Raw genomic sequence first — 57,671 nt, forward strand, 5'->3', positions numbered from 1 at the left:
CGTGTCACGTGTCGTTGTTTCAGCCACCTAATGGCTCCCCTCATTGACCTGCGTATATGTGCAGGTCCTCCCTAAGGAATAATCATTCCTCGGCTATGAACATACCGTCTAAGTTTACCAAGTTACGCACTTGCAGGGGTAATAGCGCACCAAAGATTCCATCAATAAAACCGATGTGACCTGCATAAATTCAATTATGATGAGTGCCACACCATTAACATTTTAATTTCAGTTATATGTGTCACGAGGTCCCCTACCAGGAACCGACCATAAACCTTTTTTCCATGATGGTGCAGCCGGGCCACGCACCACTACTTGCTTTACCACTCCAGCGCCTATTTCTTCCGCAATTCGCCGTTCAATGGTAGGCAATAATAACTGTAACTGTTTAGTCCATGCAGTTGACGTACAGCGCACAATAAGCTTTTTATCCTCAAAAGTTTCCACATTGCAATGCTCAGCAACCGTTTTTCCAACAATCTGCGGCCACTTAGCCATAATTGTTCCCATTTTTGTCTGTGTTTGCCAGCCACTATCTGCAATCAACCGATCCACCACAGTCTTCATAGACCGCGGCGACCTATACAACACACGAGTAGCAGCCATACCCGGTTGCCGTTTCCATACACTACGTCCACTGCGATACCGGCGACCTAATGACACAAGATCACCCTCTGTATCTGCATGGTAAGCTGCACGATTCAATTCATCATGGACGCTATCACCCACATTATCAGCATCATGATGCAACACATCCGCAGCCGATATGTCATCACTTTCAATAGCATATTCTTCACTCATGCCAAGCCGTAAAGCGAAGCGATGTCGCCGAGGCAAATGCGCACGAATATGGCCTTGTTCTTCAGCTAATTCTTGCGCACGACGAAAAGCATGACGAGCAAAAAGAGCTGATTCTTCCCACTGCTGCGTGTGCATATACCGTGACTTTGCGCTACTCATGAAGTCACCACAGTTCCATCATCCGCATCGAAATGTACATGTAGTACATGTGCATCTAAAGCTTTGGGCACATCATCTGCTACCGCAGCAGTAATCAACACTTGTTCTGCTTCTTGAACAAAATCAGCTAAAGCATCTCGACGAATCGCATCAAGTTCAGCAAAAACATCATCCAAAATAAGGATAGGCCGCTCACCATCTGCTGAAAGCACCTCAAAGGCACCGAGGCGAAGTCCTAATGCCACAGACCATGATTCTCCATGACTTGCATATCCTTTCACCGGCATATGTCCCAATGAAAAAATCACATCATCACGATGCGCACCAACGAGGTTCACTCCCCTTTCCACTTCATGATCGCGCATGAGTGTCAGTGCATATTTCATGCGTTCGGTTTGAACTGATACATCCTCTAAATCATGAGAAACAATCGAATCAGTATTTAAAATCGCAAAGTTCGCATTGGATGAGGTTTCTGGTATGCCCTTTGATTTTTCAGAGGAGAAAGCATGATCTACCTGATGATATGTTTTTAATGCACGATCAACAGAAGCATCGTATGCCATTGTGAATGCCCGTCCCGATTGGGCAATATGGTCATGCGCACTTGCCGCAGGAGATGCCAATAAACGTATGGCTCGTGCTCGTGCTGCCGTAAGACGAGCGGAAAGCTCAGCAAAACGTTCATCCCATACATCAATAGTTGATAAATCTGGTGTTTTTCCGCGTCGCAGAGCCGCCTGCGCACTTTTCATAAGTGCAGCACGTTGACGCGCAACCTTATCAAAATCTACCTTTATTTGGGAAATTAATGGTTGTAATTGTATAGCAAGATCATCCATAAATGTGCGACGAACAGAAGGATCTCCCCGAACAAGCTGTAAGTCTTCCGGCGCAAAAACAACTGTTCGTACCATTGCAAGAATGTCACGTGGTCGCGCATTATTTCGATCAAGTCTGGCGCGATTTGCTTTTCCTCGAACTATTTCAAGCTCAATAATATTATTCCTGTTATTTTCATATACTGCTTTTACCCGAATGACAGCTCCAGCAGGTATTTGTTCGCTTGGGTCATGTGGCACACGGACAAGAGCATTTTCCGCTGAAATACGGTGGCTTGTGAATGTGGACAGGTAAGCAATTGCTTCTACCAAATTGGTCTTTCCTTGACCATTAGGGCCAAGGAGTACAGTTGTCCCCTGCGGAAATTCAACTACCGCATGACGATATGAACGAAAATCGTCTACTGCTACGTGCGAGATTCGCACAAAAACTCCACTGTCACTTACGCGCCAAAACGAATTGGCATAATGAGGTACTTAAAGTGTGTGACTTCACCTTCAGCTACTTCTTTTTGGCCTGTCAAAACAGCAGGCTTAGTCGGGTGAGTAAAACCAAAACGCACATACTGTGTGTCCATCACAGACAAACCATCAATTAAGAATTGTGGGTTGAAAGCTGTTGTAATGTCCTCGCCGTGAACATGTGCCTGTAATGTTTCTGAAGCTTGGGCGTTGTTGCCTTGACCTGCTTCTAAGCTTAGTTGCCCTTGAGAGAAGGATAAGCGAACACTCGTTTTTCTTTCTGCAACAAGTGAGACACGCTTAACAGCTTCCAGAAGAACTTGCCGATCAACAATTGCTTGAATAGTTGTTGATTCGGGGAAAAGACGACGAACAGGTGGGTAATCACCTTCCATGAGTGTTGAGGTTGTACGACGGCCACCTGCGGTAAAACCTATAAGTGAAGCTGCACCCGGTTGTGTTTCTTTCGACAAACCAATATCAACAGAAGATCCTGCTGTCATTGACTTTGCAACATCATGCAGAATACGTGCTTTAACTAATGCAGCATCCTCGACAGATGAATCTGCTGGTTCCCACATAATTTCACGCATTGCCAGGCGGTATCGATCTGTTGCAAGTAATGTCATGCGATCACCGCTTACTTCCATGCGAACAGCAGTCAGCAGTGGCAAAGTATCGTCGCGTGAAGCTGCCACACTTACTTGCTGAACAGCCTGAGCAAGAGCATGAGCATCAATTGTTCCAGTTATTTCGGGTTGGGATGGCAGTTGAGGGTATTCATCTAATGGCATGACTGCTAAAGAAAAATGTGATGAACCACAGGTCAGATCTACCTTTTGCCCGTCCAGTTCAACGGTAACTGGACGATTTGGAAATGATTTAGAAATGTCAGCTAACAAACGTCCAGATACGAGAACTTCACCGGGTTCTTCAACGGATGCTGGAATACGTGAATTTGCTGAAACTTCATAGTCAAAAGACGACAGTACAAGTTCTTCATCACGTGCACTAATACGTACACCGGCCAGAATTGGTGTCGCAGGACGAACAGGGAGGGCACGAGCAGTCCACGAAACAGCTTCAGCCAAGACATCGCGCGCAACTGTGAACTTCATTGCGAACCCTTCCGTTGAAATAACACTTTCCACCTTACTTTACCTGTAAGACAGCATAATTGGATACACAAAATGTAACAGTGAAATGAACAAAACTGCCAGTGACGTGTGTATATCTTCAATTCTGTTATTCCGTATGTGGATATTGTTACGTATTGCGCATACAGTCACGAATTGAAACATCAAGAAATAAAACGCGGATAGGTTTGTTCTACTGTTGCAGGTTTTCCACATCATTTTTTGTATTTATTAAGTTCATCATCGTCATAGGGTATGTGGATGATGTGGATATCTGGGTTTTATCTTGTTATTTCAATGATTTTTTTCGTGGATATTGTGGGGATGATGCTGTGCATACAACGGCTCTAGCTGTTGATAACATATCGGCCTCTTTAAGTAATCCACAGAGTATCTGCTTTTATCCACCATGAAATTACTTTTTCCACGACCTATTCACAGATAGTGTGGATAAGTGTATTTTCATTGATTTATCAGATATAAATTTATATATCATCATTTTAATAGAAGATATAATGGAATCTCTACGTGAACCAATATCTATTTACTCAACCAATGAATGAGTATGCGCACAGATATGCAATCTATATCTCGCGTGAATGTTGTTTGATACGTGTGGTGAGTTCAGTAACGTGGTTGAATGTTTCGCGTTTTTCCGCCATTTGCGAGGATATTTTTTTATTTGCATGCATAACTGTGGTGTGGTCACGTCCCCCAAATGTTGACCCGATTTTCGGCAAAGAAAGATCAGTAAGTTCACGGCACAGATACATGGCGATCTGACGTGCTTCAACAACTGTACGTGAGCGTTCTTGTGAACATAGTTGTTCAATGGTGACATTAAAGTAATGGGCAGTTTGCCCCATAATCATTGCAGCCGTGATTTCTGTGTCATGCGGATCTGATATGAAATCTTTGAGTTGCATTTCAGCTAAAGGTAAGTCAATTCGTTCCTGTTGGGACAAATTAGCAAAAGCAATAATTCGAACAAGAGCACCTTCAAGTTCACGGATATTTGTCGAAATACGTGAAGCAATATAACTGAGCACTTCAGGATCAACAACGAGGTTGTCAGCTGCAGCCTTCTTTTGAAGGATGGCAATACGAGTTTCAAGGTCTGGTGGCTGAACATCAACAAGCAATCCTGCGGCAAAACGTGAACGTAAGCGATCTTCGATACCGGAAAGTTCTTTTGGCGGCAGATCTGAAGTTAAAACAACCTGTTTATTCGCGTTATATAGCGCGTTGAAAGTGTGAAAAAACTCTTCCTGAGTTTGTTCTTTTCCTTGAATAAATTGAATATCATCAATCAAAAGAACGTCTACATCACGATACCGATGTTGGAATTCCTCGGCGCGGTCCTCACGAATCGAATTGATGAAATCATTGGTAAATTCTTCAGAATTCACATATTGCACACAAAGGTGCGGATAAAGTGAAACAACATAGTGTCCGATTGCGTGAAGCAAGTGTGTCTTACCCAGTCCGGAATCACCGTAAATAAAAACAGGGTTATAAGCGGTACCAGGGCTTTCCGACACAGCTAAAGCGGCAGCATAGGCGAAACGATTTGATGCTCCGCGCACAAATGTGTCGAATGTGTACTTGGGATTTAAATGCATAGGCGAGTCATTTCCCAAAACAATCGGCTGTGGGTTTGATTCATACTCACCATTTATGTGGTCATCATATTCTTGAGCAGGAAGGGCTGGCTCAGGATCTCCATTCGTATTTGTGTTTTCTTCAGGGAAATCGTCTTTTACTTGCGGTGTCACAGTTGGATCAACAGTGATTGCAAGGCGAATAGTGTCGTGAAGGATATCTGTTAATGCGGCAGTGATTGCAGCAGATTCTGCTTCAATTCTTTTTTTCGCTGTATCACTGGGCACAGCAATGAGAATAGTTCCTTCAATATCACCAATAGGTTTAGCTGATCGAAGGAATGCGCGTGAAGCAGGGCGTAATGAGTCGCTGCTGGCGATAACTTCATCCCAGGCTGCGGAAAGCCGATCCGTGGACACGAGCATTCTCCTTGACTGTTTTTAACGTGAGTTCCGACACTGCGTAGGCACGTATGAGGATCTTTTTGCTAAAGACAACTTTAACCTGTCACGCTCTATCAACAGGGTGTGGATGAAGTTGTGGATAAAAAATCACTAAAATACATAATTGTAATTACACAGCCGTTTCCACAGAGTTCTGCGGAAAGGTCATTATTCACAGGGATGTGGATAGCTTGTGGATATTTCACAGGATGAACAACTAGCTCCACAGGTCTATCCACAGGTGTGTATAACTTTTCGAAAAAATAAATTTTCGGCACGCACATATGTTCCGTTGACTCAGAACGAAGTCACACGTAGTGTGGTTTCTTGTATGTGCCCGGTACGCTGGGTGAGCAAGTGTCCTCTGCGGAAAAAATTTCCGGTGGGGACTTATCAGAACCGATGAATGGAGCAGCCGCTTCATTCCCGCCTTTGGAGAGAGAACAGTGACAACGAAGCGGACTTACCAGCCCAATAACCGTCGTCGTTCCAAGACACACGGATTTCGTTTGCGCATGAGCACACGCGCCGGCCGCGCCATTTTGGCTGCACGTCGTCGCAAGGGCCGCAAGACCCTCTCCGCCTGAGATTACGCTGAGGTGTTGCCACGTGCGCACCGCATGGTAGATCCAGCGGATTTTCGTTCAGTGATCCGCACAGGGTCACGGGCGGGAAACACTGTGGTTGTCGTGCATTGTCGAACCGACGAGGAGCCTTTATCGCCCCTCGTCGGTTTCGTCGTGGCTAAAAAAGATATTCCACGCGCAACAGCAAGAAATCGAGTAAAACGTCAATTCAGACACCTCATGGCTGAGCGGATGGATACCCTTCCTCAAGGAACGCATCTTGTTGTGCGCATTAGTGCTTCTGCTCAACAAAAAAGTTATGATGAACTAGGTCAAGGCCTTGATAATGCACTCATACGAGCATTATCAAAGTGGCAAAATAAGGCGAAAAATCTATGAAAGGTACATCGTTCATAGGGCGCCTTATGTCTTTACCGATCGTGGCATATCAGCGTTTCATATCTCCGGCTATTCCACCGAGATGCCGATATGCACCGACATGTTCTGCATATGCCGTCAAAGCATTGCATGTTCATGGACCAATTAAGGGCATCCTTTTAGCAGTGTGGCGCTTACTTCGGTGCAATCCCTGGAGTTTAGGAGGTGTAGATCATGTACCCGATCATGGCAGATGGAAACCTGATCCTTGGATTCCTCCACATGACTGGCCGGGAAATCTTGATATTGAGCCACCTCAGCCCATGGGACTTCACATGCTGACAGCCGAATACGATCAACCCATACCAATGACCTCACCGGAACATGCCGGACTGATAACGGGTGCTTCACGCATCCACTGATCCTGAAGGAGTACCACATATGTGGGAAATGATTCTTCATCCCTTTGCTGTAGCAATTGCTTGGGTATGGATAAAAATCCATGACCTTCTGGCTCTTTTGGGAATGGGACAAGGCTCAGGATTAGCATGGGTTTTGTCAATTGTCTTGCTGACAATCTTTGTGCGAGCACTAGTTTTACCTTTGTACTTCAAACAAATAAAAAGTTCACGCAGTATGCAGTTAATGCAGCCTGAACTCAAGAAGCTACAAGAAAAATACAAAGGGAAAACTGATACTCAGTCACGTCAAAAAATGGCTGAAGAACAGCAGGCACTCTATAAGAAACACGGTGCAAACCCTCTGGCTTCCTGCCTGCCGATGTTGGTGCAAATGCCGATTCTTTTTGCAATGTATCGCGCAATCTTTGCTATTAAAGACATTGCAGGCGGCACATACACTTACAGGGGAGAACCAGCTGACCACCTGGGGCCAATCACTCAACAAGTAGCCCACGAAATTGACGGTTCAACTGTTTTCGGTGTTCAACTGTCACTGCGTATCACCGATGGTATTTCCACAGTTGGTTTAGTGACTTTCGCCTTCATGATTGTGGCGATGGTATTTATGCAATGGTTTTCCCTGCGACTAACCATGACTCGCAACATGCCTGCACAGACTGATCCGAATAACCCAATGGTTCGTTCGCAAAAAGTCATGCTGTACATGATGCCGATAATGTTTATATTTACAGGTTTCTTCTTCCAAATGGGTCTGCTGGTCTACATGGTCACTTCTGCAGCATGGGCATTAGGACAGGCATTCTGGGTGGTCAATATGATGCCTACCCCAGGATCACCAGCTTATATTTCCATTGTTCATAAACGTCAAAATGCCTACCAAACATGGGCACGTCCCTACTTTGCGGAACTCGATGCAGAGCGCGCAACTCTTGCAGCCAGTGACAGTGAAGCGCAAGAAGCCCTGACAATTCGTGCACTCAATGAAGTCAAGACACGGGCGCGCCGTCAAAAGATTGCCTCTCATTTCCCCGAAGAAATGAGCGAAGGTGAAATTCTCACGGTGTATCGCACACTTTCTGTACAAGAATGGGACACGCTACCTGACGAACTATGGATGCGTGCTATTCACCGAGCCACTGCCCGATCTGTTGAACGCCGCGCACAAAAAGAAATGCGTGAACAAAATAAGCGGCTCACACGGGAACAGCGTCGTCGTCAGAGCGAAAATCAGTCACAGTCAGAATCTTCTTCACGACGTGCACAAGTTGGGGCTAAGGAAATTACCCCTGAAGAAATTGAACGTCGTCGTCAAGAACGCAAAAAAGCTCAACGTCGTAACCGCAAGAAACGCGACTAAGAGCTATCACAGGTCCAGTACCGTATTTCAACAGCTAAGTAACGGTCAATCGCACAGAGAGTATGACAGATGAGCGAAATTACTAAAGAAGAAATGCTTCGACTTGAAGAAGAAGGCGAACTCGCTGCAGATTATCTTGAAGAACTTCTCGATATTGCTGACCTTGATGGTGACATCGAAATCGACGTGGAAAATGGTCGGGCCTCTGTGGAAATTATTTCAGAACAGAGCGGCTCTTTAGAACGTCTTGTTGGTAATGAGGGTGAAATTCTTGATGCCTTACAAGAACTGACTCGCCTTGCGGTTCAAACAGAAACGGGTGAACGTTCACGTTTAATGCTTGATATTGCAGGCTACCGTGCTGGTCGTAAAACTCAGCTTCGTGCCCTCACAGAGGAAGCTATTACACGTCTGCGTGCTACGGGAGAGCCTCAGCGTTTACAAGAGATGAATCCTTTTGAACGCAAAGTGTGCCACGACGTTGTTGCTGCAGCGGGACTTACCTCTGAATCTGAGGGCGTGGAACCTCATCGCTGCGTAGTTATTTTGCCTCTGGAAGAATCTGATGAGGCAGATAACGATACTCATGAAAACGACTGAGTACTGTCATATTTTCATAGATTTCACACGGCACATTCAAAAGAGGCCTAGCCGATTATTGTCCTCAGAGTCAGTAGGTATTTCATATGGTAAATGAAGCAGAGCACGTACCCAGTGATGCTTTCGTGGAAAATTTCGCAGATTTTCCTGACGACGTACATGCAGAAGTACCTACCTCGGCTGTTCGTGATCTTTTTGGTTTGGCATTTCATGATATTTGCGAATTTGTGAGGATGCTTCAGGACGAGGGCGAAGTTCGTGGCCTTATCGGACCGCGTGAAGTTCCGCGCCTCTGGTCGCGTCATATTGTTAATTCTGCAGCTATCCTTGATTTCTTACCGAAAAAAGGGCAGGTTCTTGACATTGGTTCGGGTGCAGGATTCCCAGGTATTGTGGCAGCAATTGCTCGACCGCATTTAGATTTTCATCTTGCTGAGCCTATGCAGCGTCGTTGCGAATGGCTTGAAGATGTTATTGATACGCTCGGTTTGGATAATGTCACGATTCATCAGGCTCGTGCGGAAGAATTGCGTGGTAAAGGGAAAGCTGACGTGGTTACTGCACGAGCGGTGGCGAATATGTCAAAGCTTGTGCGTATGACATCGAAACTTATTGCGCCAGGTGGTCATTTGGTTGCTTTGAAAGGCCGAAAAGCCCCTATCGAAGTTGAGGATGCTCGTGCGGAGCTGCGTCGCCATCATCTGAGTGCGCAGATCCATGAAGTGCCGAGTGTGATGGAAGACGAAGCGACTTACGTTGTTGTGTGCCGCCGCGTGTGAGGGAATGTATTTTTTACACCATGTAACGTTCTTTTGTGCGGGATGTGTTCGTGTGCCCATCCTTGTATTCATGTAAAGTTGTGGTGTTTCGTATACGCGAGGGTGACGTTGTTGCGCTGGTGTATCGCGGTTTTCTGCTGTGAGTGGACCGCGATGCGAAACTGTGTATTTTGCGGATAGTTCGCTTTGGCATTATTCGTGAGTTGATGGTTATAAAGGAGGATAGGTCATAGTGAGTGAATATGATGCGCAGAATACCCCTTTATCATCATTACTTGAACAGAATATGCGTGACCGTAAGCTGTTGGAAAATGTGGCTTTTGGGCACCCGTCCTCTCCTCGTGTTATTGCTGTTGCTAATCAAAAAGGTGGCGTAGGTAAAACAACGACTGCTGTTAACCTCGCTGTTGCAATGGCTCAAGCCGGTCTGCACACAGTAGTTATTGATGCGGATGCACAGGGTAATGCTTCATCCGCTTTGGGTGTGGAACATAATTCGGGTGTTGCTTCGTTGTATGACGTGATGATTGGTGAGGCATCACTGGCTGACGTTATGCAGGTGTGTCCTGATGTGGAAAATCTGCGTGTGTGTCCGGCAACGATTGATCTGTCAGGTGCAGAAATTGAGTTGGTCACGATGGAGCGTCGTGAATATGCTCTTGCAGATGCGCTGACTTCTTTTGTGGAATCAGATCCGGATGTTGAAGTTATTTTTATTGATTGCCCTCCTTCACTCGGATTAGTTACTTTGAATGTTTTGGTAGCTTCTGATGAAGTATTGATACCTATTCAAACTGAATACTATGCTTTAGAGGGTTTAAGTCAGTTGTGGGGAACTATCGAAAAAGTAGGTGCTTCCCTGAAGCCTGGTCTTCGAGTAGGCGCCATGCTTTTAACGATGTCAGATCGGCGTACTCGACTGTCCCAGGAAGTAGAAAATGAAGTGCGTCAGCATTTCGGTGAACTTGTTTTAGATACAGTGATTCCTCGCTCTGTTCGTATTTCTGAGGCACCCTCTTATGGGCAATCTGTTATTTCGTATGACGGTCGCAGCACAGGTGCTTTGGCTTATCGCAAAGCGGCTTTAGAGTTAAGTCATCGCTGGTAAACGCTGACGGTGTTTTAAGGGCTGCTGGTACTTGCTTTATTCCGCGCATTTATATGATGCGCACCTGTGCCTGTCCCTTGTTGATTGATAGGGAGAACAGGAAGTATGAATTCCTATAATTCATAGGATATTCATTGTTTTAATTTCATATATTCGTCGATGTAGGCATATGAATATCTGAGAAAATGCTTATGCTGCTATCTACGTAGTTATAGGTATTTTGATGGTCTGCCACTGCTATTTTGATTATTTTGGCTTTTTTCAAAGAAATTGCGCATGAGAACCTGCATTTGTATGGTCACAATGGACTTATATGTTGCGTTCTGTGGGAATTGTTATCACACGTGAAGCCATATCTGGGGTTCGATATGTCAGCCAGGCGATGTCCTGAAATATGAATCCCCTAATAATGAAACAGAATCTGTTGAATTCTGATGATTCTTTCTTTCTGTTTCTGTAGGCGATCGCATTTTCGTATAGAGCGACATCTACAGAAACAGGTTGAATGTTTCACGTGAAACATACGGATGCCACTAGTTGTGTATGCGGAATAGTTAATGAAGTCGCATGAGAGATACCTAGAAAATTTCGCAGATCGAAACCGCTGACAGCTCTTATATAGAGCTGATAGGCCACTTTCATGTTAATGTGATATGGTTAATATTCTTTCCCCGTCTATTCACTATGAGGTGAATCTTATGAAAGTGTTAATAAGATCATTCACAGCGCTTTCATTGGTCTGCGCCTGTACGCTTTCATCAATGGGCGTTGCATCAGCTACAGAGGATAACTTTTCGACAGCTGATTATTCGCAACTGACAACGGAAAGTGTAGCAGCACATCCAGAAGTAGTTCCCTATTCCGCAATAGTTGCTGCAGTTGTGGCCGCTGTAGCCGGTAGCTATAAAGCAGGGTATGACGATGGTGTTGCCCGAGCAGCAACAGGGCAAATCACATGGAGCCAATGGAACGGAAAACTAGGTTGGGCTATTACAGCTGCCGTTATTGCAACTTATCCTATCGGAGGTATATACGGAGTTTCTGGATACCAAGGGTGGAAAAGTGGCTTTTCAACTGAGTGCGCGAAACATAGCTACTGCATAAACAAATAAGGGAGTATTATGCGTAGAGTCTTTCAAGTTTTAGTGAATGTTTTTTGCTTATGTGCCGCGTTACTTATGGGTAGCGACTTTATCTATGCTGCCTTTATTATGCACGGTCCGTTGCACAGTTCAGTGTTCTACGTTGCTTTTGTATGTCTTTTTGCTGCGGGCGTATGTGACCTCATTTCCCTATTTCTGGGGAAGAAAGCAGTAAAAGAATAAACTTCCTGCTACGTATATTTCGGAAGCAGATCCTTTCAGAAGATACATACGGAAGAAAGGAAGTTTTAAGCGATGAGCCTATATGTCTGTAGATATATGTGATGCAGTGAAGATTCGCAGTATGTAAATTCTCCACTTGCTAGGGATTATCATTTCAGCGTTAGTAGTAGTGCGTGCAGGTAAAGATATTCTACGTGCTGTGGGATCTACTGATTGCTGCTCTATCTGAAGTGACTATTCATAAATTGACGTGAATAAATGATAAATAGATTCTCTGAAAAACAGGGCTAAGTTCAGCGGACTATTTTCATGATTCTGCAAATATAACTTGTTCACAGAAACTTTTTCCATCGCACTAATGATGGTTTTTCATTGTAGAAAAATCACTTGGTGAATTTCTGAGATGCCTACACAATGCATAGAGAGTTTTGTGAATGTTTCACGTGAAACATATGTCGTCATGAGCAGATGTATGGATGTGTCATAGCTTTCGTCGCATATGAGTGCTTGGTGAATATGACCTTTGAGGAAGATACAACTATAGGATTAGAGGAAATAAAGATATACGTCTTGTCCTGTTGTGCTGGTGCAGTTATCTCAGGCCTACCTCTACGAGCACAGAGCAGAGCACTTTTTCAGGGATATGTTTTACTTGTGTGAAGCTAGATGAAGGGTTTTGGTCCATACTCATAGGAGTAGAAAGGTATCTTGGGCGTTATATCTTGCTATTTATTGTCTAGAAATGTGACGAATGCGAGTACAGTAATTACGCATCGCATGTTATCGCTCGAGAATGATTTATCACTCTGGAACTGTTTTTCTGAGAAATGAGTAGCCTCTAATTAAGTATATGTGTTCAGATACAGCATGTTTATCTTAGGGGAATTGGGTCACTGTAATTCTTTGTGCTTGTGCATTGGCTCCATTCGATTGACTGTTAATTTCAGATTTATAGGCACTGATTGAGGTGAACACTACTACTAGTCCTAAGAAATCTTTATAGAACAAGGAAACTATTAATGACTTACGGTATTCATATGTTTTATGTGAACTATCAATAGTTTCCTCGATATATCAAGGAAACCGAATGAGTGTCAATAGTAAATAATGAGTATGTGCATAATGTTTCACGTGAAACATTCAGGATGTAACCCGAGCAAGGGCGTGCAAGAATAGAGGTACTTTTGTGAGATAGGGGAATAATGGCTCAGGAAAAACACTCAGGAATATCTGCAAAGACATCACGCAGAACTGGTTTAGGTAAAGGTCTGGGTGCCCTTATTCCTCAGATTCCTACAGAAGAAGCAGTAGCTCAAGCTCGACCAATTGATGCAATCATTCCTGCAAATAATCGAGGATCTTCGATTCCTCGTGGCGGTTCGGCACGTGATCTACTTTCACCTCGTCCAAAGAAAACTTCAGGTTCAGTAGGAACTACATCTCCCCTATCCTCCTCCCATAAAAAGAAAGCTCAGTTTTCGGATTCTGGAGCTACTTCTGTCGATGAGATAGAAAATTCTTCTGATTTAGTTGCTGGCACAGTAATTTCACAGAATGCTACAGAAACTACTTCACAACAAAATATTGGAAAATCTCAATTGAGTGAAGAAAAGTCAGAAAATGTTTCACGTGAAACATTAGTAAATGAGGAAGATCTTCCCACCGTACCGGGAGCTACCTATGCGGAACTTCCCCTGAATCTCATTATTCCAAATAGTCGTCAGCCACGAACAGTATTTGATGAAGATGAACTTGAAGAACTGGTTGCATCAATTAAGGAAGTTGGAGTATTACAACCGGTCATCGTACGTCCTTTGCGTATTGAGGGCGAAATTTCTGATCGACTCAAAGAACTGATTGAAGCACAACCGGAAGCACGTTTTGAACTCATTATGGGCGAGCGTCGTTTACGAAGCTGTGAACGTGCGGGCCTTGAAACTATTCCGGCGATTATCCGTGAAACAGAAGATGAGGATTTATTACGGGATGCTCTGCTGGAAAACTTACATAGAGCACAACTTAATCCATTGGAAGAAGCGGCAGCATATCAACAGCTCATGGCTGATTTTGGGGCTACACAGGAAGAATTGTCGAGGAAGATCGCGCGCTCACGGCCACAAATAACGAATACATTACGCTTGTTGAAGTTACCTCCGACAGTACAAAATAAGGTGGCTGCACAGGTGATTTCTGCTGGACATGCAAGAGCCCTACTTTCCTTGAATGATTCACGTGATATGGAAATACTTGCAGATAGGATTGTGGCTGAAGGCTTGTCCGTAAGAACAACTGAAGAACTGGTTCGACTGGGACGTGTAAAAGCCGCACCTACGAAAAAGAAGACCGTACAAGCAACATTAAGTCCACTTGCGCAAAATATTATGGAAACGTTGGCAGATATCTACGAGACACGTGTAACTGTGACAGAGGGGCGCACGAAAGGGAAAATTACTATCGAATTTGCTGGGAAAGAAGATTTGCAAAGAATTGCGGACCTTATTCGAGGCAGACAGAACTAAAATTTTCCCTGAGCAGAGACTAGAATTTAGCGAATCCTTTTCTAAAAGTTAAAAGCCTCACAACAGTGTTGGTATTTACTTTATTCGTCGCACAATAGAGACAAGTTAAATCACGTGGATAATAAAGAGAAGAAGATGATCGGGCGCACGAATCAATACGTGGCACTTTTTGATGTGGGAGGTGTCCTCGTTAATACGCGGCCAAATCCTGCGGATATCGCGCAGATTCTTGGTTTTGATGCGCAGGATCATGGGAGTATTTCCCTTGTCGATCACGCGATGTGGGCACATCGTGATGATTACGATAAAGGGTGTACGGATAAAGAATTCTGGGATCGAGTAGCCGGTGATTGTGGGCTTGGTGAAATTGAGGAGCACACCCTACAACGCTTAATTGATACCGATACTGAACGTATGAAAATAGCAAGTCCATTCACTGTGGAAGCAGTGAGGACACTTCACGAATCGGGAATCGCCTGCGGGATTCTTTCCAATGCTCCCCATGCAATTGCTCAAGCAATCAGAGCAACACAATGGTTCAATACCTACTTTAGTTTTGCCGTTTTTTCGGCTGAGATTGGTGTATGTAAACCGCACCGTGCGATTTATCGTAGCGCGTTAGAAAAGCTGAATATTCCTCCGAAAAATGTACTTTTTATTGATGATCGTCAAGAAAATTTACGTGGCGCTGAGCTTTTGGGGATGTCCACATTATTGTGGGATGGCAGCGAAGAAAGCCGTGAAATATTGCAGCGATACGGTCACACTGCAACATCAGAAATATAAAAACAAGACGGAAAAACGTCTTTTGGTAAAGGGTTAAAATATTATAGCTTATATAAAGCTCAACTGATCTTTTCTACAGAAAATTCGTCCCTAGTACAGATGTAATATGTGGGTACGGAGTATGGAACACCAATTCTATATATGTCGTTATAGCACGTGAGCAGCGTAATACATTGGTGGTATCGAAGCTTTTGCTTACGACAAATAACAGGCGTAAAGCAATATGCGATACAAAATGGTAAAACACCAAAACTCAACAGCGATAAACGGGCACATAACGGCTACAGATGAGCTGACGTGAGTAAAAAGTACAGAACAACTATTCACGCATTAACGCAGGGCATTTTGTGCGCTATAAGCACATATGTGCCTATCTACGGGAAACGAATTCAACAATATCTGCGCATGTTTGAATGAATGATCCTGCTGCTTCAGCTGCTTGCGGGAATAGAGAAGTATCTGTCATTCCGGGGATAACATTCGCATCAATAAACCAGCAGGTGCCAGCATGGTCAATAACAAAATCAATGCGTGACAGATCACGTAGGCCCAGCACCGTATGTGCATGAATGGCTGCGTCGCACACATCCTTCAGTTGTTCCTCATCAAGACGTGCAGGCACGAAATATTGAGCAGTATCTGTCGTGTAACGAGCATCATAGTTATAAGCACCATCGTCTGTTGCAATTTCTACAGGAGGCAGAGCGCGTGGACCATCATCAAGATCGAGGACGGAAACAGCAATATCACGTCCAGAAATAAAACTTTCCACCATGACATGCTCACCATAAGCGAATGCATCCACCATTGCACTACGTAATGCTTGTGCATCATCAGCGCGTGAAATACCGAGTGCAGAACCACCATCCGTTGGTTTAATGACTACGGGATAGGAAATAGCTTCATTGAGGCTATCGAGTACATTTTTCGCGCCGAGCTGCTGAAAGAGGACTTGGGGAAGCGCCATCCATCCGGGTGTGTCTATCCCCGCGGCTCCCAGCAAAGTTTTTGATGCTGGTTTATTTGAAGCAAGCTGGGCCTGAATGGAAGATGACCCAACAAAGGGCACGTTCAAGGCTTCTAACAGGGTCTGAAGTGAACCATCTTCACCGACGGAACCATGTACGAGCGGCCATACGACATCAGGTGCAAAATCACGGAAAGTTGCGAGGAAATCACGATCTAGGTCGGTTACTCGTACAGTATGTCCGCATTGGGTGAGCGCGTTGGCTACTCTACGTCCACTACGAACAGAAACTTCACGCTCATGCGTGAGGCCACCTGCGATAATGAGGACTTTCAACGCCATATCCAGTGCCTTTCACAATGATCGTATAAACTATATGATTATATTGTAACAAAATAGATTTGCGTGAGTCACATCAGCGCATCTCGGTACCACGGGAAGAAGTATTTTCCTCAGGCAAAATACCAAACATATCCACCAATTCCTTTTCCGCATTCACCACAGTGGATAAACGTCGCACACCCTCACGAATACGTTCAGGGGTTGGATAACAGAAGGAAAGACGCATATGATCCGCCCCCTGACCGTCATAGTAGAAAGCCGTACCCGGCACATAAGCAACCTGAGCACGCACCGCACGAGGCAACATGGACTTCGCATCCAAACCGCTAGGCAATGTCACCCATGTGTAAAACCCGCCCGCAGGACGTGTCCAGTGACAATCAGGCATATATTCCGTCAAAGCATCCATCATTGCATCACGACGTTCTTTGTACATATGACGGAAAGACTTCACCTGCCCATACCAGTCATAGTCAACAAGATACTGCGACAGGAACATCTGACCAAACATAGTAGGCGAAAGAATAGCCGCCTCAGAAGCCAGAATAAGCTTATCTCGGATAGCGTGAGGCGCTAACGCCCAACCAATACGCATACCAGGAGCAAACATCTTTGACACAGAGCCTAGGTACACAACCCCTTCAGGAGCATACGAACGCAAAGCTGGTAAAGGATCTGAATTAAAACCTAAGAGCCCGTAAGGATTATCTTCCAAAATGAGGATATGTTCACGTTCACATATCCCAGTAATGATGGGTCTGCGTTCCTCAGACAGCGTAACACCAGCAGGATTTTGAAAATTCGGAATAGTGTACAAAAACTTCAGCGTGCGCCCTTGCGCACGTAGACGAGCAATCGTCTGTTCCAATGCCTCAGGAATAATGCCATCATCATCCATCTCAACATGGACCACATCGGCTTGACGAGCACGGAAACAACCTAAAGCGCCCACATACGATGGTGATTCCGCTAAAACAACATCCCCAGTATCTATGAAAAGTTCCGCCATCAGATCAAGAGCCTGTTGGGAACCTGTCGTTATCACAATGTCATCAGGATCAGCACCAATGATATGGTCATAGGTCATAATTTCTGCCATTTGCTCGCGCAGAGGTTCCCACCCTTGACCAGAACCGTATTGCAAAGCCTGAGTACCATGATGCAGGATCAAATTATGCGCAGAATCAGCAAGGCGCTCCAAAGGTAAATCTTGAAGATTAGGCATACCGCCCGCAAGTGACACCACTTCAGGACGGGAGACAACGGAAAAAAGGGCACGGATTTCCGAGGCGCGTAAATTGTGAGCTCGTTCGGCGTAAGCATCAAACCAAGGGTCTAACCTATTACCGTTCGTGTCACCATGCGGGTGCATTGTTGTACTCACAGCACCGTCCTTCTATCTCGTGTATCTCATACGAGGAACCTTACCGCTGCACAATGTGATTCACGCAGACAGGCTAGGTCGCTCTTGGCAAATAAAAGACCAATGACAAGTGTGCCACTCGTCCGATAAGAATGCGACATCAGCCACATAGGGGACGTGCATGAGGATAAGTGGCATACCTGTTCACTGCGAATATTAAGAGGTATCTACCGTACAGAAGCCAGCCAATGCTCCGCATCAATGGCCGCGCGGCAACCAGAAGCCGCCGCAGTAATGGCCTGCCGGTAAGTGTGGTCAACAACGTCACCACACGCAAAAACACCAGGAACACCGGTTAGAGTGGAAGGCTCGTCAACAACAATATAGCCAGCATCATCTAAAGTGACTTGACCGGCCAAGCGATCAGTACGCGGCAAGTGACCAATAGCAACAAAGACACCATCACATGACAATTCAGATGACGAACCATCAACGGTGGATGTCAAACGAACTCCCGTCACAGAGTCACTTCCCAACACTTCGCTGACGACACTATTCCACACAAATTCAATTTTCGGATCAGCCTCAGCACGATCAATCATCGCCCGAGATGCACGCAACTGATCGCGACGATGAACAACAGTGACCTTAGAAGCAAATTTCGTTAAGAAAGTGGCCTCCTCCATTGCAGAATCACCGCCACCTACAACGATGAGTTCCTTGTCACGGAAAAAGAAACCATCACATGTCGCACAGTAAGAAACCCCGCGACCAGATAACTCCTGCTCCCCAGGAACATCAAGTTTTCGATACTCCGAACCTGTCGCAAGGATGACTGCACGAGTATGAAGAACCTCATCGTCAAGCGTGATCGTTTTAATGTCACCTGCCAGATTCAGGGCAGAAGCATCCTCATAACGAATATCTGCACCAAATTTTTCGGCCTGCTCACGCATATTATCCATCAGATCAGGACCAAGAATTCCATCAGGAAAACCTGGGAAATTTTCAACCTCAGTGGTAGTCATTAAAGCACCACCAGCAGAAATAGCTCCAGCAACAACGACAGGACGTAGACCTGCGCGGGCAGTGTAAATAGCTGCCGTATAACCGGCTGGCCCAGAACCCACGATCACAACATCATGAATAGTAGGCGTGTCAGTCATATGGACCTCCAAAGTCATTCATTAGCTGAGTGGATCAACAGAGCACACTTATCTGCGAGAACAGGGAAAGTCCACACAATTGATCCGCGTATTTCCTATGCGTGCGGCCAATGTATCAGTCCTTAGCTACTTTCTTCCTGTTGTAACCTGCCGCATGTGACTTATATGTAATTATGCCAACTTTAGGATTTCCCCTATCCGTAGGGGAGTGAGTCAAACCCTCAATCGCGCCGCTGGAAAACCTGTTAGCAGGAAAGAGCAACAATGAAATGCGCACCCCGACTATATGCGTATAACTCTTACGAGCAGAGATCTGAGTAAGGAACATCCGCGCTTGTGCTGCAGACATAGGTTCATATGTCCGGATGTTAGAGGGCTGTTTTGCGTGAAGAAAGCGTGCGCTTCCTTTTACTTCACAGTAACTTCACCTACCCATGCCCACGGTAAACCATCGACAGATGTAGGCATTTTTCGGAATGACAAGGAAAAAGCTTGTGTTTCTACGGGACTTTCAGCGGTTAAAACGGTTGTCGGACCCATAGATGAAGAAGCTAATAGAGTACCTTCACGAGGAGAAGTTGGGGTTACTGCACGTAAAATCACTTCACCGCCCGTGGTGGACGGATCCATGCTCATCGTGACTTCAGAAAGACTGGTAGGTTCTTTCAGGGTGAAAAGCAATGTCACGGTGTCGTTTTCAGGGAAATTATTCAGCTCGTAATACCGTGAATGCCAACGAGTCTGCGAATCCCCATCAATGAGCAGGTGTGCGTCTTCCTCAAAGTCACCGCTTCCATTCCATGAAAATACTGCCGCTGAATCAATAACAGGTGTGGGAGTGGCGCTTCCTGATGATTGTGCAGATTCGGATGCCTCATCGGATGAAGGAGTTTCTGTCGGTGTTGGAAAAGCGGCACGAGGTGAAAGGAAGTCATCACCATCTACAGATTTCACCGGTGCAAAAGCTGTCATTACTGCCCACAACATGCTTACGAGCAAAGTAACAATAACGATGATGAGGGTGGGTTTTGTTGGGTTGAAATATGAAGGGCGCGCGGTTTCCTTTGAAGGATGTGCAGTATGAGGTGAGGATGAAGAAAGCGAATCTGTAGCAGAGTCTTTCTTTGGCGCTACTATGCGATCGAAATTTGAAAATATATGCGCTGATGAGGAAGAAAGAGTACGTGCAGAGGCGTGTCCGGGTTTTTCCACAAGCACAGGATGCGTGTCTGCTTGTGTAGGAGTAATCCTCACGGTATCGACGCTATCAGCATCCTCGGATACGTGGATTTTGCGGAGGAAATGTGAATGAAATGTGGTGGACGTGCTGAAATCATGTGCGTCATGGTCAGGATCTGAAGATTCTTTTTCATGGAACTGAAGAGGATCAGAAGGGGCTGCTTCTTTGTCTGCGTGAGTTTTCCACAAAGCAAAGGAAGTAATGAATGAGGGAAGAATCCTCAAGACCGATGGGGCAGGTAGCATTTTTGAGTTATCAGATGTTTTGTTACCCGTGGTTGCAGGTGCGCCTAAGAATGAAGCAATAACGGCTGGAACAGGCAAATGCTTGAGGAATGGACCTATTAAACGCGCATATTCATGGGGTAAGGCAAAACGCAAAAGGACAACGTATAGGACTGTTAGACATAGTGTGATGACGAGGATTTTCACTAAGGAAATCAACAGGCGCAGTATCGAAGAAGAAACAACGGTGTCAATCCCCATGAGGAAGATCAGAGCAAAACCAACAACGATACATGCCAGAGCGCACAGGGCAGAAACAAAATATAACCGGTGTAATTCGCGTAAACGCACGTGGGGATTACGTTTCTTAACCCAGCTCATTGCAATAAAACCTTGGGTTACTCGGCAACATGATTCTGCGAAAGCTGCGCATATGACCCACCATTGTGCTCCGGTCAATGCGTATAGGCTCCATCCAACAATGACTTGAAGGAGTGTTGGGATAATACCCATGAAGAACACGGGCCGAGCATCCTCATACGCAAAAAAGACACGTTGGCTGAGCATCGTAATACCCAGTGAAGTCAGACCGGGCATGAAAGCAATGAGGACCCATGCATATGAGCGCACTATTTCGGTGTTTGTATGAGTGAGCATCACGCTTTGCATGAGTGGGACAGCGGCGACGATGCCAATGGCTGTGCACAGCATCATGAGGACAATTGTTGTACGAACTCCAGAATCATAGTGTCGTGCAACAGATGCATTATTTTTTTCGCTGGCTGCGGTGGCGATTCGAGTGAAAACTGCTGTTGTCAAAGAGACAGTAATCAGTGAATGTGGCAGCATGAAAACCATGAAGGCGGTTGCTGCGGCGCTGACTCCAACAATTGGTATCGCATGTGTGTGCCCCCACGTATCAGCCAGTGCAGCCAAGTTATTTGACGATAATATTCCGATATGGCTGACAGCTAATGTAGCAAAAGTCCACTTTGCTACAAAGGAAGCTTTACCAAAAGAAGTACCTCGGAAATGGAAATCTGGCCGGAAATGAATCCCTGCTTTCTTCATAGGCCACAACAGGAGCAAGGCTTGAAGGATGACACCTAAAGTTGCTGAGCCGCCAAGTAGCCAAAATTGGGCCGAGCTAAAGTCAGCAACATTGAAACGCTCAGGAGAAGAACCCCACAAACCAAGGAAAGCCAGAAGCCCTGCAATTGCCACGAGATTATTGACAACAGGTGACCACATATACGGACCAAAAACACCGCGTGCATTGAGAAGTTCACCCAGTAGGTTATACACGCCGTAAAAGAAGATCTGCGGTAGGCATAAAAGAGAAAAAGCGATAGCTAAAGATCGGATCTCAGTGTCGTATCCCGCTGCGGTGATGATAACGAGGAGCGGTGCGATAAGTAATGCGACGACACTAAGACCGAAAAGTACAGTTCCCGCCAGCGTTAATAGCCGATTGACATAGATATCACCGGAACGTTTTTTTAACGCTGAGACGATATGGGGAACCAGAATTGCATCAAAAACACCGGAGGCAAGGATGTTATAGATCGTATTTGGCAGGGTATTTGCTGTTTGAAAGGCTGCGTTAACACCACCTGCGGCACTGCCAATAACAATGAGGAGGAGCGCATTACGAATGAAGCCAAGTATGCGGGAAATGAAAGTCCCTGAAGCCATTACAGCACTGTCACGTAAAAGAGAATTTTTTACTCGTGGCGTGTCCTTGTCAGACGACGTATCAGTCATAAGTTTTCTCCGTTACTTTGTTCATGATTTCCTTGTGCTACGCCTGATTCTGAGGTGTCCTGTGCAGAAGTCAAGCACAAGCAATCTGATGTCTGCGGTGATTCGTCGTGAGTGTCTGCAGGTTGCGCGGACTTTCTGCGTCGTTTAATAGTTCGTATGAGGCCGACGACAAAAAGTAGGGCGAAAAGAGTGGCTATGACCGCTGTGGCTGCATCCTCCCATGATGCTCGCATTCGCACAGTTGCATGTGTCGCATTATTGAGGACCACTCCTTCGGGAGTACTCACAATGTATGTGACGGAAATATTTCCTGAACCGATGGCTTCAACAGGGACTTCTGCGGTTGCTGCTGCCTGAGAGGGGACGGCGACTAACGTATCTGAAAGTACATGCAATCGAGGATCTGAAGGAGTCAGGGTCACTTTCAGTTGCACAGCCCACGGCAGATTGTTGCGCACAACAATGGGGAATGAGGCTTTCTTATTGATGAGGTTGATCGTTGTGGAAGATTCGACGGAGATGGCAGATGCCCATTTATTTACTTTTTGTGACAGGACAAGGCTTTGAGTGGCTTGTGACGAATCAGAGAGTGTAGGTGTGAAAGCGGAAAGAACGGGGCCTTTGAGCATGTTCCATGCCGATGTGGAATCTTCGAGTGCGCGAAAAATTGTGGAAGCGCGTTCAACGCTTTGGCCGATCGTGGCGGCCGTAGCGAGTTTGTGTGTTGAGGGAGGGGTTTCAGGAACTGCGGGACGCGCAAGAGAAGATGGCGAAGTGTTTCGCATGTCGTCGAAAGAAATAGGACTGACCCAGCGTTGTGATCCCATAACGGTTAGACGATCAATAAGTTCAGGATCAAGTACTGTGTCACGATCAAAAGGTATGAATAGAGTTTTTTCTGTCGGATTGTTTTGTCGAGCGATAAGCGCGGTAATTGCTGTGATGACTTGCTTTTGATCGCATGCGTGTTCTGTTGTGTCAGGTGTCCAGGCCATGAGGTCAACGACATCACTTATTGATGTGAGTACAGTGCTTGTATCTGTTGAAGGTGTTTGTGTTGATGTTGTCCCAGATGGTGTGATTTCCACACGTGAAGCGCCAATGAGTTCTGTATCTGAACGTAAATCACCGCGCGGAGCAATGGTGGTTCCTTTTGCCATGCGTTGCGTCAAAGGCAGGGCGAAGGATGTGGGGGACCAGGCCACATCAGTGATGATGTGGGGCAGTGCGATAAAAGATTTTTGTGTTGCAGGGGTGGATCCTGATTGGGACGTGTGTGGCTGAGTGCTTTCAGGTTCAGTGTCAGCAGGATTTTTCCTGTCGGATTGTGCGCTAGTGGATTGTGGCGCAGTGGAGGGAGTTTCGTTGGTTTGAGGCGTGTGCTGTGATGCTGATTCAGGGGTATTGACGGTGTGCGCAATATTTTCTAGAGAATGTGATAGGTCTGATGTGCTTTCACGTATGAGCGACCATAGGGTTTCAGATGTGATGGCTGCAGGTAAGCCCATGTCAGCATCGTAGGGAGGTAATGCGATAAATGATGAGCTGCGTTGCAATAGTTGTGACCAGAATGTGCGTTGCTCAGGTGTGAGAGAAAAATATGATGATGACGCTGCTGCTTCCCCTGAGGGGGTGGAAGTGTCCGGTGATATTTGAGGTCTGCGCTGCGTATGTGTGGGAATAACGGAAGGGTCTATTGCTAGTGTTGCGCCAGGAATTTGTGTCAATGACAGTAAGCGTGAACGTAAGAGTGGGAGTGAATGAGCGGGTGTCCCATCTTCTGACCGTGTTGTGAGTTGTGATGTCCAAGGAAGCAGGTAAGAGACTTTTACAGGGTCGATATCTGTTCCAGAATCCCAGATCATTAAAGTGCGGTCGGAGCCAGAAAGTTCTCCTGAATATGCGGCGACAGAAATGCCGCGTGGTCCCCAGTCATTTGGTGATTCAAGGCTGAAGTAAGGTGCGGGAACGTGAATGGAATACGAGGTAGATTGTCCAGGTTCTAAAGAGATAGTTTGGTTCTCTTGCCATGCGATATATCCGGCGGGGCTTTGAGCTGATAGATATGAAGAAATATCAGTTACAGTGGACATTGGGCCAGTTTGTGTTAAAACAATGAAACGCACAGCCGTGATGTGACTCTGTGACTTATTTGTTATAGTGCCAGAGAGTTTTACTTGATCCGCTGAGGTGACTACACGTGGGAGTACGGTATCAATACTGAGGGCTAAACCTCGACTATGATCCTCCCCGCTGCCAAGTAATTGCGGGAATGACGCCCTTGAGTCATCTATGATTTCAGCTTTTCCCTGGTGAAAAGGAAAACACACCGTAACAATTACGCATATCAGGCAGGTAAGCGCAGTGAGTTTTCTTTTCAACGCGGCACTCATGAGATATTCCGATACAGCAAATCAAGAGCAATGCTGACAATGCGACGTTCATTTGGATAAGCCAAATAGCGACTGACTTCTTTCAGAGGCATCCATGTGGCTTCCTCAGCTTCATGGTCAGGGTCACCATCTACTGAAATTTTTCCACTGCGGTAGGCCATAAGGAAATGATGCACTATTTTATGGATACGATGATCTGGGCTGGAAAACCAGTAATCAATAGAAGCAAGAGGGCACACGATCTGACCGCGGATACCTGTTTCTTCATAGACTTCTCGTAATGCGGCTTCTTCGACACTTTCACCGTATTCTAAATGTCCCTTGGGCAGGCACCACTCAATACGACCTGTCCGATTTCGTCGTGCAATAAGCGCTGCGTAAGGGATTCCGTCACGCACATCCACCACAATTCCACCGGCGGATGTTTCAGAAGCAACAGGCAGATCTGCATGCCGAGAGGAAGCTGCCTGCACCGAGGTATGACGGCGCGGGGGTTGAGGAACCCCTATGCGACGATCAATAGGACGGGTAGGCATATCTCCACTCTAGTTGCAGTCACCGCGCTCAGGTAACAGGTAATGCGCACAGTCGCATGAATCGTCAGTTGAGAAATCACACAGCGTGCATTAAAGGTTGAAATATAGCAGGTTTTCATGAAAACTGCGCTAAAAATTTAGGTGCCTCACTTTTTGTCTTTTCGATACGTGAACAGCGCATAACAAAGCGCATACACAATTTCACAAAACAGGGATGAAAAATCGGCATGTCATCAGATACACACGTATAGTACGTGCTGTTGTATAAGGTAGCGTCACATGCGCATTACTCTGCATTGGAAAGGAACCCTGTGGATAAGACAAACGAGCGCAGTATTGCTTCACTGATGGCAAATGCGACACAGGCTTTTGCGGGGATTCCTTCACATATACGTGAACTCGGCCAAGTATTCACTGAAGCAGGCGCAGAAATCGCCCTTGTTGGCGGGCCTGTTCGTGACGCTTTTTTAGGGAAAATACCCCACGATTTTGACCTTGCAACAAATGCTCGTCCTGAACGAACAGAAGAAATCCTCAGCCGCTGGGCAGATGCAACCTGGGATGTCGGCAAAGAATTCGGCACAATCGGTGCCCGTAAAGGACGGCTGATCGTTGAGATCACAACATATCGGACAGAGGCCTACGAAGTAGGATCACGCAAACCAGAGGTCACATATGGTGACACACTCGAAGGTGACCTGACTCGGCGTGACTTTACAGTGAACGCCATGGCCATGCGATTACCGGATATGGTTTTAGTTGATCCACATGATGGACTGGTCGATCTGGCTTATGGGCGCTTGCGTACACCTGTGAGCGCAGAACAATCTTTTGACGATGACCCTTTGCGCATTATGCGAGCCGCACGTTTCGCTGCACAATTAGCGATCGACGTTGATTATGACGTGATGTGCGCTATGGAAAATATGGCGCACAGATTAAGTATTGTTTCGGCTGAACGAATCCGAGCGGAACTTGAACGTCTCATCATCTCTGAGCATCCGCGCCGCGGCCTCGAATTAATGGTTCATACAGGGGTTGCCGATATTGTCCTACCTGAAGTGGCTGCTCTACGTGAAACAACAGATGAACACCGCCGCCATAAAGACGTATATGAGCACACATTGACCGTTGTCGATCAAGCTATTGCTTTAGAAACAGGGGCTGATGGTGCTGTGCCGGCTCCAGATTTCATTTTGCGTTTCGCGGCACTTATGCACGATGTAGGTAAACCTGATACGCGACGCTTTGAATCAGATGGTTCAGTGTCTTTCCATCACCATGAAATTGTCGGCGCAAAAATGACACGTAAACGTATGAAAGCATTACGTTTCGACAAAGCAACAACAGAGGCTGTTTCCAGTCTGGTTGCTTTGCACTTGCGTTTTCATGGGTACGGTGAATCAGCGTGGACTGATTCCGCTGTTCGACGGTACGTGACAGATGCGGGGGACCTCCTTGAACGCCTCCACAGACTTACCCGTGCAGACTGTACGACACGTAATCGCAGGAAAGCCCAATTTTTGTCGCAGGCCTATGATGACCTCGAAGAACGTATTGCTGCTTTACGTGAAAAAGAAGCCTTGGACGCGATTCGCCCAGATCTGGACGGCGGTCAAGTCATGCAGATCCTAGGGATTCGGCCCTCGAAAGCTGTCAAAATGGCTTTAGATTATCTGCTGTCGTTGCGTATGGAACGCGGTCCGTTAGGTCAAGAAGCAGCTCGTGAGGAGCTTCTGCGCTGGTGGGAATCAGAGGACGTACGTGAAATTGCTGCTGAATACCAAAAACAGCAGGCACACTGGGAAGCACAAGCAGCAGCCAAACGTGCTCGTAAACACTCGCATAGGTCTGTGACACAGGATTTATCCGACGAAAACACTGAATAAATAGCACATATGTATGTGTGGATACGCAGAATTTTCCTGTTAATTGGGCATTAATTTCGGCAATAATGAGCTGGTGGCTTTAGTCTGGAAGTGAGTATTTCCGACGAAAGGCATGACGTGCCCACGAACGATCATACGAATAAGCCGCGTACACGCTCAGATTCATCTGCCTCAGGTGATGGATCCTCTCGGCTTCCTTCACGAGCTGCAGCTGCGCGTGAAAGAGCAAAGAAAACAGGTGTGACCGGCACAGCTAGCGCGGCTCCACGTGAGAGGAAAACATCCTCATCACGATCGAGTACGCCTCAAGCTCCTACTCGTCGAAGTATCAGAAATAGCGCCACACCACCTACGGCACCGGTAAAAACTGCGGTGCCTCATAAAGGAAAGAAAAAAGCGCAGAAAAAACCAAACTGGGCAAAACGTATAGGTTTAGGCATCGTGTGCGGCCTTTTTGCTCTCTTTTTCTTAGGGGCAGGGACTTTCCTTTTCCTCTATTTGAGGACATCGGTTCCTGTTCCAGATGAATTTGCTTTAGCTCAAACCACGAAGGTTTACTACCAAGATGGCGAAAATGAAATAGGGACTTTATCGGAAGTCAATAGACAGATTATTGATACGAGTTCTTTACCGGATTACGTGTCAAAGGCAATCGTTTCTTCAGAAGATCGCACATTTTACACAAATAGTGGTATAGATATTAAAGGGATACTGCGAGCACTAGTTACGAATATTACAACAGGGACACGTCAAGGAGGTTCTACCCTTACTCAACAATACGTGGAACGCTATTATGTCGGAGAAACAACAAGCTACCTCGGAAAACTCAAAGAAGCAGTTCTTGCAATCAAAATTAATCGTGAACAAAGTAAAGATGAAATTTTAGGAAATTACCTTAATACCATTTACTTTGGCCGTGGTGCTTACGGTATAGAAGCGGCAACACAAGCATTTTTCGGGCACTCAGCAAAAGAACTTACCCTTTCAGAGTCGGCGATGATTGCAGGTATTATTCCTGCCCCATCAGCGTGGGATCCTGAAGTGGATATGGTGCAAGCGCAAAGTCGGTGGAAACGTGTACTGAATTTAATGGTTGAGGACGGGTGGATTTCGCCTGCCGAGGCCGAACAGCAAATTTTTCCTGAAACTATTTCACAAGCAGATGTTCAAAGCTCTGCATTTACTGGAACGAATGGTTACCTCATTCAGCAAATCCGCGCTGAATTACTGGCGACAGGTAATTTCACTCAGGATGATATTGATTCTGGTGGACTTAGAATTATTTCCACTATTGATAAGGCTCGTCAAGAGGCAGCTGTGGCGGCCGCGCAGTCAATGTTTGATGTGCGAGGCTGGGACAAATCAACGATGCACACAGCATTAACATCCGTTGATCCGCGCACAGGTGAGATTGTTGCTGAATATGCGGGTGATGATTACCAGTTACGGCAACAAAATGCTGCGACACAAGATATCGCTATGGCGGGATCGACGTTTAAGGTCTTTGCTTTGCTGGCAAATGCGCGTGCTGGTGGCTCTGTGTACGACATGTATGACAGCACGAGTGGTCGTCGTTTCCCCGGTTTGGCTGCACCGGTGAATAATGCTTTCAACCGTTCGTGGGGACGAGTCACATTGGTTGAAGCATTGCAGTATTCGGCAAATACGGCTTTTGTTGAACTGAATGAGAAGATTGGTCCTTCAGCGACGTTAAAGGCCGCAGTTGATGCAGGTATTCCAGAAAATACGAGTGGTTTAGAAGCAACATTATTAAATACTTTAGGTTTTGCTGCGCCGCATAATGTTGATATTGCTGGCGCATTTTCAACGATCGCAAATGGTGGAAAGCGGATCGCCCCGCATATTGTGCGTGAGGTATATTCAGCCGAAGGTGATAAAAAATATGTGGCACCAACTAGTGGTAATCAGGTGTTTAGTACGGATGAAGTCAGTTCAATTATGCCGGCTTTGGAGGCTGTGACGGGTCCTCGAGGAACAATTTCACGTATTGGGGCCGCTCAGCTTGGCTTGAAAACCGCAGGTAAAACAGGGACTTCAGAAGATCAGCTTTCGGCGGTAGTTGTTGCTTTTGTTCCGGAATTAGTGACAGCTGTTTCCCAATATCAAACTGACGAGAATGGTAATTCTGTACCTTTGACAAATATTGGTGGTATTCAAGGGTATTTTGGTGATACCTGGCCAACGGATGTGTGGTTGAACTATATGAAAGCAGTCCGTTCGAGCTTGTCGGTTCAAGATTTTTCCTGGTATGTTCCGCCAAAGAATACGAGGGTAGTGCCTGAAGAACCTATGAGCACTGATTCAGCAGATTCAGAGCAAAGTAACGGTGGGAATAGCCAAGATTCACGAAATAATAATTCACCGGCGCTGCCATCTGAGCCTACTCAACCTGACAGGGGGACAACGCCATCTCGTCCTGATACGGAGGGCGATTCTGGTAGTAATGCGCCACCGCGGATTGAAGAAGGTGACTCGGTTCCACCAAGTGGTTCATTGGGACGTTCACGGTAAATAACTGCTGAACGTTTAAGTCTCATAAGTCTCGCATCTTTTTGGTGTGGTATTCGTGTTTCTTTGGTGTGCTTTTCGTAGGTAATCCTGTTACGAAAGTCACGGTCGATGAGGTATTCGATAGCTGTGCGGGCTTGGCGCAACATCGGCCTGATGTGAAGGGGTGGGTGCCGTCTACGTGACGGGAGTACGGCATTTGGCGCGGTTGCGAAGCTGCAAATGTCAGTGGAAACCTGTGCGTGAGTATCGTGCGTGCCGTTACGAGGATCTGCTGTGCAAAATCATGGATCCGAGGAGTGCCGCTGTTTTGCAAGGTATGTGTGCCCGTGCGGAATACGCAGATTCCCCTACATAAAGCATAAAAATATAAAATAAATTCTGTTTCAAAGTTGCCGGGGGGGGGGGGCATAGGTGTAGTGTGCCAATAGTTTTATTTGTCAGCCGATTTAAACCGATGAGCACTGAGGCATGTCGAATCGTCGCTGCGAGAAAGGAACATTATGAGGACAAAATGGGGAGAGAAGCTATTCACTGTTGCTCTGACGGTCGCTTTGGTTCTGCCGATTGGTGCGGCTTGGGCTGATGATACCCAGGTTGATACCTCGACGGTCGAGGCGGCACAGGCTGCGGTGACGGCAGATGCTTTCAAGAATGCGGGTGCCTCGGCTGACGACGCAGCGAAGCTGAAGACCCAGGCTGACAGCTTGCTTGCAACCTATGTGACTGACCGCCTTGAGGCGTTGAGGAGCAAGTACCTGAACGCTGCTGGCGGATGGACTGACGAGAACATCAATAAGCTGAAGGCGGCTGCTAGCGCTATTGAGCTTGACGAGATTGTGGCGGGCATGTACCCGGTTGAGTCGGACCCCCGCACCAAGAGGGTCGAAGCCCTGATCGATGCGGCCACAAGCGTTGACGCGGTCTGGGCCATAAACGTGATGGCGAACCTCGACGCGCGCAAGTGGAATTCCAAGGAGGCTGCCAAGCTGATCGAAGGTCTACCTGATTCGCCTGAAAAGGCTGCCGTTCAGGCCGACATCGACCTCCTGAACAAGTTCGTCGCTGAGTTCGAGCCGCGACTTGCTGGCGTTCCCTACTGGGATAAGATACCCGCCGACTTCAAGCCGGCCAACGATGATGAGAAGAAAGCTATTTATGACGCAAAGGAGCAGAACAAGAATCTGAATCGGATTACCGACCACGTGATCGAGAAGGCAGCGAAGGCTCGCAAGTCCGTAACGGTTGTAGGTAGCCCTGAAGTGTATAAGAACGAGGCTGTGGCCGCTTTCGGCAAGGCTTTCCTTGCTGAGGGCCATCCTTATTACGTGGGCGATGCCGTGCGTGCCATTCTTCCTGCGCTTGACGTTTACGCTCAGCTGCTCAGCGCGCAACATAAGGCACATGAAGACATCGCGGCAGCCCTTGAAATGGCGGTGAACAAGGTGAATGAGTCCACCGAGGCTACAGATGAAGAGAAGCAGGCCGCCATCGAGGAAATCAAGAAAGCAGGCCAAAAAGCTGACGAGGCTATCGACGGTATGACCTCGGCTGATGAAGCCGATGCCGTTGTTGAGGCTGGCAAGCAGGAGATCTTCGGCGTGATGCTGAAGGCTGTCAAGAAACCCGAGTCCAAGCAGAAAGTTGATGAGGCTATTGCCAAGGCTCGTGAGACAGTGGAGAATCGCACGGATCTTTCCGTCGATGAGAAAGCTGAACTGCTGAAGCGTATCGACGAAGTTTCCCATGCTGTCATGGGCGCCATTGAGGCTGCTACTGCTAACCAGAAGATTGACGATAGCGTGGAGAGCACTGTGATGGAGCTTGACCAGATCGTAAAGACCCAGGCCAAGGCTAAGGAACCAAAGCGTACCGTCAAATCTAAGGCATCGGCCGCACTGGCGTCTACTGGCTATAGTAGTGTCGCCGCCATTGCGGCTGCCCTGTTGCTGTGTGCTGCAGGGGGAGTTACCGCTGCGCGTCGCCGCTGATTGCTAGTAATCTTTGGCACCGCGTCCGCAAAAGCGGACGCGGTTGGCGGCACCACAATGTGAAAGACTCGTCTTTCCTGCTTCTGTATAGATGAAGTATCAAGTTCCTCCGTCAAATTAACGACAAACACGGCGCAGTCGGGTTGATAGTTGATGAGAGTAAAGGAACGAATGCTTTGTCGATATGGGAAGGCAAACACTCTGAATGAATTACTGTGTGTTTGGCTAGGGAAAGTACGAGTCTTTAGCTTGTAATCCAGCTTTATGGGGTTGTGAGGTACACGTATGGGGGAAGTCCACATGGACTTCCCCCATACGTGTATGTGCGTGTTAACAGTTACTCAGCGAGCAGCGGCAATAACACGTACTTTCAGCTTTGCAGAAACCTCAGAGTGGAGGTTGACGACCACGGTGTGTTCGCCTACTTCCTTAATTGGGCGTGCAACAACGATGCGACGATGATCGACAGTGTGGCCAAGGTCAGACTTGACAGCCTGCGCGATCTGGGCGGTCGAAACGCTACCGAAAAGACGGTTCTGAGAACCAACCTTGCCGGAAACTGTAACGAAACCAGCCTGCAGGACATCACGAACTGCACGCGCGTCATCAACGGAAGCAATTTCGCGCCTGCGACGAGCAGCAGCCATTTGGTCGATCTGCTTCTGTGCGCCCTTGGACCAGCGTGTAGCAAGGCCGCGAGGAACAAGGTAGTTACGTGCGTAACCGTCTTTTACCTCAACGACATCGCCGGCAGATCCGAGTTTGTCAACATCGTGGGTGAGGATGAGCTTGATAGCCATGTTTTTCCTTCCTTCCCAGTCCCGATCAGCGACCGGAGGACGAGTAGGGAAGCAGAGCCATTTCGCGTGCGTTCTTAATAGCACGTGCAATGCGACGCTGCTCTTGGACGGAAACACCGGTTACGCGACGAGCGCGGATCTTGCCACGGTCAGAAATGAACTTGCGTAGCAGTGCGGTGTCCTTGTAATCAATGGATGCAATTCGGGCCGACTTTAAGGGGTTGGCCTTCTTTTTAATGGGCTTATTGCGAAGTTGAGGCTTCGCCATGATGTTCTCCTCATGGGTCTGGGTGAGTTCCACTCACCCCAAGCGTTCTAATGAGATGTGTTCGTTTCGCTGCGACTATTGATGATGAGTAGGCTGCGATTAGAACGGAGGCGCATCATCGAAAGATGTGGGTGCTCCGCCGTGCGCAGAGTTCCACGGATCTTCAGACGACCCACCTGCAGGTGCGCCATATCCACCTTGTCCATAACCACCGGCTGCACCATAACCGTTCATACCATTTGCAGGAGCAGGTCCACTTTGGCCGTAGCCAGGTCCACCTTGGCTGTATCCGCCTTGTCCCCCTGCTGGGGCAGTGCGAGTAACTTTTGCTTGTGCGCGGCGAAGTGATGGGCCAACTTCATCAACTTGAAGTTCGACAACTGTGCGACGTTCACCTTCACGTGTCTCATATGAGCGTTGTGTGAGGCGACCTGTCACGATGACGCGCATTCCTTTACGCAAGGATTCAGCAACATTGTCAGCCATTTCACGCCAGCATGAGCAGCGCATGAAAAGGGTGTCGCCGTCGCGCCATTCATTCGCGTTACGGTCAAAAGATCGCGGTGTAGATGCCACCGTGAAGTCGGCGACCGCTGCTCCTGATTGTGTGAATCGTAATTCAGGATCATTGGTCAAGTTGCCGATGATCGTGATGACGGTTTCTCCGGCCATATGTCGGCTCCTCGGTGTGAGTTAGATGTTATGGAAAAGAAAGGGACGCGAGATGCGATGCTCAGTGAGCGTCGGGACGCAGGAGTTTGGTCCGCAAGATGGTTTCATTAATGCTCATCTGGCGGGTGATTTCCTGAGCAACAGCGGGGGTTGTTGTCATGGTGACGACAACGTAAATGCCCTCTGAACGCTTGTTGATGTCGTAGGCAAGACGACGTTTGCCCCAAATATCAACGTTGTCGACGGAACCTTCTGCGGCGGTTACCTGCTGCAGGTACTTATCCATCATCGGAGCGACGGTGTTTTCGTCAACCGTAGGATCAACGATCACCATCAGTTCATAGTTACGCATGTGAATACCCACCTCCTGTGGTCTATACGGTCACGGACTTTCCGTGACAGGAGGGTCATGCGTGTCATTGGCATTGTGCTCAATGACCTGGTTGCGTATGCGAACTACAGGAAGTGGTCCGATACGAACAACCAATCCACCATCTTAGCGTGATTTTGCCTTATTTGCCAAAGGATAAGAGGTGATTTTCCTTGTGTTTTCAGCGGTATGTATGAGGGTGCGCAGAAGGTATTCAGTGTGGTTTTGTAAGTGAATTATTTATGTGTGTCAGCGCCGGATGTGGAGATAATGCGGGATTTGCTCAATGGAGTAAATAGCGGAAAATGGAGGGCGTTCTTATGACTCCTATGGCTCCTTGATGGGCGTGTTATGAGGGCGTGTTGGGGTGAATACCATGTGCGCCACACGTTGCAGAACAGTCGTGAGCCCATGTAAAAAACGCAGTAGACCATCCATAGAGCTGCCACACCTTTTTCGGGGCTTATCCCTTGTGTGCATAGGTAGTTAACTACAGCAAGTGCAGGTAATGTGATGAGTAACTGCAGTACAGAAGCCGTCGCCATAAAACGTCCCTCTCCGGCACCGATAAGGACCCCGTCGAGGAGGAAAACAACGCCGCCGATGGGCATTCCCAGAGCGGAAGCAATAAGTCCCCATGTAGTGATGGAATACATTGCTGTGTCACTGGTGAAAAGATAAGGCAGCCACGGTGAGGTAATGGCAATAGTGATTCCAATGAGGACACCTGTCCATAAACCCCACAGGTTGAGTGTATGCAGGAGTTCGCGTAGCTGGGATTGGTTTTTTGATCCAACAGATATGCCAACCATTGCTTGCGCTGCGATGGCAAGAGCATCCAGCAAGAAACAAGCGAATATCCATATGGAAAGAATGATCTGGTATGAAGCCACTGCCTTTGTCCCCAGTGTTGTTGCTGGCCACAGTAAAAGTAAGCCGACGAGCCGTAAACTCATGCCGCGAACCATCAGGGGCCCTCCTTCAAGGACTGCTCCCCATAAACCTGAACGTGAGGCAGAAAGAGGAATGTTGAGAGTGTGAGCGTGCCTTAGCACTAATCCTGCCATTACTGCGCCCATTGCTGTTTGAGCAAGGCTTGTTCCTGCTCCTGAGCCTGCGACTCCCCATTCAAAACCGTATATGAACAGCGCATTTAAGAGGATGTTGAGTAGTGTTCCTATCAGTGTGATAACCATAGGCGTGCGGGTGTCTTGCACACCGCGAAATGTGCCTACGGCGGCCATAGTAATGAACATTCCGATTGTGCCTGGAGCGGCGGAGTATAGGTAGCTCAGTGCATGTGGTGCTACTTCAGGGGTTGTGTGAAAAAGTCCTGTCAGAGTTGGGCCTAAAACGATCAATAATGCGGTGGTTATGATTCCAAGTCCGCATGCCAGCCAGATTGCGTCAATACCTGAACGTATCGCTTTGCGTTCGTCGCCGCTGCCGAGTGCTCGGGCAGATAGTGATGTTGTGGAGTAGGACAGGAAAATGAAAAGTGTGATTGCCGTCATGAGGATTTGTGAGGCGACGGCTTGGCCTGCAAGTTCATTAGTTCCGAGGTGCCCGATCATTGATGAGTCAATGAGGGTAAAAAGAGGTTCCGCGATAAGTGATGCCAATGCAGGTAAAGCAAGTGTGAGGACACGTGAGGTCAGGGCTGTTGATCGTGGCATGAGTATGAGTATTTCATGTGGGTGAGGCGCTTTCTTGGGTAGTGAAATTGTTGAGTGTTGTGAAGTGCTGTGAGAGAACAGATGAAAGCAACCTTCAAGTGGTGCTTGAAGGTTTGTTAAGTGGTGCAGATCATATGCAAAATATTTATCCCCAAGACAATCCACAGGTTGTGCATATCTTTGTGGACATTGAATAATGAAAATCCACGTTATAGCGACCCTTTCAGAGATATCTGCACGAGGAAGGCGTGAAAGAATGTGGGTGACACGCCGATGTATCCACACTCTGTCCACATTCATTCACAGGTTTATCCACAACTGTGATGTGCTATGAAGATGGAGTGCAGGTGTTATTCATATATGTCAGCACCAATAAATCAGCACTAATAAAAGAGAACACTTGAGCAACGGAAAGAAACCATGAGTAGCGATACTTTTGATCGGGTTCCCCCACATGACACAGATGCAGAGATATCTGTTCTTGGCTCAATGATGTTATCGCGTGAGGCGATCAACGAGGTTGCTGAAGAAATTACGGGAGCCGACTATTACGAGCCGGCACATGAGCTTATCCACAATACGATTATTGACCTGAATAGTCGTGGCGAACCTGCAGATGCCATCACTGTTTCAGGTGAACTTCAACGCCGAGGTGAACTCACACGTGTGGGAGGCGCAGCCTACCTTCATACCCTCATCGCTTCAGTACCTACCGCGGCAAATGCGGGATATTACGCGCGTATAGTGAGCGAACGCGCCATTTTACGTCGCCTTGTGTCAGCGGGAACACGTGTCGTCCAGTTAGGGTACGCCGATGCAGGGGGTGACGTGGATGAAATTGTTGATCGTGCTCAGGCAGAAATCTACGCTGTTGCAGAAAGACGTTCAGTAACTGACTACGTGCCTATGTCTGTTTTATCAGACAATGTGCTAACCGAACTTGAACGTATCGAATTAGACAGGGGTAAGCTGCGTGGCGTACCTACAGGATTTACTGACCTAGATAATTTGACTCAAGGTTTGCAGGGCGGGCAAATGGTTATTGTGGCGGCTCGACCTGCAATGGGTAAATCCACTTTAGCTTTAGATTTTTGTCGTTCAGCATCAATTAAACACGGCATTACCAGTGTGATTTTTTCGCTTGAAATGAGCCAAAATGAAATCGCAATGCGTATGCTTTCTGCCGAATCCGGTGTTCACCTCCATAAAATGCTGTCGGGAAAAATGACTGAAACGGATTGGCGCAAAGTTTCTGACACGACAGCAAAGATCGCTGAAGCACCGCTTTTTGTTGATGATTCAGCGAATATGACAATTACAGAGATACGTTCAAAGTGTTTCCGTTTAAGTCAGCAGCATAATTTAGGTCTTGTTGTGGTGGACTACCTTCAGCTCATGACATCAGGACGTCACGTAGAGTCGCGTCAACAAGAGGTATCTGCGCTTTCACGTAATCTCAAGCTTTTGTCGAAAGAAATTAATGCGCCTGTGGTGGCTGTTGCACAGCTCAACCGTGGTCCTGAAGCTCGTACTGACAAAAAACCTATGATGTCTGATTTGCGCGAATCGGGATCACTGGAACAGGATGCGGATATTATCCTTCTGCTCCACAGGCCTGAGTATTACAACAAGGATGATAGGCGAGGGGAAGCTGACATTATCGTTGCTAAGCACCGTAATGGCGAAACAGGGACAATCCGCGCCTTATTCCAAGGGCATATGGCACGGTTTGCGAACTTTACAGGCCGTGAAGAACCTGCGCACTGATAGGAAACTTGTGTTTCTTAGGGTGTTGCAGTGGGTTGTTTACAGATGAGTTTACGTGCTCGCCGAGTTGCTATCGCTAAATCCAAGGTGAGGAATATTAACGCCAGCCAGATGAAGCCGGTAGCGACCCAGCGCATGGGTTCCATTTCCTCATGGAAAAGAAAAACTCCAAGGACTAATTGCATAACTGGTGATACGTATTGAATAAAACCGATGGTGCCCAGCGGCAGACCCTGACTTGCTGTGGCGTACATGATGAGCGGAATCATTGTGATGGCTCCAGCACTGATAAGTAATGCCAGATGAAGTCCCCATGCTACATCGCTGTTTCCTGCGGTAATTACGTGAAAAGAGGTGGAGTGATTCCATGCTAAGTAAGCAAGGTAGATTAAAAGGAATGGCGACACGATAGCTGTTTCAATAGCCATTCCTTCAACCGGCCCCACCTTATGTGCGACGTCTTTTTTCACCAGTGAATACAAGGAAAAGCTCAATGGTAAGGCCAAGGCAATCCAAGGTAAGTGTCCTAAGCCAACGATGAGAATTACGACTGCGATAATCCCTAACGATAGGGAGATCATTTGCAAGCGCGTGATACGTTCATGCAGAACGCACAGGCCGAGGGCAACGGTCATTAAAGGATTGATGAAATAGCCGAGTGCAGCATCAATTGTGTGACCGCTCATCACAGCGTAAACATAGACCGTCCAGTTGATAACAATGAGGAACCCGGCGGCAGCTAAACGCAATACGGTGCCGCGATCACGTAGAGCTTCGCGTAAATGATGAAGATGACGCATGAGGGTGAGTGCCACTAGGCAGAAAAATAAACCCCATACTGCGCGGTGAACAATGACTTCTAAGGGCTGGGCAGGGTGTAGAAGTCTGAAAAATAAAGGGAAAAATCCCCAGAGTATGTAGCAGGAAAAAGCAAGGAAAAGAGAGCGTGTGTACAGCGTTCTTTGGACAGAAGCATCTGAAGAAGGCACAGAGAAGTTGGAAGTATCAGGGCAATGGGTCACCACGGCAGCGTAGCGTATAAAACACGAAAAGCGCAGGAACCTTACCTGCGCTTGTTTTCCAACAGGGGGCACGCTTCTTTGCGCACCCCGAAAAAGCATTTTAGATTTCTGAGCGATGAGCGTATGAGTATAGGCGAGGTGTAATACCAATCAGCGCGACAAGGACGAGTGAGCAGATAACTAACGCGCCCAAAGATTCTGAGGCAAATGCTGCGACGGCTGCGGAAAATACCAGCACGAGGGTAGCGATAACGATGGCGATTACATCAGCAGTTGCTTGCCAAGGAGCGGGTTGGAGGTGAGAATCAACAATGTGGCTCATGGAGGGCCCTTTCTGTAGTCAATGCCGCGAGGCACTGACCGCGCCCCGCACGGCAGCGTGTCAATGAGATGCTGTTGATAGCTGAACAGTTAAAAGTAAAAGTAACTGGAACAGCCAGAACAAGCAAGGAATAGTTTAACAAGTGTGAGTGTAAAAACCATAGTCTTGTGAGTGAAAACACCTGTGGCTTCTCAGGATCAATATATTGAGGACATAAACACAATGTGGACAGGTGTTTGGATATCGAGTCGATGATTTTTCTGTGTATTTATAGGTGAAATAGGTGTTTTATTTTGGCTGATTGCAGAGTGATTATGTGCGCTCATGTGAAAGACTCGTACATATGGAGTGAATGTACGAGTCTTTACATGTGTGTTTCAGGAAATATGCATGTATGAATTTCCAGAATTTTTCATTCGGTGAAAGTTTCAGCCGATTCGAGTAACGTTTTCTGCCTGTAACCCTTTCGGGCCATTGATGGTAGTAAACTCCACTTTTTCTTCTTCGTGCAGGGTTCTGCGCCCTGCTTCTTGTGAAATGCTGGAATAGTGGACAAATACATCAGCAGAGCCATCATCGGGGGTGATGAAACCAAAGCCTTTATCGTCGTTAAACCATTTCACGGTACCGCGAGCCATTGAAGACAATCCAATCAGTAAATCCCTCTAAAAATAGAGGAGTGACCCACGTCCGAGTGGAACGAGGGATAGCCGGCCCAATTTGCGCATGTATGAGCGGAATCTCCGTCTAACTGTGAAAATGAGGGACTACTCTTTAACAATATCGCTTTGAGTTAAAAAATTCAGGTAATTGGATTAATAAACAGGAAAAATGACATAGGTATCAATTAATGATTGAGATTTTCAAAGAGAAATATTGACCTATATATAAATTGATCTATATATAAATGGTGTTAATGAAAATATTTGGTGAGAATTCTACTGTAAGTAAATGACGTCAGGCATGTAAAAAATCACAAATAAATGCTATAGTATAAAAGGCGTTTTTTTTTGTGATCGAATGCCGTCTATTTGAAATTAAAAAATAAGCAGCTACGTATAGCTGTTACCCTAAGTTAGGTATCACTTCATTGCCAGATGGCACTACCGGATGGAGAAAATACATGAATAGTCCACAAGGAATTGCACTTGCCCTAAGAAATTTGGTGAAAGTATATGGCAATCTTGTTGCTGTATCTGACCTTTCTCTTGATATACCATCCGGTGCATTCTACGGATTCGTAGGACCAAACGGAGCGGGAAAAACAACAACACTCACCATGGCAACAGGCCTGCTACACCCAGATCAAGGCACCGCACATGTCCACGGTGTTGATGTGTGGAACGACCCAATCCAAGCCCGTCGCTTACTTGGCGTTATGCCTGACGGGATGCGCCTCCTCGATAAACTCTCAGGAGCTGACCTTCTGACACATGTTGCTATGCTGCGCGGACTTGATCGAATAACTGCGCGTAACCGCACAAATGAACTTCTTGAAGCCCTCGATCTCACAGAGGCAGCAACGAAACTCGTGGGTGACTACTCCGCCGGCATGACAAAGAAAATCGCACTCGGAACAGCGCTAATTCATGGCCCCTCAGTTATCGTCCTAGATGAACCATTTGAAGCAGTTGATCCTGTCTCTGCAGCAAATATCAAAACAATCTTGAACGGTTTTGTCTCCGGCGGTGGTACCGTCATCCTTTCCAGCCACGTAATGGATACAGTCCAATCCCTGTGCTCACACGTTGCCGTTATCAACCACGGTCAAGTCATTGCTGCTGGCACAACTGATGAAGTTGCCGCAGGTTCCACCCTTGAAGACCGCTTCACTGAACTTGTCGGTGGCCGTCGCAACAATGAGGGGCTGTCGTGGTTCGCCAACTAATCCGCCTAAAAGCAAAAATTATGTGGAACACCATTTCCCGTCAAACATGGGTTTTGGTGATGACGATTCTTGGACTCCTTTACGCTTTGAGTATTCTCAGCATGATAGGAGCGGGTGTAGTTTTCGGTATCCTTGCAGGCCACGAACACATCATTATGCCAATACTTACCTTTGCCGGTGGAATCTTTATCCTAGGGTGGTGGCTGGTCCCAGCAATGTTTTCTGGCATGGACAACACTCTTGACCCACAAAAATTTGCACCTTACCTGGGTCCCTCACGTAAATTCGCCTTCGGACTATCCGTTGCCACAGGTATCGGTGTACCAGGAATTTTTTCCACCCTCGCTTTCTTCATGCCCGCAATCGGGTGGGCAGTTGCAGGTCAATGGGTGTCCGCCATCGCAGCACTCCTCCTCCTGCCCTTGGCTTTACTTACCGCTTTCACATGGGCCAGCGCAATTACCACATGGGTAGGAGTCCGTTTACAAGCAACATCAACACGCCGTGACATGAGCACAGCTATTGCCACCATCATATTCTTGCTTGTATTCACTCCCCTGGGCGTATGGATTAACTGGATTGTCCAAGACTTCAATCCTGATTTCTTTATCCAGAGTGCTGAAATCATGGGATGGACACCTTTCGGTGCCATCTGGGGGGTGCCAGCTTCGCTTGCGCAAGGAAATATCCTATTCGCCTGCCTGCGCCTCCTCATTGCTCTCGTGACCTATGCGTGTGGTTTCTGGGGATGGAGTCATGTTATTTTCGGTGCAATGAGTGGCCTTGCGCGTCCTGTTTCCCAGAAAGCACAGGAAGCAATCGCGGCAGGTCGCAGAGAAATAGACCCCCATCATGCGCAGAAAAAGTTCGCACACCCGATTGCGGGTAGGGCGACCTCATCGGCAAAAGTTCCAAATGCGCTGCCACGAGTAGAGCTGTGGCAAATATGTGGTTTAAGTGCGCCGACCGCTTCTATGGCTGCACGTACAGCTCGTTACTGGATACGTGATGCGCGCTTGCTCGTTACTGTGATAACGGTTCCCCTATTCTTCTTCATGGGTATCATGTGGACTCGACTGCCAGGAATGTCAAGCGCACGCGGGACCTTCTTTATCTACATGGCACCTGTCCTAATCGGAGCAACCATTGGGGCAAGTACCCAGTACGATTCCACAGCTTTTTGGATTCCTGTGTCCTCAGCTATCAAAGGAAAACACGAACGGCGCGGTCGATTATTTGGTTCGCTTCCTCTCAATAGTGGGATTTTAGTGGTGTGTACCCTTGCTCTTGCCTTTTTCAAGGGACTGGGAATCATGGAAACACTTGTGTTGCTGATTTTCCTGATGGCACTGCTGATTGATGCTGCCGTAGTGACGTTAATAATCGGTTCCGCATGGGTTTACCCCGTGCAACCGCCAGGGACCTCACCGATGTCCGCTCGTGGTACGGGTAGTTTCATGACAACAATGCTGACCCAAACGGCGACACTCTGTGGTTCAGTTATCGCCTCATTACCTGTGCTTGTGGTTTACATTTTGTCAAACACTGGTGTCCTTCCCTCATGGATGGTTGTACTCACAGGAATCATCTGGACATGCCTTTTTGCCCACTTGGGCCTACTGTGGGCTGGACGAATCTGGGATCGTCGTAGTGTGAAAGTATTGAACACTATTCGCAGCTGGCCTGGACACTAAATGTGAGCGGCTGCGTGTAACACCGCCACTTTCCTGTGCACAACAGTGACCCCACCTGAAAGACTGCAGTTCGTAGTCTCTTTCAGGTGGGGTTCCTTGATACACTTCCGCTACCCTACCTTTAGTCAAAGATGAGCACCCACATAAATTGTCCTATAGCCAGATAAATAGCCAGATAAAGTGGCTCTTGGAAGGCTCATGGCAGTGTGGTGGATCTTCAGATGTGGCGGCATGGCATATAAGCGCATAAGCCTAGAGTGTGGAGTACGAAAGTAAAAACCTGTGGACACATGATGTATCCACAGGAATCTATGGTGCGCGAGGGGGGAGTTGAACCCCCACTCCATCACTGGAACACGGACCTGAACCGTGCGCGTCTGCCTATTCCGCCACTCGCGCGTGCTAGGCAACGATACGAAAAAAGATACCCTTTCGTCAAGCTGAACGATTAATTCACACAAGACACACAGACTCGACAATGGCCAAAAGCTCCACAAAAGCGTTTTTCAACGCCTCCAATAAGGACAGCAGAATGTCCACGTGATGAACGTAAAATCACAAATTTTCCTAGTATGCAGGAATAGATCACCATTGTAGGAGCCTAGTCAGGCATCTGAAGAAAAAGTAAAAACAGCACCGACACGCCCGTTATGAGCAGAACCTGTGGATCCACCATATTGACAGCAGCCACTCAAATCATGCTAAGAATTTCTGCGCGCCAATGAATGATAGGCCTAATTCAAGCCTTCCCTACATGCAGCGCTTTTGTGCTGCGGCTCAGGCGAGCTAGTCCTGTGGCAACGGGTCTGTCCACTCCAAAGGATTATTCACAAGGTGCTGCAAAACCATGTGGGCAGCACCGGTGACAGCAAGCCACGTAGAATCAGGGACACTATGGACTGTCGGCTCACACCAACTGGACTGCAAAATACGCGTTCGCATTTCAGTAAGAGCTGGTTCAGTGATCTCGTCCGCAAGCTCACCGATATTTCCACCCAAGAGCACCAAAGGAATATCGACAACGTTAATTGTCGCAGCCAGTGCGCGCCCCAATGCAGTACCCGCATCACGTAAAGCAGAATTTGCACGAAGCGAACCATTATGTGCGGCTGCTATGACATCAGCGACACTTGCATTACTTTCAAGTCCAGCGCTCGCCGATAATGCGCGTAAACCTAAGAAAGTTTCTAAACACCCGTGAGCGCCACATGAGCACAATGCTCCCATTGGGTCAACGCACACATGACCGATCTCTCCGGACCAACCATGTGCTCCTGACATGCTGCGATGTTCGACAACGACGCCTCCTCCCACACCTACTTCACCTGAAATATAAATAAATGAAGAAGGCCCAGTGGCCACCCCCGGGGTTGGAAACGATATGGCAAAAGCAGCCAGATCTGCTTCATTTCCGATGACTCGTGGATGTAGGTCAGCGATCGGACTCAGTAATTCACTGAACGGAATATCTTGCCACCCAAGGTTTGGTGCATATGTGAGGGAATCATGCGATATAAGTCCAGGTAACGCCAAGCCTGAGCCTACAAAGAACATAGAGGATGTGACATGAGTATGAACAATATGATGAGCGATTTCAGCAAGCTCATTCATTGTGGTTTGAGGGTCTGATTGCGCGTAGTCACCTATGCGAGTTTCTTCGGCTATGACATATCCGGCTAGGTCAATGAGTCGAGCGTCAATGCCTGACACGTTAATTTCCAAGCCAAGGGCCACCGCTTTACCCTTGGCAGGACGTAAGCGCATAGCTGGTCGGCCACGACTGTTATCCGCTGGTGGAGGTACTTCATCAATGAGGCCACAAGCCACCATTTCGTCAACAAGACGAGAAACGGTGGAGGCGGTAATTCCTGTGAGTTGAGCAATGGATGATCGCGTAGCTTGACCAGAATCTGTCAGGATATGGTTGAGAACCAAAGTTAAATTCAATGCACGCATTGTGCGTGCCTGCGCTCCTGTGCGTGACCGTGTGCTTGTGGGAATATTTGTGACTGTATTCGTTGGGTGAAATGCATACTCGTGAAAAAGAGGTTGAGCAACAGAAGGTATGCCCGCAGGTGGAATCGAATATGTCATAGCTTGACTCTACCGTATGCACCCTATAAGTTTAGATACACAAAAAAATACTTTGGGGCGTTTTCAAGCCGACTTTCCTAGAAAGTCACCAATATGCGCCTCGTCAATGATGACGGTGCTTTGTAGCACAAATAGTTGACACTTAAGCGGAGGAAATAATGACTCGAACCCCGACCCCTGAAGATAAATTCTCCTTTGGTCTGTGGACCGTAGGCTGGCAGGCTGTCGATCCTTTCGGAACGAATACTCGCCCAGCCTTAGAACCTTGGGAATACGCTGAAAAACTGGCAGAACTCGGCGCGTGGGGTATTACTTTCCACGACAATGACGTTTTTGACTTCGATGCAAGCGATACGGAACGCCATGACCGCGTCATGAAAGTAAAAGACGCAGCTGACGCGCATGGACTCGTCATCGAAATGGTCACCACAAATACTTTCACTCATCCTGTCTTTAAAGATGGTGGCCTGACAAATAATGACCGTTCAATTCGTCGCTTTGGCCTACGTAAAGTCCTACGCAATGTGGATCTTGCCGCAGAACTCGGCGCAAAAACATTCGTCATGTGGGGCGGTCGTGAAGGTGCTGAATACGATTCATCAAAAGACCTGTACGCCGCAATGGAACGCTACAAAGAAGGCTTAGACACGGTTGCCGCGTACATCAAATCACAAGGCTACGACCTGCGAATCGGTTTGGAACCCAAACCCAACGAACCACGTGGTGACATTTTCTTGCCGACTGTCGGCCATGCTCTCGCTCTGATCGCTGAGTTGGATAACCGCGAAGTTGTCGGTCTTAACCCTGAAGTTGGCCACGAACAAATGGCAAACCTGAACTACACGCATGCCCTTGCGCAGGCACTGCAATGCGGAAAACTTTTCCACATTGACTTAAATGGACAGTCCGGCCTCAAATATGACCAAGATAAAGCCTTTGGACACGGGGACCTTTCAAGCGCGTTCTTCACAGTGGACCTGCTGGTCAATGGATTCCCCGGTGGCGGCCCCCGCTATGAAGGACCCATTCACTTTGACTACAAGCCCAGCCGTACCGAAGGTATGGAAGGCGTGTGGGAATCGGCTCGCGCAAATATGGAAATGTGGATCATGCTGGCAGAAAAGGCCCGCGTCTTCCGCGCAGACCCGCATACGCAAGAACTCATGAAAGCTGCATCCATCGACCAGCTGATACAGCCAACCCTTAGTGAGGGAGAGACTCTGGACGCATTCCTTAACGATCGCAGTGCCTACGAAGACTTCGATGCTGTTGCCGCAGGTGCACGCGAGTACCACTTCGTTGAGCTGTATCACCACGCAATGCGCCACCTTATTGGCTAATACTTGCCTCATCTAAGGTCTGATAATTTCTCAGGTGTGGGTGTCAGTGGCATATGCTGCAAGCTGGCACCCACACGCATATCACGTATCCACATGCGCCGCTTATATTCACACATTTTTGAGGGAGGAAATATGAACCCGCGCCCCTATGTTGCAGGTGTTGATACATCCACACAATCATGCAAAGTCCTTATTTGGGATCCGCACACTTCGCAGATCGTGCGTCAAGGGCGAGCTTCACATCCTGACGGCACGGAAATTCATCCTGATATGTGGTGGAATGCTTTCCTTGAAGCCGTCTCTAACGCCGGTGGATTAGATGATGTCGCTGCGTTATCTGTCGGTGGACAACAGCATGGCATGGTGTGTCTGGATGCTCAGGGTGAAGTGATTCGTCCCGCTTTGCTGTGGAATGACACGCGATCAGCTGCAGCGGCAGAGAATCTGATCTGCGAACGAGGTAATGGTGACCGTGAAGCTGGGGCTGCGTGGTGGGCGGATGCCACCGGCTCAGTTCCTGTAGCTTCACTGACAGTGACGAAACTTCGGTGGCTGGCTGATAATGAGCCAGATAATGCTGCGCGGATAGCAGCCGTGTGCCTGCCGCATGACTGGCTAACGTGGAAGATCATGGGGTCGCCATCATTAGAAGCACTGGTGACAGATCGTTCTGATGCATCAGGAACAGGCTATATGAGCCGCTGTGGTGCTGCTGGTGAGCCAGTGGGCCAGTATCGACGCGATATTTTGGCAGATGCTTTGCGTATTGATGAAGCTGCTGCAGAACGTATCGTCTTGCCGCGAATCTTAGGGCCGTGGGATGAAGCAGGTCGCGGCGATCAATCACGTGGTTGGGGTGACATTATTATCGGTCCGGGTGCAGGCGATAATGCGGGGGCTGCTTTGGGCGTGGGCCTTGAACCAGGTTCCGCTTTACTGTCTTTGGGGACATCCGGTGTGGTTGCTGCAGTTTCAGACCATTCCGTACAGGACGCTTCAGGCTTGGTGACAGGGTTTTCTGATGCTTCGGGGAATTGGCTACCGCTGGCATGCACATTGAATGCTTCACGCATTATTGACGCAATGATGTCAGTGACCGGTTTGAGCTATCAGGAATTTGATGAAGCTGCTTTATCTGTTCCGGATGCAGGTGGACTGGAACTTATCCCCTATTTTGAGGGTGAACGCACGCCGAATCTTCCTCATGCAACAGCGCAATTACGCGGTATGACATTAGCGAATAGTGACCGTGCGCATGTAGCCCGAGCAAGCGTTGAAGGTTTGTTGAATCTGATGCGTTATGCCTTGGATGCTATGCGCGCACTGGGTGTATCACTTGATCGCGTGCTTATTGTGGGCGGTGGGGCTAAATCGGCCGCTGTGCGTGCGCTTGCTGCTGAGTTCTTGGATGCTGCTGTGGAATTTCCGTCCCCGGGTGAGTATGTGGCTTTAGGCGCTGCAAAGCAGGCGGCTGAGGTTTTGGCTCGCCGTGCTTAGGTGCGGTGCGCGTATGTGCGCAATGCTACCTGCGTAATGGTGTAGGGGCGTTGGTCAATACTCAATGTCTGATTGTTGTGTGGGCGCGTGTGTGACAGGTAAGTGTTGTACACGCGCCTGTGCGTAGGTTGTGCGTGTTTTCGTTTTCTTTAGAGTCCGCACAAAATGGGGCACAATAAGCTCCATAATTTTTTGACATATAAAAATAAATAGTTAAGATGTGGTGAGGATTACAAAAATCTGTTAGGGATATCAATGGAAAAGACTATAGAACAAGGGTTCAACGATGAGCACCTTGATCGCTGGGGTTCACATAGCGCTAAATGGGATTTGCTTGCAGCCCCTCTAGGGAACAAAGCGGTATCACTTTCTGTTGCAGATATGGAATTTCGGACAGCACCTTGTGTGGCAAAGGCAGTACACCACGCCGCACAGCTTGACAACTATGGGTACACGGAAGTTTTTGACGACTATCGTCATGCAGCCGCACGGTGGCAACGTATCCGTTACGGCTGGGATGTGGAAAGCGCTGATGTGCATTTCTTTGCACGTATTGTTCAGTGCGTATCAGCACTTGTGAATTTTATTTTGCCCGCACGCTTAGAACGATGCCCTGTTGTTGTCACACTGACACCCGCCTACGGACCCATATGTGAGGTCGTCAAGTTATCAGGATCCCACATACGTGAAGTACCTTTTGTATGCAAAAACGGTGTAACAACATTCGATCATGAGGCTTTCGCACGAGCAATGGACGGGGCAGATCTGCTCTTATGGTGCAATCCGCATAATCCGACAGGGCGAGTATGGACGCACAATGAACTGAGTGTGGTGGCTGAGTATGCGCGACGACATCATGTTCTTGTCCTCAGTGATGACGTACACGCAGATTTTGTGCGACCGCAGAAAAACACGTACATTCCTTTCGCTTATGCTGCGCCAGATTTATGGAAGCAAGGCTCAATTATTCAATGCGCTTCACCTGGAAAAACTTTCACAATCGCAGGTTTAGAATCTGCGGCAATCATGGTTCGTGGAAATCTGGGTCAAGACCTGGAATCCGCTAAACGTCAAATGGGCCTCCATAATCCAAATTATTTCGCAATACCTGCAACTATTGCCGCGTGGACCCAAGGGGAATCCTGGGTGAATTCACTACAAAGCTATATTGACGAAAATATTCGTGAAGCACTGCATCTGCTGCGTAAACACCTGCCGGATGCGCAGGTAAATGACCCTGAAGGTACATACCTCATATGGGTCGAGGCCTCAGCATATATTTCAGATGAAAAAGCACTGCTGCACGCCTGCCAACGCAGCGGTGTGGCCATCACCCCAGGTTCAGATTTTGGAGCCGCATATGAACGTTATTTCAGAGTCAATGTCGCTTTACCACGCAACGAACTTCGTGAGGCTCTCACGCGGTTATGCGCAGCACTCAACGATCAAACAACCTAATTGCAAAATGTGAATCATAAGAGGACCGGCGACACAATCCTCACACATGCACGCACTATGCAAGCAAAGGCCACCTGAAAACGTTCAGAAAATTTCCACAAAGACGTGAAGCCTATCAATCCTGACGCGCTCCGCACACAGGAGCGCATACCAGCAAAACCCTGATCTATCGCAACAAAAATACACATGAATACTTACCTAGCATCGGTAAATAGTCGCACTGAAAGAAGGAAAAAATGACCGCTAGACCACCGGATGCTCCTGTAACACAGGAACGCGAACACAGGAAACCAAGCCTACTGTTGGCTGCGATTCCAGTTATTACACTTATTGTGCTCCTTGGTGGGGGTTATATTTGGGCAGAGCTGCCAGTAGAACCCCTATTAATTGCGACAGCTGCTGTTGCCGCCCTTATCAACTGGTATTTAGGCTATTCATGGGACGAGATGATTACCTCTGTCTCACATAAGATCGCCAAAACAATGCCTGCAATCCTGATTTTAATTACCGTAGGTATGCTGATTGGCACATGGATGGCTGGGGGCACAATCCCCATGATGATCTACTACGGGCTGAAGATTATTGACCCCCGTTTCCTTGCTTTAATTGCTTTACTTGTGACAGCAATCGTGTCACTGTGCACAGGTACTTCGTGGGGTTCTGCTGGAACAGTGGGTGTCGCTTTTATGGGTGTGGCCGCAGGAATGGGCGCTCACTTGCCGATGGTGGCAGGCGCTGTGGTGGCAGGCGCTTACTTTGGTGACAAACTTTCGCCACTTTCTGATACGACGAATATTGCTTCGGTTGCCACACAAGTGAATCTTTTTGTCCATATCCGTCACTTACTGTGGACGACAGGACCAGCCTTTTTGGTTTCCGCAGTGGTGTACCTGATTTTCGGCATAAACTCCGCAGGTGGGCAAGTTCCGGCAAAAGTTGGGCAGACTCTGGCAAATCTGGATGCTGCTTTCAATTGGAATCTTTTGCTCTTGTTGCCGGTGCTGATTGTTCTGGTCGGTTCCATATGGAAGAAACCCACCATTCCTGTGATGCTCGTGTCGAGCGCGTGTGCAATGTTCAACGCTGTTGTTTTCCAAGGTATTTCATTTAAGGATGCCGTGGTTGCTGGCGTGAATGGTTTCAGTGTGGAAATGGTTGGCAAAGCGGGTTTTTCGGCAGATTCTGTCATTGAGGATGTGGCGCGTCTGTTGAACCGTGGCGGTATGAATTCCATGCTGGGTGTGCTGCTGATTTGTTTCTGTGCCATTGCTTTTGCTGGAATTGTTACGGTATCTGGTTCCTTGGAAGTGTTGGTTGAACGAGTTCTACGTCCGGTGAAATCAACCTTTGGTTTAATCGCTGCGACGGTTGCGACCGCCTTAGCCACAATCGGTATTACTTCTAATGGTCAGGTTTCCCTGTTGATTCCAGGTGAGATGCTGCGTGGTGAGTACATTAAACGCGGTTTACATCCAAAGAACTTGTCTCGAACTATCGAAGATGCTGCGACTGTGTGGGAACCCATTTTGCCGTGGACATCTGCGGGTGCTTATATGGCTGGCACTTTAGGTGTAGCGACTTTGGCGTATCTGCCGTGGGCTGTGTCGAACTGGATCGCTATTGGTTTCGCCTTATTGTGGGGTGCTACGGGAATTGGTATTGCGCGTTTAACGCCTGAAGAACGTGCTCAAATGGCGCGTGAGGATATCTGATCTCGTGTAGTGAATATGCGAGCGGCACCTTGGTTAGCTGAGGTGCCGTTTGCTATGGGATTGTGATGGTGGCTATGTAAGAGTGCGTAGGGTGTCGCCTTCGTGGAAAAACGGGGTGATGAGGTGATGATCTGGCGTTGAGGGTGTGGGCGCGTCAATCCGTTCCAGAAGTAAATTCATTGCTTGTTTAGTGACCTCACCCATGCGCATATCAAAGTGGCAGGGACGGTCAAGTGTGTGCGAATGTGTGTAATCCCAAGAGCTTGCGACAAGGCTGACATGTTGGCCGGGGATAAGGTTTTTATTACGTAATGCGTTACACCAGTCGTCGGTGGGGGTGGTGGGAGCAAGTAAAAGAGCATCGCCGTAGCCAAGGTTGAGGTATTCGAGCTGTGAGATTGCGTTTTGGTATGAAAGGGTTACTTTGTGTTCGCGTATTTCGATAGCTGAGGCTGCTGCGTGTTCATATACAGCGTTTCGGAATCGCTCAATAAAGTTCAGGTCTTGCAGTGATGTGTCACCCGGAGCGAGGAGTGTGATACGTGTATGGCCGCTTTGGGCAAGTATGTCAACAGCGTGTCGCCCAGCGTATTCGTAATCAGAATCAATTGCTGTGATCGGGGCGCAAGAGTCCGGTATGCCAATAAAAACGGCTGGCGTGTGGGAATCGGCAATCATGTCAGCTCGGGGATCGTGTGCGAGAACTTCCATAAGTAAAAGTCCGTCACATAATGCGCTATCCATGACGCGACGAAGTCCAGAAGTTCCTTCGTCAGCGGTAACCAGAAGGATGTCATAATCATGTGCGCGTGCTTGATGAGCTAAAGATATGAGGAATTGATGCTGGGCGACAGGGTCTGCGCCAGCATGTTGAGGAACGACAAGGCCGATGACATTTGATCGGCTGGAACGTAGTGCGCGTGCTCCTGAATGAGGGTGATAGCCGAGTTCTTCCATTGCGTGGAGGACGCGGTTTTCTGTTTCAGGGGCCACAGCTCGGCGGCCACTCATGACATAGGAAACCGTTGTTTGTGAAACGCCTGCGAGTCGTGCAACATCGTGGCTTGTAGGTTTTTTTCCGTTCATCGACACACCGCCGTTGACATCAAGAGGAGTCGTCTATATTCTATAGACATTAAATTAATTCCGAGCAGGGTAGTTCGGAAGTTATTTTACTGTAAGAAGCATACGTATGCGTAAGGGGGCACAATGCTGGATGTTACGGTAATTCCCACGGGATTTGAGGCTCGACATGAGCATCAAGTGTTACGGGTAGAAACATGGGGGCCAGATGCTGTGCGCGTGCGCATTTCACGTCACACTCTTGATCGCCCTGATTACGGTGCGCTCATTGAAACACCAGAAGCTGTACAGGCCGAGGTTGAAGTTTCTGATACGCGCATACGAATGCGTGCCGGTGAATTAGGTGTAAACCTTGTTCTGGATCCTGGAGCAGGAAACCCTCGAACAATGCTCACCTTCCTCCGCAATGACAAAGTTATCCTTACGGAAACTCCCGAACACTTCTGGTGGCCTGGAGCACATGGAATTTACCCCGTCCACGGTGGCGCTGAAGTTCATCAAGTATTTGCATCCGACCCAGAAGAACGCTTCTATGGTCTAGGGCAACACTCACACGGGCACCTGAACCACAAGGGCCTGGTCATGGACCTCATTCAACGTAATGGAGAAGTATCCATCCCCTTCGTACTGTCTGATCGAGGCTACGGATTCCTATGGAATAACCCAGCTGTTGGTCGCGTCGAATTTTCTGCAGACTCAACCAGATGGGTCGGACAAGGCACAGAAATAATCGATTACTGGCTATGCCTTGCACCCACACCGCGTGACATCCTTGCACGTTACGCCGATGTTGTTGGACATGCACCGGTACTACCTCAATGGGCCACAGGATTTTGGCAGTCACGCCTGCGTTACATGTCCCAAGAAGAACTTCTTGAGGTCGCGCGCCGCTACCGTGACCTCGACCTGCCCCTATCTGTCATCGTCACAGACTTCATTCACTGGCCCGCCATGGGAGATTTCCGTTTCGACGAAAATGAATACCCTGACCCCGCTGCCATGATGCGCGAACTTGACGACATGGGCACAAAACTCATGGTGTCAGTATGGCCAACAGTATCGCCACTATCAGAAAACTACGAAGAAATGCGCAGCCGCGGATTCCTTGTCGGCACAGAAAACGGCGTTGAATTCCACCAAAAATTCAAAGACAAAGGTATGCCCACCGCAATGCCAGTCGCTTTCTATGACGCTACCAACCCTCAGGCCCGCGCATACGTATGGAACAAAATCAAGCAAAACTACCATGACCTTGGTGTTCGCGTATTCTGGCTTGACGCATGTGAACCAGAACTTAACCCAGGGCACCCAGGAAACCTGTCTTACCACGCAGGCCCAGGTTTGGCTGTCAATAACACCTATCCGCGCGACAATGCAAAAGGTTTCTACGACGGTATGCAGGAAGCGGGAACACCTGAAACCGTGCTCCTGTGCCGCTCAGCATGGGCCGGACAAGCACGATACGGCGCGGCAGTATGGTCAGGCGACATTGCCCCCACATGGGAAGCCCTACGCACCCAAGTCACCGCAGGACAAAGTATCGCAATCTCCGGTATCCCCTGGTGGACCTCAGATATTGGTGGATTCCACGGAGGCGACCCCACAGATCCTGCATACCAAGAACTATTCATCCGATGGTTCCAATTTGGCACATTCTGCCCACTATTCCGTTTGCACGGACACCGCGAACCGCGTGAAGCCGAAGGCGCAGTCAGCCCAGGAGGACCTAACGAAATCTGGTCCTACGGCGAAGAAGCCTTCACAATCGCTGCGGACTACATCCGTCTACGCGAAAAAATCCGCCCATACATCAATCAACTCATGGAAATAGCGGCCACAGACGGCATACCGCCAATGCGCCCACTTTTCCTTGAATACCCCCACGACCTCCAAGCATGGAATACAGAACACGAATTCATGCTCGGACCAGATCTCCTGATTCGCCCAGTAACCGAAGCAGGAGTCACACACACCCAGGTGTACCTGCCGCAAGGCGCCACATGGCGTGAGCTTGCGACAGGACAAACCTACACAGGTGGATGCACTGTCGAAGTGGACACACCAATCCACACAATCCCTGTATTTATTCGAGAAGGAGCCGATTTACCACTGTGACAACGGAACCGTGAGCGCATCAACGTCCGATGCGCCAGCGGTATATATCAGACAATCCGTGACAACACGGGATGACAAAGTTCCCAACGAAAGAGTAGGAAATATGATCACCATGAAGAAAGGCCGCAGCTTCCTTGCAGCTGTGTCTGCCGTAGCTGTAGCTTTAAGCCTCGGAGCTTGTTCACAGGGGAAGATGCAAAGCAGCACCGAATCCTCCGCATCCGGTGCAGCCCCCGCAGGTAAAACCACCATTGAAATGTGGGATTACTTAGGGCAGGGCGTATCTAACACAGGTATGCAAGCAGCCATTGCCGCTTTCGAAAAAGCTCACCCTGAGTACATGGTCAAGCGCACCTCCTTTGCCTATGGCGACTTGGCTAAATCTATCGTCCAAGGCGGTGTAGGCGGAGCAGTCCCAGACCTTGCTGTTGTTGACGTCGTGGATAACCAGAACTTCGCAGCCCTTGGAATGCTGAAAGACCTCACAGATACCGATGGGTCACGCGCATCAGAATTCCATCCTGGCCCTTGGACCTCAACTCAGATGGACGGAAAAACATACGGTTTGCCATTGAACTCCAACAACCTCGGCTTGTACTACAACAAGGCACTGTTGGATGCTGCCGGAGTATCAGTACCAACCACATGGGACGAACTCAAGACCGTAGCAAAAGCCGTTACTCATGATGATGTCACAGGCCTTGCAATTTCAGCTGTCAAAAATGAACAGGGTACATTCCAGTTCCTGCCATTCGTGTGGCAAACCGGCGGCGACCTGCAAAACTATGACACTGCAGGTGCTCAGGCTCTGGAATTTGTGAAGTCAATGATTGATGAGGGCAGCGTGTCCTCAGCAGTGACGAATTACTCCCAAGAAGATGCTCGCACACAGTTCACTGCAGGCAAAGTAGCTATGATGATGAATGGCCCGTGGGAATTGCAAAACCTGGCAGATGTTGACTTTGAATGGGGTGTTGCTCCACTTCCGAAAGGCAAAGCAGCAGGAACCGGTCTTGGTGGTGAGAACGTTGTCGTCATGAAGGAAGGTAAGCAAAACGAAGGCGCAGTCAAACTCGCTCAATTCCTGACCAGCGCTGAAGGAGCCAAGATTTACTGCGACGAAACAGGTCAGCTTTCCGCTCGCCCAGACTTGGCTGGCAAACTCAAGCTGTCCTCCGACGAAAAACTCAAAGTATTCGAGGATCAACTCGCTGTTGCACATGCACGCGCATACGGCAAGCAATACGCGAAAGTATCTGAAGCTGTGCAGGTTTCTTTGCAGGAAGCTCTGACAGGAGCCGCCTCACCTGAAGAAGCTGCAAAGAAAGCATTCGCTCAGATCATGACATTACTGGAGTCTGACAAGTGAGGACTCAACCCTCTCAGGCACGAGCCTCGGGCGCACGTACACGCACCCGAGGCTTGGGCCTCGCCCTTTCCGCACCAGCACTGATCTACATTATTGTTTTCCTGGTGGCACCCTTGTGCTACAACCTGTGGATTTCTTTCAGTGATGCCAACGGCGCGAACCTTATATCTGGGGAATTTAGCCCGCGAGGATTCGACAACTATGCGGCAACCCTTAAAGACCCAGAATTTTGGAATAGCGTCACACTCAGTGCTATTTTCACAGTGGCGTGCCTGGTCTTGCAGTTCATCATCGGATATGCGTTAGCCCTCTTTTTCCGCAGGCCATTCCCTGGAAACGGTGTGATCCGAGCTTTGCTGCTGGTTGGATGGATCCTTCCGCCCGTTGTCACAGGAACCATATTCAAATGGATTTTCGATTCTGATTACGGCGTGCTGAACTATTTCCTTGCAAGCATCGGAATTATTCACCAACCAATCCAATGGTTAACCGGTCCAATAACTGCAATGATCGCCATTGTTACCGCAAATCTGTGGGTCGGTATTCCTTTTAACATGCTCCTGCTGCTTTCCGGATTACATACGATCGACGACAGTTTGTATGAGGCTGCTCAAGTAGATGGTGCAGGATGGTGGCGACAATTCCGGTCCATCACCTCACCTTTGATGCGTCCAGTCATTATTTCTGTTTTACTGCTTGGCGTCATCAACACATATAAGGTTTTCGACCTGATATACACGATGACAAAAGGTGGACCTGTCTCTGCGACGACGACTCTGCCGGTTTACACCTACTTGCAGACCTTCAAGATTTTTGAATTTGGCAATGGTGCGGCGGCTTCAACACTGACACTGATCCTGCCGTTGGCCTTGTCGTGGTTCTACGTGCGTTCTTTACGTGAGGAGGACCGGTAAATATGCTTTCTGCCGCTGAAAAACGACGCAAACGAAATGCGTGGTTAAAATCAGGTGTCGCATGGGTACTGGCTGCCATTTACCTGTTCCCCGTGTACTGGATGGTCAGTACCTCACTGAAAAACACCGCAGAAACATTCGCGCAACCACCGCACATCATTCCCCATGCACTGCATTTTGACTCATATAAAGCGGCTTTTTCGCCGGAGTATGGTGTGTGGTTAGCGCTTGGAAACTCTTTCATTATTGCTACAGGCACACTGGTACTGACACTCGTGATTGCAGTGCCCGCGTCATATGCGGTTGCACGTTTCCGTGATGCTGTCTCGACGTCAATGATGGTGCTGCTGACAGTTGTTCAGCTATTGCCTGCAATTGCTATTTCCATCCCCATGTTCGTTATGTTCAGGCAAATGGATTTAATTAACACATATGCCTCTATCATCATTGCGGATGTGTCGGTGACCTTACCTTTTGCTGTGATTTTGTTGCGCCCTTACTTCAAGCAATTCCCTTATGAAGTGGAGGAGGCAGCAAAACTTGATGGCCTAGGAGTTATCCAAACGATTATTCGCATTATCATTCCAACCATTCGCCCAGGTGTGGTCATGATTGGCTCATTTGCTTTCCTCATGGCATGGGGTGAGTTCACATTTGCGCTTACCTTATCAACGCAACAGGAAATTCAGCCTCTTACTGTGGCATTGAATCGGTTGATTGGTCAGTATGGGACGAACTGGAATGATTTGATGGCTGTGGCCACGATTATCGCGGTCCCAGTGCTATTGATCTTCATTGCGCTGCAACGTTACATTGTGGCGGGCCTCGCTGGAGGTGCAACGAAGGGGTAGTGCTGATGTGGGCCAGGTGAAGCTGACCACACGGTGTCGTATATGCGGCTTGTGCGTATGCGGGATGACAAGTGCTCTGTGCGGCGTCCTTCTGTTGGTGGGTATGGTGCCCCTAGCAGAGGGATGCCGCACTCAGCTATTCAGGTACTATTTGCCTGTCCTTGCGCATGTGACGCTGGGCGGACATTGCGCTGATTGATCTATCTGAATGTGGTGATTCCTTACCGTGACAACGAAAACAATCCCACAAACAAAACCTCACTATCCTTAACTCATAACACTGTAACCAAATATGAGGGGGATCTAGATTGCAGGCTACATTTCATGAAACTGGCGAAGAAAGCGAAAAGGAGAATGAAAGATAATCCCTCATTCCCCTTATCACCAGATATTTGCACTGTCAGGCATCAGCTCAGAGCAAATACTCAGGTAGTTGGCCTCACAGCATACAAGACACGCAGCCTTCAACTTCTGTTCCCTCTAAAGCCATCTGACGCAAACGCACGTAGTACATGGTCTTAATGCCTTTACGCCATGCATAAATGTAGGACTTGTTAAGGTCACGTGTTGTCACAGTATCCGGATAGAACAAAGTCAACGACAAACCTTGATCGACATGCTGAGTAGCTACCGCATAGGTGTCAATAATCTTCTCAGGACCGATTTCGTAGGCATCCTGATAGAATTCCAAATTCTCATTCGTCATGAACGGGGCTGGATAATAGACACGTCCGATTTTGCCTTCCTTACGGATTTCAATGCGTGACACGATCGGATGTATTGATGAAGTGGAATTGTTGATGTAACTAATTGAACCTGTCGGCGGAATTGCCTGTAGATTCTGGTTGTACATGCCGTAGGTCTTAACGTCCTGAGCCAATGCGCGCCAATCATCGGCAGTAGGAATATGGATAGAGGATGCCGCTAACAATTCACGGCATCGTTCAGTTGTAGGCTCCCACGTGCCGTTGATGTACTTCTCGAAATATTCACCCGAAGCGTAGGCTGATTTTTCAAAGCCTTCAAAAGTAACCCCGCGTTCCCGAGCAATTGCACATGACGCTTTAATA

Annotated in this window: 47 protein-coding genes and 1 tRNA gene (2 of these 48 cut by a window edge); 25 read left to right on the forward strand and 23 right to left on the reverse strand. The window is 47.9% G+C overall.

Going from position 1 to position 57,671, the window contains the following annotated elements:
- From gyrB to dnaA, 5 genes are all read right to left on the reverse strand, one after another.
- On the reverse strand, positions 1-27 hold the beginning of the coding sequence (gene gyrB / locus LRP54_RS06150) for a DNA topoisomerase (ATP-hydrolyzing) subunit B (protein ID WP_231235389.1). Its footprint begins 1,992 nt before the window's first position; the window shows 27 of its 2,019 coding nt (coding positions 1-27); it begins with the start codon at positions 25-27; its stop codon lies off the left edge, out of view.
- Between the two features lie 201 nt (positions 28-228).
- Positions 229-960 carry a DUF721 domain-containing protein gene (locus tag LRP54_RS06155; RefSeq protein ID WP_231235390.1) on the reverse strand — a complete coding sequence of 244 codons (732 nt, stop codon included), beginning with the start codon at positions 958-960 and terminating at the stop codon, positions 229-231.
- Complete coding sequence (recF, locus tag LRP54_RS06160) at positions 957-2,228, reverse strand: DNA replication/repair protein RecF (RefSeq protein ID WP_231235391.1); 1,272 nt, start codon at positions 2,226-2,228, stop codon at positions 957-959. Before recF ends, LRP54_RS06155 begins: the two co-directional genes overlap by 4 nt.
- Positions 2,229-2,245: 17 nt before the next feature.
- A complete protein-coding gene (gene dnaN / locus LRP54_RS06165; protein ID WP_231235392.1) occupies positions 2,246-3,382 on the reverse strand; it encodes a DNA polymerase III subunit beta in 1,137 nt (378 codons plus the stop codon).
- A gap of 602 nt (positions 3,383-3,984) precedes the next feature.
- Entirely contained in the window at positions 3,985-5,421 is a 1,437-nt protein-coding gene (gene dnaA, locus LRP54_RS06170) for a chromosomal replication initiator protein DnaA (protein WP_231235393.1), read from the reverse strand.
- 470 nt (positions 5,422-5,891) lie between these two features.
- Between dnaA and rpmH the strand changes: the two genes are divergently transcribed.
- The 10 genes from rpmH (at position 5,892) to LRP54_RS06220 (ending at position 15,285) form a co-directional block, all read left to right on the forward strand.
- Positions 5,892-6,032, forward strand: coding sequence for a 50S ribosomal protein L34 (rpmH, locus tag LRP54_RS06175; protein ID WP_231205745.1), 141 nt, complete (start codon positions 5,892-5,894; stop codon positions 6,030-6,032).
- 12 nt (positions 6,033-6,044) lie between these two features.
- Positions 6,045-6,410, forward strand: coding sequence for a ribonuclease P protein component (rnpA, locus tag LRP54_RS06180; RefSeq protein ID WP_231205744.1), 366 nt, complete (start codon positions 6,045-6,047; stop codon positions 6,408-6,410).
- Positions 6,407-6,811, forward strand: a complete 405-nt coding sequence (yidD, locus tag LRP54_RS06185; protein ID WP_231235394.1) for a membrane protein insertion efficiency factor YidD — start codon at positions 6,407-6,409, stop codon at positions 6,809-6,811. The genes rnpA and yidD overlap by 4 nt, the downstream gene beginning before the upstream one ends.
- Positions 6,792-8,168 carry a membrane protein insertase YidC gene (yidC, locus tag LRP54_RS06190; protein ID WP_331274807.1) on the forward strand — a complete coding sequence of 459 codons (1,377 nt, stop codon included), beginning with the start codon at positions 6,792-6,794 and terminating at the stop codon, positions 8,166-8,168. Before yidD ends, yidC begins: the two co-directional genes overlap by 20 nt.
- Before the next feature lie 69 nt (positions 8,169-8,237).
- Positions 8,238-8,768, forward strand: a complete 531-nt coding sequence (locus LRP54_RS06195) for a Jag family protein (RefSeq protein WP_231205742.1) — start codon at positions 8,238-8,240, stop codon at positions 8,766-8,768.
- An 86-nt stretch (positions 8,769-8,854) separates the two neighbouring features.
- On the forward strand, positions 8,855-9,547 hold the full coding sequence (gene rsmG, locus LRP54_RS06200) for a 16S rRNA (guanine(527)-N(7))-methyltransferase RsmG (protein WP_231205741.1): 693 nt from the start codon (positions 8,855-8,857) through the stop codon (positions 9,545-9,547).
- A gap of 286 nt (positions 9,548-9,833) precedes the next feature.
- Positions 9,834-10,655: a ParA family protein gene (locus LRP54_RS06205; protein ID WP_231235459.1), complete on the forward strand. Its 822-nt coding sequence runs from the start codon at positions 9,834-9,836 to the stop codon at positions 10,653-10,655.
- Between the two features lie 761 nt (positions 10,656-11,416).
- On the forward strand, positions 11,417-11,767 hold the full coding sequence (locus tag LRP54_RS06210) for a hypothetical protein (RefSeq protein WP_231235395.1): 351 nt from the start codon (positions 11,417-11,419) through the stop codon (positions 11,765-11,767).
- Between the two features lie 1,415 nt (positions 11,768-13,182).
- Positions 13,183-14,499 carry a ParB/RepB/Spo0J family partition protein gene (locus LRP54_RS06215; RefSeq protein ID WP_231235396.1) on the forward strand — a complete coding sequence of 439 codons (1,317 nt, stop codon included), beginning with the start codon at positions 13,183-13,185 and terminating at the stop codon, positions 14,497-14,499.
- Between the two features lie 159 nt (positions 14,500-14,658).
- Positions 14,659-15,285 carry an HAD family hydrolase gene (locus LRP54_RS06220; RefSeq protein WP_231235397.1) on the forward strand — a complete coding sequence of 209 codons (627 nt, stop codon included), beginning with the start codon at positions 14,659-14,661 and terminating at the stop codon, positions 15,283-15,285.
- A 370-nt stretch (positions 15,286-15,655) separates the two neighbouring features.
- Here LRP54_RS06220 and LRP54_RS06225 read toward each other — a convergent pair whose 3' ends face one another.
- The 6 genes from LRP54_RS06225 to LRP54_RS06250 all read right to left on the reverse strand — a co-directional run bounded on the left by LRP54_RS06225 (position 15,656) and on the right by LRP54_RS06250 (position 25,280).
- Positions 15,656-16,594 carry a D-alanine--D-alanine ligase family protein gene (locus LRP54_RS06225; protein ID WP_231235398.1) on the reverse strand — a complete coding sequence of 313 codons (939 nt, stop codon included), beginning with the start codon at positions 16,592-16,594 and terminating at the stop codon, positions 15,656-15,658.
- A gap of 73 nt (positions 16,595-16,667) precedes the next feature.
- Positions 16,668-17,966, reverse strand: a complete 1,299-nt coding sequence (locus LRP54_RS06230) for an aminotransferase-like domain-containing protein (protein ID WP_231235460.1) — start codon at positions 17,964-17,966, stop codon at positions 16,668-16,670.
- 218 nt (positions 17,967-18,184) lie between these two features.
- Positions 18,185-19,123: a thioredoxin-disulfide reductase gene (trxB, locus tag LRP54_RS06235; RefSeq protein ID WP_331274744.1), complete on the reverse strand. Its 939-nt coding sequence runs from the start codon at positions 19,121-19,123 to the stop codon at positions 18,185-18,187.
- Between the two features lie 408 nt (positions 19,124-19,531).
- Entirely contained in the window at positions 19,532-22,351 is a 2,820-nt protein-coding gene (murJ, locus tag LRP54_RS06240; protein ID WP_231235399.1) for a murein biosynthesis integral membrane protein MurJ, read from the reverse strand.
- A complete protein-coding gene (locus LRP54_RS06245) occupies positions 22,348-24,744 on the reverse strand; it encodes a DUF6049 family protein (protein ID WP_231235400.1) in 2,397 nt (798 codons plus the stop codon). The genes murJ and LRP54_RS06245 overlap by 4 nt, the downstream gene beginning before the upstream one ends.
- Positions 24,741-25,280 (reverse strand): NUDIX hydrolase, encoded by a 540-nt coding sequence (locus LRP54_RS06250; RefSeq protein ID WP_231235401.1) that lies wholly within the window; start codon positions 25,278-25,280, stop codon positions 24,741-24,743. Before LRP54_RS06250 ends, LRP54_RS06245 begins: the two co-directional genes overlap by 4 nt.
- Positions 25,281-25,627: 347 nt before the next feature.
- Between LRP54_RS06250 and LRP54_RS06255 the strand changes: the two genes are divergently transcribed.
- The 3 genes from LRP54_RS06255 to LRP54_RS06265 all read left to right on the forward strand — a co-directional run bounded on the left by LRP54_RS06255 (position 25,628) and on the right by LRP54_RS06265 (position 31,689).
- Entirely contained in the window at positions 25,628-27,169 is a 1,542-nt protein-coding gene (locus LRP54_RS06255; RefSeq protein WP_231235461.1) for a CCA tRNA nucleotidyltransferase, read from the forward strand.
- A gap of 117 nt (positions 27,170-27,286) precedes the next feature.
- Positions 27,287-29,701: a transglycosylase domain-containing protein gene (locus LRP54_RS06260; RefSeq protein WP_231235402.1), complete on the forward strand. Its 2,415-nt coding sequence runs from the start codon at positions 27,287-27,289 to the stop codon at positions 29,699-29,701.
- Positions 29,702-30,201: 500 nt separating this feature from the next.
- Positions 30,202-31,689, forward strand: a complete 1,488-nt coding sequence (locus LRP54_RS06265; RefSeq protein ID WP_231235403.1) for a DUF1542 domain-containing protein — start codon at positions 30,202-30,204, stop codon at positions 31,687-31,689.
- Positions 31,690-32,030: 341 nt separating this feature from the next.
- Here LRP54_RS06265 and rplI read toward each other — a convergent pair whose 3' ends face one another.
- The 5 genes from rplI to LRP54_RS06290 all read right to left on the reverse strand — a co-directional run bounded on the left by rplI (position 32,031) and on the right by LRP54_RS06290 (position 35,475).
- Positions 32,031-32,489 (reverse strand): 50S ribosomal protein L9, encoded by a 459-nt coding sequence (gene rplI, locus LRP54_RS06270; RefSeq protein ID WP_231205730.1) that lies wholly within the window; start codon positions 32,487-32,489, stop codon positions 32,031-32,033.
- Between the two features lie 25 nt (positions 32,490-32,514).
- Positions 32,515-32,757, reverse strand: a complete 243-nt coding sequence (gene rpsR, locus LRP54_RS06275; protein ID WP_231205729.1) for a 30S ribosomal protein S18 — start codon at positions 32,755-32,757, stop codon at positions 32,515-32,517.
- 99 nt (positions 32,758-32,856) lie between these two features.
- Positions 32,857-33,429 (reverse strand): single-stranded DNA-binding protein, encoded by a 573-nt coding sequence (locus LRP54_RS06280; RefSeq protein ID WP_231205728.1) that lies wholly within the window; start codon positions 33,427-33,429, stop codon positions 32,857-32,859.
- A 61-nt stretch (positions 33,430-33,490) separates the two neighbouring features.
- Entirely contained in the window at positions 33,491-33,781 is a 291-nt protein-coding gene (gene rpsF, locus LRP54_RS06285) for a 30S ribosomal protein S6 (protein ID WP_231205727.1), read from the reverse strand.
- Positions 33,782-34,035: 254 nt separating this feature from the next.
- Complete coding sequence (locus LRP54_RS06290) at positions 34,036-35,475, reverse strand: MATE family efflux transporter (protein ID WP_231235404.1); 1,440 nt, start codon at positions 35,473-35,475, stop codon at positions 34,036-34,038.
- A gap of 17 nt (positions 35,476-35,492) precedes the next feature.
- On the opposite strand from LRP54_RS06290, the gene LRP54_RS06295 reads away from it, so the two are divergent.
- The gene (locus tag LRP54_RS06295; protein ID WP_231235405.1) at positions 35,493-35,672 is read left to right on the forward strand and encodes a hypothetical protein; all 180 of its coding nucleotides are present in this window, start codon (positions 35,493-35,495) and stop codon (positions 35,670-35,672) included.
- 223 nt (positions 35,673-35,895) lie between these two features.
- Positions 35,896-37,242: a replicative DNA helicase gene (gene dnaB / locus LRP54_RS06300; RefSeq protein ID WP_231235406.1), complete on the forward strand. Its 1,347-nt coding sequence runs from the start codon at positions 35,896-35,898 to the stop codon at positions 37,240-37,242.
- Positions 37,243-37,259: 17 nt separating this feature from the next.
- Here dnaB and rarD read toward each other — a convergent pair whose 3' ends face one another.
- From rarD to LRP54_RS06315, 3 genes are all read right to left on the reverse strand, one after another.
- Positions 37,260-38,267: an EamA family transporter RarD gene (gene rarD / locus LRP54_RS06305; RefSeq protein ID WP_442984627.1), complete on the reverse strand. Its 1,008-nt coding sequence runs from the start codon at positions 38,265-38,267 to the stop codon at positions 37,260-37,262.
- 97 nt (positions 38,268-38,364) lie between these two features.
- Positions 38,365-38,586 (reverse strand): hypothetical protein, encoded by a 222-nt coding sequence (locus LRP54_RS06310; RefSeq protein ID WP_231205723.1) that lies wholly within the window; start codon positions 38,584-38,586, stop codon positions 38,365-38,367.
- A gap of 428 nt (positions 38,587-39,014) precedes the next feature.
- On the reverse strand, positions 39,015-39,224 hold the full coding sequence (locus LRP54_RS06315; protein WP_231205722.1) for a cold-shock protein: 210 nt from the start codon (positions 39,222-39,224) through the stop codon (positions 39,015-39,017).
- A gap of 485 nt (positions 39,225-39,709) precedes the next feature.
- On the opposite strand from LRP54_RS06315, the gene LRP54_RS06320 reads away from it, so the two are divergent.
- Positions 39,710-40,474, forward strand: coding sequence for an ABC transporter ATP-binding protein (locus LRP54_RS06320; RefSeq protein ID WP_231205721.1), 765 nt, complete (start codon positions 39,710-39,712; stop codon positions 40,472-40,474).
- Positions 40,459-42,168 (forward strand): hypothetical protein, encoded by a 1,710-nt coding sequence (locus tag LRP54_RS06325; protein WP_231235407.1) that lies wholly within the window; start codon positions 40,459-40,461, stop codon positions 42,166-42,168. Before LRP54_RS06320 ends, LRP54_RS06325 begins: the two co-directional genes overlap by 16 nt.
- 312 nt (positions 42,169-42,480) lie before the next feature.
- Here LRP54_RS06325 and LRP54_RS06330 read toward each other — a convergent pair.
- Positions 42,481-42,567 (reverse strand) — tRNA-Leu (locus LRP54_RS06330).
- Positions 42,568-42,954: 387 nt separating this feature from the next.
- The gene (locus LRP54_RS06335; RefSeq protein ID WP_231205719.1) at positions 42,955-44,262 is read right to left on the reverse strand and encodes an ROK family transcriptional regulator; all 1,308 of its coding nucleotides are present in this window, start codon (positions 44,260-44,262) and stop codon (positions 42,955-42,957) included.
- Between the two features lie 158 nt (positions 44,263-44,420).
- Here LRP54_RS06335 and xylA point away from each other — a divergent pair, with 158 nt between their 5' ends.
- The 4 genes from xylA to nhaC all read left to right on the forward strand — a co-directional run bounded on the left by xylA (position 44,421) and on the right by nhaC (position 50,269).
- Positions 44,421-45,602 (forward strand): xylose isomerase, encoded by a 1,182-nt coding sequence (xylA, locus tag LRP54_RS06340; RefSeq protein ID WP_231235408.1) that lies wholly within the window; start codon positions 44,421-44,423, stop codon positions 45,600-45,602.
- 132 nt (positions 45,603-45,734) lie between these two features.
- The gene (locus LRP54_RS06345; RefSeq protein WP_231235409.1) at positions 45,735-47,099 is read left to right on the forward strand and encodes a xylulokinase; all 1,365 of its coding nucleotides are present in this window, start codon (positions 45,735-45,737) and stop codon (positions 47,097-47,099) included.
- A 255-nt stretch (positions 47,100-47,354) separates the two neighbouring features.
- Positions 47,355-48,557: a MalY/PatB family protein gene (locus LRP54_RS06350; protein WP_231235410.1), complete on the forward strand. Its 1,203-nt coding sequence runs from the start codon at positions 47,355-47,357 to the stop codon at positions 48,555-48,557.
- A gap of 236 nt (positions 48,558-48,793) precedes the next feature.
- Positions 48,794-50,269: a Na+/H+ antiporter NhaC gene (gene nhaC / locus LRP54_RS06355; RefSeq protein WP_231235411.1), complete on the forward strand. Its 1,476-nt coding sequence runs from the start codon at positions 48,794-48,796 to the stop codon at positions 50,267-50,269.
- A 72-nt stretch (positions 50,270-50,341) separates the two neighbouring features.
- Here the strand turns inward: nhaC and LRP54_RS06360 are convergent, their stop codons facing one another.
- On the reverse strand, positions 50,342-51,355 hold the full coding sequence (locus LRP54_RS06360; protein WP_231205714.1) for a LacI family DNA-binding transcriptional regulator: 1,014 nt from the start codon (positions 51,353-51,355) through the stop codon (positions 50,342-50,344).
- A gap of 123 nt (positions 51,356-51,478) precedes the next feature.
- Between LRP54_RS06360 and LRP54_RS06365 the strand changes: the two genes are divergently transcribed.
- The 4 genes from LRP54_RS06365 (at position 51,479) to LRP54_RS06380 (ending at position 56,601) form a co-directional block, all read left to right on the forward strand.
- Entirely contained in the window at positions 51,479-53,467 is a 1,989-nt protein-coding gene (locus LRP54_RS06365; RefSeq protein WP_231205713.1) for a glycoside hydrolase family 31 protein, read from the forward strand.
- 103 nt (positions 53,468-53,570) lie between these two features.
- Complete coding sequence (locus LRP54_RS06370; RefSeq protein ID WP_231205712.1) at positions 53,571-54,836, forward strand: ABC transporter substrate-binding protein; 1,266 nt, start codon at positions 53,571-53,573, stop codon at positions 54,834-54,836.
- Entirely contained in the window at positions 54,833-55,750 is a 918-nt protein-coding gene (locus LRP54_RS06375; RefSeq protein ID WP_231205711.1) for a carbohydrate ABC transporter permease, read from the forward strand. Before LRP54_RS06370 ends, LRP54_RS06375 begins: the two co-directional genes overlap by 4 nt.
- Positions 55,751-55,752: 2 nt before the next feature.
- The gene (locus LRP54_RS06380; RefSeq protein WP_231205710.1) at positions 55,753-56,601 is read left to right on the forward strand and encodes a carbohydrate ABC transporter permease; all 849 of its coding nucleotides are present in this window, start codon (positions 55,753-55,755) and stop codon (positions 56,599-56,601) included.
- 439 nt (positions 56,602-57,040) lie between these two features.
- On the opposite strand, the gene nrdE is transcribed toward LRP54_RS06380, so the two are convergent.
- On the reverse strand, positions 57,041-57,671 hold the 3' portion of the coding sequence (gene nrdE / locus LRP54_RS06385) for a class 1b ribonucleoside-diphosphate reductase subunit alpha (protein WP_231235412.1). It continues 1,526 nt past the right edge of the window; 631 of the gene's 2,157 nt are visible here — the last part of the coding sequence; its start codon lies beyond the right edge, outside the window — the gene reads right to left on this strand; its stop codon occupies positions 57,041-57,043.

Origin of the sequence: Schaalia sp. lx-100, from assembly GCF_021083625.1 — a bacterium.
Lineage (GTDB): Bacteria > Actinomycetota > Actinomycetes > Actinomycetales > Actinomycetaceae > Pauljensenia.

Bases quoted from the DNA above. Each gene is read 5' to 3' on its own strand.
- LRP54_RS06155 (WP_231235390.1), bottom strand. From the start codon at position 960: ATGAGTAGCGCAAAGTCACGGTATATGCACACGCAGCAGTGGGAAGAA.
- dnaN (WP_231235392.1), bottom strand. From the start codon at position 3,382: ATGAAGTTCACAGTTGCGCGCGATGTCTTGGCTGAAGCTGTTTCGTGG.
- yidD (WP_231235394.1), top strand. From the start codon at position 6,407: ATGAAAGGTACATCGTTCATAGGGCGCCTTATGTCTTTACCGATCGTG.
- LRP54_RS06195 (WP_231205742.1), top strand. From the start codon at position 8,238: ATGAGCGAAATTACTAAAGAAGAAATGCTTCGACTTGAAGAAGAAGGC.
- rsmG (WP_231205741.1), top strand. From the start codon at position 8,855: ATGGTAAATGAAGCAGAGCACGTACCCAGTGATGCTTTCGTGGAAAAT.
- LRP54_RS06205 (WP_231235459.1), top strand. From the start codon at position 9,834: ATGCGTGACCGTAAGCTGTTGGAAAATGTGGCTTTTGGGCACCCGTCC.
- LRP54_RS06210 (WP_231235395.1), top strand. From the start codon at position 11,417: ATGGGCGTTGCATCAGCTACAGAGGATAACTTTTCGACAGCTGATTAT.
- LRP54_RS06215 (WP_231235396.1), top strand. From the start codon at position 13,183: ATGGCTCAGGAAAAACACTCAGGAATATCTGCAAAGACATCACGCAGA.
- LRP54_RS06225 (WP_231235398.1), bottom strand. From the start codon at position 16,594: ATGGCGTTGAAAGTCCTCATTATCGCAGGTGGCCTCACGCATGAGCGT.
- LRP54_RS06230 (WP_231235460.1), bottom strand. From the start codon at position 17,966: ATGCACCCGCATGGTGACACGAACGGTAATAGGTTAGACCCTTGGTTT.
- trxB (WP_331274744.1), bottom strand. From the start codon at position 19,123: ATGACTGACACGCCTACTATTCATGATGTTGTGATCGTGGGTTCTGGG.
- murJ (WP_231235399.1), bottom strand. From the start codon at position 22,351: ATGACTGATACGTCGTCTGACAAGGACACGCCACGAGTAAAAAATTCT.
- LRP54_RS06245 (WP_231235400.1), bottom strand. From the start codon at position 24,744: ATGAGTGCCGCGTTGAAAAGAAAACTCACTGCGCTTACCTGCCTGATA.
- LRP54_RS06250 (WP_231235401.1), bottom strand. From the start codon at position 25,280: ATGCCTACCCGTCCTATTGATCGTCGCATAGGGGTTCCTCAACCCCCG.
- LRP54_RS06255 (WP_231235461.1), top strand. From the start codon at position 25,628: ATGGCAAATGCGACACAGGCTTTTGCGGGGATTCCTTCACATATACGT.
- LRP54_RS06265 (WP_231235403.1), top strand. From the start codon at position 30,202: ATGAGGACAAAATGGGGAGAGAAGCTATTCACTGTTGCTCTGACGGTC.
- rplI (WP_231205730.1), bottom strand. From the start codon at position 32,489: ATGGCTATCAAGCTCATCCTCACCCACGATGTTGACAAACTCGGATCT.
- rpsR (WP_231205729.1), bottom strand. From the start codon at position 32,757: ATGGCGAAGCCTCAACTTCGCAATAAGCCCATTAAAAAGAAGGCCAAC.
- LRP54_RS06280 (WP_231205728.1), bottom strand. From the start codon at position 33,429: ATGGCCGGAGAAACCGTCATCACGATCATCGGCAACTTGACCAATGAT.
- rpsF (WP_231205727.1), bottom strand. From the start codon at position 33,781: ATGCGTAACTATGAACTGATGGTGATCGTTGATCCTACGGTTGACGAA.
- LRP54_RS06290 (WP_231235404.1), bottom strand. From the start codon at position 35,475: ATGCCACGATCAACAGCCCTGACCTCACGTGTCCTCACACTTGCTTTA.
- dnaB (WP_231235406.1), top strand. From the start codon at position 35,896: ATGAGTAGCGATACTTTTGATCGGGTTCCCCCACATGACACAGATGCA.
- LRP54_RS06310 (WP_231205723.1), bottom strand. From the start codon at position 38,586: ATGAGCCACATTGTTGATTCTCACCTCCAACCCGCTCCTTGGCAAGCA.
- LRP54_RS06315 (WP_231205722.1), bottom strand. From the start codon at position 39,224: ATGGCTCGCGGTACCGTGAAATGGTTTAACGACGATAAAGGCTTTGGT.
- LRP54_RS06320 (WP_231205721.1), top strand. From the start codon at position 39,710: ATGAATAGTCCACAAGGAATTGCACTTGCCCTAAGAAATTTGGTGAAA.
- LRP54_RS06335 (WP_231205719.1), bottom strand. From the start codon at position 44,262: ATGACATATTCGATTCCACCTGCGGGCATACCTTCTGTTGCTCAACCT.
- xylA (WP_231235408.1), top strand. From the start codon at position 44,421: ATGACTCGAACCCCGACCCCTGAAGATAAATTCTCCTTTGGTCTGTGG.
- LRP54_RS06345 (WP_231235409.1), top strand. From the start codon at position 45,735: ATGAACCCGCGCCCCTATGTTGCAGGTGTTGATACATCCACACAATCA.
- LRP54_RS06350 (WP_231235410.1), top strand. From the start codon at position 47,355: ATGGAAAAGACTATAGAACAAGGGTTCAACGATGAGCACCTTGATCGC.
- nhaC (WP_231235411.1), top strand. From the start codon at position 48,794: ATGACCGCTAGACCACCGGATGCTCCTGTAACACAGGAACGCGAACAC.
- LRP54_RS06360 (WP_231205714.1), bottom strand. From the start codon at position 51,355: ATGAACGGAAAAAAACCTACAAGCCACGATGTTGCACGACTCGCAGGC.
- LRP54_RS06365 (WP_231205713.1), top strand. From the start codon at position 51,479: ATGCTGGATGTTACGGTAATTCCCACGGGATTTGAGGCTCGACATGAG.
- LRP54_RS06370 (WP_231205712.1), top strand. From the start codon at position 53,571: ATGATCACCATGAAGAAAGGCCGCAGCTTCCTTGCAGCTGTGTCTGCC.
- LRP54_RS06380 (WP_231205710.1), top strand. From the start codon at position 55,753: ATGCTTTCTGCCGCTGAAAAACGACGCAAACGAAATGCGTGGTTAAAA.